The sequence below is a fragment of the Rhodococcus sp. 15-2388-1-1a genome (assembly GCF_002259145.1).
Classification (GTDB): domain Bacteria; phylum Actinomycetota; class Actinomycetes; order Mycobacteriales; family Mycobacteriaceae; genus Rhodococcoides.
In genome coordinates this window covers 1-56,384 of sequence record NZ_NPFP01000005.1, presented here as the reverse complement: position 1 = coordinate 56,384, position 56,384 = coordinate 1, and the positions used below count along the sequence as shown (strand labels likewise).

Below are 56,384 nucleotides of genomic sequence, written 5' to 3'. Positions count from 1 at the left end.
ACGACGTTGAGGAAGATCCAAACGATCACGATGCCCGTCTGGATTGCCAGGTAGCGGCCGGTACCGAGGAATCTCGCGGCCTTCTCGCCCGACTTGCCGAGGTCGAAGTCGAGATTGACGTTGAACATCCGCGACCCGCGCGGAGTGTCCATTCTCTGGCGTGCTGTTTCTTTCACTGTCCGGCCACTTCCTGATCTCGCCAGTCCTCGGGCAGCAGGTGATCGAGGACGTCGTCCACGGTCACGGCCCCGACCAGGTGATCCTCGTCGTCGACCACCGGGCCGCAGACGAGGTTGTACGTCGCGAAGTACCGCGTCACGGCGGTGAGGCTGTCCTCGGGGGACAACCGCGGCAGCGCGCTGTCCACCACGCCGCCGACCAGACTCGCCGGCGGTTCTCGAAGCAATTGCTGCAGATGTACGCAGCCGAGATACGGGCCGGTGGGGGTGGCCGTCGGTGGCCGCACCACGAACACGAGCGAGGCCAGCGCGGGCGTCAGGTCGGGGTTGCGCACCCGGGCGAGTGCCTCGGCCACCGTCGTCGATGCGGTGAGTACGACGGGTTCGGGGGTCATCAGACCGCCTGCGGTGTCGGGGGAGTGCTCGAGCAGACGGCGGACCGGTGCCGAGTCCTCCGGATCCATCAGTCGCAGAAGCGATTCCGCTTCGGTCTCGGGCAGCTCGCCGAGGAGGTCGGCGGCATCGTCGGGGTCCATGGCCTCGAGCAGATCGGCACCGCGATCGACGCCGAGGTAATGCATCATTTCCACCTGGTCGTCGTCGGGCAGTTCCTGGACGACGTCGGCGAGACGTTCGTCGTCCAACGCCCGCGCCACCTCCATACGACGTTTGACGGGGAGCTCACGCATCGCGTTGGCGACGTCGGCCGCGCGTAGATCCTCGAACTGCATGAGAAGCTGTGCGACACCTTGATCGGGCATCGACAATTCGTTCTGAGTGAGCCCCTGCACGTGCTGCCAGTCCACGACGTGGATCGCACCACGGCGCGCGAGCCGTTGCCGTTGCTTGCGTACCGCAACCCGTGCGACCACCCAGTCGCGAGTTCGGGTGAGTTCGATGCCGAGGTCGACGACGATGGAATCGACGTCGTGCAGCTCGTCGAGCTCGGGGTCGTCGACGCGCACCTTGGAGTCGAGAATCTGCGCGAACACGAGAATCTCGTTCGCGCGCTGAGTGAATCGCCGCAGACTGACGTTCCCGGTCGTGAGCTGGACCGAGTTCGGTTCGATGCTGGTGACTCTGAGCATCGGCACGAAAATTCTTCGCCGAGTTGCCAATTCGACCACGAGGCCGAGCACTCTCGGTTGCGCTCTACCGACGCGCATCGAGATCACCACGTCACGGACCCGTCCGATCGATTCGCCGTCGGGGCCCAGGACACCCAGGCCGGCGAGCCTGGCCGCGAATACCTTGCTCAGTGCTGCCATGATGGCAAGGTTAGAGGCTTCGCAATACAGAGGGTGAATCAGACAGGGGTTGTGCTCGTCGTGAATACTTCGGGCCCGCGGCGATCGGTGTTGGCCGTTCCGGGCAGTTCGGACAAGATGATCGCCAAGGCCAAGGGTCTACCGGCGGACGCGATCTTTCTCGATCTCGAAGATGCCGTTGCGCCCATCGCGAAGGTCGAGGCCCGCGCGCGCATCGTCGACGCACTCAATTCCGATGGCTGGGGCGACCAGATCAAGGTCGTTCGTGTCAACGACTGGACGACGCAGTGGACGTACGGCGACGTCATCGACGTCGTGTCGGGTGCCGGCCGCACTCTCGACGCCATCCTGCTGCCGAAGGTGGAGTGCGCCGCGCACGTGCAGGCACTGGATCTGCTGCTCACCCAGGTCGAGAAAGAGCACGGACTCGACGTCGGTGCGATCGGGATCGAACCGCAGATCGAGAGCGCCCGCAGTCTGCGCAACATCGACGAGATCGCGACTGCGAGCCCGCGGGTGCAAACCCTGGTGTTCGGTCCCGCTGATCTGATGGCCAGCGTCAACATGCGCACTCTGGTCGTCGGCGAGCAGCCGGTCGGATACGACACCGGCGACGCCTATCACCACATTCTGATGACCATTCTTCTCGCCGCCAGGACACACGGTCTGCAGGCGATCGACGGTCCCTATCTGCAAATTCGCGATCTCGACGCTTTCCGCCGGGCGGCCGGCCGCACGGCAGGCCTCGGTTTCGACGGCAAGTGGGTGCTGCATCCGACGCAGATCGAGGCGGCCAACGAAATCTTCGCGCCGCGTCAGGCCGACTACGACAAGGCCGAGATGATCCTCGACGCGTATGAGTTCCACACGTCCGCGGCCGGCGGCGGACGCGGCGCAGTGATGTTGGGCGACGAGATGATCGACGAGGCGAGCCGCAAGATGGCGCTCGTCGTCTCGGCGAAGGGCCGGGCGGCAGGAATGACGCGTACGACCGCCTTCGTGCCGCCCACGTCCTGACCGACCGTCAACCTGCTGTGAACCGCTACAACGGGTGTGCCGGTTGTCCGTTTCGGGGCACAATGGAGTCATGACTAATCCCCTCTCGCAGTCGGGCCGCCCAGGGCAGGGACTGCCGACGCCGCCTTCCGGTTGGCCGATCGGTTCCTACCCCACCTATGCCGAGGCACAGCGCGCCGTCGACTACCTGTCCGACGAGGAGTTCTCGGTACAGGACGTCACGATCGTCGGCGTCGATCTGATGCAGGTCGAGCGCGTCCTCGGCCGCCTCACGTGGCCCAAAGTGATTGGTGGAGGCATCGTTTCGGGTGCATGGCTGGGTGTGTTCCTCGGTCTGGTCCTCGGAATCTTCAGTGAGAACATCTTCGGAGCGCTGCTCATCGGCGTCGGCGGTGGCATCATCTTCGGCCTGATCTCGGCCTCCATTCCGTATGCGGCCACCAAGGGACAGCGCGATTTCGCGTCGAGCATGCAGTTGGTGGCGGGTCGCTACGACGTCCTCTGCGAGCCTCGAACGGCAGAGAAAGCACGCGACCTGCTCGCCAAACTGTCGATCTGATCACACCTGGTGGACGACCAGGCAACCGACAGGTAACGGAATAGCCCCAAATCGCCCTCTATGCCAGTGAGTTCGGTTACGTTTCTTTCGTGCACGGCAGTCCCACACAGTGTGCTGCGCGAGTAATTGAACGTACGGAGGCGGAAAGTGCCGAGACATCGTGGTCGTAGGCGTGGAAGAGCGACGAGAATAGGGGTGTTGGCGGCAGCGGCTCTGGTGACGAGTCCGTTGCTCGCAGCGTGTGGTTCGTCCGACAGTTCGGTTCCGGTTCTGAGTTTCTACACTGCCGCAGACGGCGCAGAGCAGTACGCCGCTGCGGCACAGGTGTGTTCGGACGCCTCGAACGGCCGCTACCGCGTGGAGCAGCGAACTCTGCCCAAGAGCGCGAACGATCAGCGTCTCCAGCTCGCCCGGCGTCTCGCCGGCAACGACAGGACGCTGGATCTGATGACACTCGACGTGGTGTGGACGGCCGAATTCGCCGAGGCCGGATGGGCATTGCCGGTACCCGACGACCTGTCCGCGAAGCTCCGCGACGGCTCCACCCTCGAAGGCCCACTGGCGACGGCGGAATGGCAGGACCAGCTGTACGCGGTTCCGCTCAACTCCAACACCCAGTTGCTCTGGTACCGGCCCGACGAGGTGCCGGACGGGGTACCGCCGCAGACCTGGGATCAGCTGATCGACGTGGCCGAGGCCAACGCGGCCGAGGGTAAGCCAGGCCAGATCGGCGTTCAGGCCAAGCAGTACGAGGGCTTCATGGTGTGGTTCAACTCGCTGCTCGAGAGTGCGGGTGGTTCGGTCGTCGCCGAGGACGGAACGACGGTAACGCTGAACGACACTCCCGAGCATCGCGCGGCCACCGAGAAGGCCCTCGAGATCATCAAGCGAGTGGCCACGGCCGACGGCCGCGATCCGTCGGTCTCCCAGAGCGACGAGGCAACTGCCCGCCTCGGCATGGAATCGGGACGGATGGCCTTCCAGGTCAACTACCCGTTCGTGCTGCCCGGTCTGAAGGAGAACGCCATCGCCGGTGCCGTCTCGTTCCTCGACCTCGCGAACGTGCCAGCCGATCAGCAGGATGCGCGGATCGCCGAGGTCTTCCGTAGCGCGCCGTATCCGGAGGTGAACCCGGGCGAGCCCGCGAAGGTCACCATCGGTGGATTCAACATCGGCGTCGCGAAGACCACTCAGCACGAGGACCTCGCCTGGGAGGCCGTCGAGTGCCTCACCAACGAGGAGAACCAGCGCAACAACGCCATCAACGGTGGTGTGCCGCCGGTGCTGAAGTCTCTGTACTCCGATCCGGAGTTCCAGGCCTCCTACCCCGCATGGGAAGGCGTGCTCGGTTCCATCGAATCGGCGGCAGTGCGACCCGTTTCGCCTGCCTACCAGAGTATTTCGATTCTGCTCACCGATGCGCTCAACCCGCCCCAGAACATCGATCCGGTGGCCGACGTGGACAAGCTCGCAGACCTGGTCTCCAAGGCCGTCAATTCCGAAGGGTTGATTCCATGAGCGCCACCACCGAGTCACAGCCCGCATCGCAGCCGGTCGACAAGCAGGCGGCTCTGAAGAACGTCTCCGACGGCAAGAAGGCCGAACGTCGCCTCGGGCTGATGCTCATCGCACCTGCCGCCCTGCTGATGATCGCGGTCACCGGGTATCCGATCATCTACGCGTTCTGGCTCAGCCTGCAGAAGTACAACCTCGCGTTCCCCGAGGATCGTGAATTCGTCGGCCTCTCCAACTACGTGACCGTGCTGTCCGACGGCTACTGGTGGACGGCGTTCAGCGTGACGGCAGGCATCACGATCATCTCGGTGATCATCGAGTTCATCCTCGGCCTGGCGGTGGCTCTGGTCATGCACCGCACCATCTTCGGTCGTGGACTCGTGCGCACCGTGGTGCTCATCCCGTACGGCATCGTGACCGTCGCCGCCGCGTACAGCTGGTACTACGCGTGGACCCCCGGCACGGGCTATCTCGCCAATCTGCTGCCCGACGGTAGTGCTCCGCTCACCGAGCAGTTCCCGTCACTGGCGATCGTGGTGTTGGCCGAGGTCTGGAAGACCACGCCGTTCATGGCACTGCTGTTGCTGGCGGGCCTGGCTCTGGTGCCCGACGATCTGCTCAAGGCGGCCGAGGTCGACGGAGCAGGTGCTTGGACCAGGCTGATGCGCATCACGATTCCGTTGATGAAGCCGGCGATTCTCGTCGCGGTGCTCTTCCGCACCCTCGACGCGTTCCGCATCTTCGACAACATCTACGTGCTCACCCGAGGCAGCAACGAAACCGGATCGGTCTCGATTCTCGGTTACAACAACCTGTTCGGTGCGTTCAACCTCGGACTCGGGTCGGCGATCAGCATTCTGATCTTCTTCTGCGTCGCGATCATCGCGTTCGTGTTCATCAAGCTGTTCGGTGCATCGGCACCGGGATCCGACGACGGAGGCCGCAAGTAATGACCACTGTTACGCCTCGCAAGAAGGTCGGTTGGACGGTCGTCAACGTCCTCGTCCTGCTCTACGCACTGGTTCCACTGCTGTGGATCATCAGCCTCTCGTTCAAGTCGACGGCCACCATCGCCGACGGCAACTTCATTCCGCGTTCGATCACCTTCGACAACTACAAGGGCATCTTCTCGACCAATCAGTTCACCTCGGCTTTGGTGAACTCGATCGGTATCGGACTGATCACCACCGTGATCGCCGTGGTGATCGGCACGATGGCCGCGTATGCCGTTGCTCGCCTGGACTTTCCGGGAAAGAAGGCTCTGGTCGGTGCAGCACTGCTCATCGCGATGTTCCCCCAGATCTCGCTGGTGACACCGCTGTTCGACATCTCCCGCTCGCTGGGACTGTTCGACACCTGGCCGGGACTGATCATTCCGTACATCACCTTCGCGTTGCCGTTGGCGATCTACACCCTGTCGGCGTTCTTCCGCGAGATCCCGTGGGAGCTCGAAAAGGCAGCGAAGATGGACGGCGCGACGCCCGCACAGGCGTTCCGCAAGGTCATCGCCCCGCTGGCCGCCCCCGGCATCGTCACCGCCGCCATTCTGGTGTTCATCTTCGCCTGGAACGACCTGCTGCTCGCCATCTCGTTGACGGCAACGGAACGTTCGGTCACCGTCCCGGCGGCCATCTCGCAGTTCACCGGTAGCTCTCAGTTCGAGGAGCCCACGGGGTCGATCGCGGCGGCAGCAGTCGTCATCACGATCCCGATCATCATTTTTGTGCTCTTCTTCCAACGACGTATCGTGGCGGGCTTGACGTCCGGCGCAGTGAAGGGATAACCGTCATGGCCGAAATCGTTCTCGACAAAGTCACCAAGCTCTACCCCGACGGCGCGGCTGCCGTCAGCGACGTCGACATCACCATCGCCGACGGCGAGTTCATCATCCTCGTCGGCCCGTCCGGCTGCGGAAAGTCCACGACCCTCAACATGATCGCCGGTCTCGAGGACATCTCGTCCGGCGAGCTGCGCATCGCGGGGGAGCGCGTCAACGAGAAGGCGCCGAAGGATCGCGACATCGCGATGGTGTTCCAGTCGTACGCGCTGTATCCGCACATGACGGTGCGTCAGAACATCGCCTTCCCGCTGACGCTCGCGAAGCTCTCGAAGTCGGAGATCAACAGCAAGGTCGAGGAGGCAGCCAAGATCCTCGACCTCAGCCAGCATCTCGACCGCAAGCCGGCGAATCTCTCCGGTGGTCAGCGTCAGCGAGTTGCCATGGGCCGCGCCATCGTTCGTACACCCAAGGCGTTCCTGATGGACGAGCCGCTGTCCAACCTCGACGCGAAGTTGCGCGTGCAGACTCGCGCCGAGATCTCGCGCCTGCAGAAGCGGCTCGGCACCACCACCGTGTACGTCACGCACGACCAGACCGAGGCCATGACCCTCGGCGATCGCGTCGTGGTGCTGCGCGGCGGGTTGGTGCAGCAGATCGGTTCTCCGCAGGAGCTCTACGACAAGCCGCGAAACCTGTTCGTGGGCGGCTTCATCGGATCGCCCTCGATGAACTTCGTTCCCGGACAGCTCACCTCGAACGGTGTCTCGACCGCGTTGGGCGATATCGACATCCCGCTCGAGCGGATGGATGCGATCAAGGCCAAGAACCCGGGCCGCGAGGTGGTCGTCGGCATCCGCCCCGAGCACTTCGAGGACGCGGCTCTGATCGACGGTTACCAGAAGATGAGCGGTGCCACCTTCACCGCCACCGTCGACGTACTCGAGTCGATGGGTAGCGACAAGTACGTCTACTTCACGCTCAAGGGCGCGCGGGTCGAATCCAGCGAGCTGCAGGAGCTCGCAGCGGACGCGGGTATCGCCGATCTCGGTGGCGCACAGGTGGTTGCACGTCTGGCCGCCGAATCCAAGGCCGCCGAGGGTGGTCAGGTGGAACTGTGGTTCGACCCGGCGAAGATCTCGGTGTTCGACCAGGCCTCGGGTGCGAACCTGACGCTGTAGTGCCTACGGCAGTGGTGTGGTCGAGTGCCTTGGAGGGCACTCGACCACACCACTGCGCAGCACTCAGAACGCAGAGCCGGTGCTCGGCAGCTGGTAGCCCTGGAAGAAGTCGAACGGCACCACGTTCGGTGCCGGGTTCTGCAGCTGCGGTGCCGGTGCCTGGGGGAACAGCTCGGGGAGCTCGAATTGGTTCGGTTGGTCGTTTCGGTTGTCGTCGTATCGGGTGTGGTTGTCGCCCCGATCGGTCCACAGCGGATCGGCCGACGCGGTGCCAGCCATCGCCACCAGAGGAATGGCCACCAGAGCCCCGGTCACTGCTGCGCGGGTGAGAATCTTTCGGGTGTTCATGTGTTCCCTTTCGTCGGTGTTCGTACTTCTCCGACGTTAGGTCGACACGGTGGGCCCGCGACAGGGAAAACGGCTGACTCCCAGGAGATTACGAGCGTTCTCCCAAGGGCGACGACCGGTGTTTTCGTTGTTCCCGGCCTGGTCGGACCGGTGCGGTCGTCGTCGGTTGTCGTCAGACGCCTGGCAGTGCTCCCAGCTTCGGCCCCGACTCATCGGTCGATTCGGAATCGGCAACGACGGTCGATTCCCGATCCGGCGGGGTGCTCTTGATGGCGAGGGCCGCAAGGGCGACGACGGCGCATGCTGCAGCACCGGTGAGGAAGGCCGCGGTGTAGACGATTTCGCGGGCGACGGTCGTTCCGTCGATCGTGAACATGGCGAGCACGGTGGACAGCGTGGCACTTGCGATCGAGGTGCCGACGGTGCGCACGATCGAGTTGACGCTGTTCGCCACTCCGGTGTCCGCTGCGCTGACCTCGGCCATGAGCAGGTTGGGTAGGGCCGCGAACGCGAGGCTGACGAACAGGTTGATGACGATACCGGCGGTGATCAGTTGCCAGGTCCGATCATGGGCGAGCGCGACGAACACGAACCCGATCAGACCGATCAGAGCTCCCGCCACCAGGACCCGGCGAGGTCCGTACGACCGGATGAGACGGCCACTGACGACAGCCGCGACCACGCCCACCGCCGCGCCGGGCAGGAGGTACACGACGCTCGCTTCGAGCACGTTGGCGGTGAAGCCATAACCTGCCACGGCGCGTGGGGTCTGCACGAAGAACGAGCACGCGAGAAAATTGACGAACATCCCGACGCCGACGAAGAGCGTGGCGACGTTGGTGGCGAGCAACGGCCCGTGGGTGAGCATGCGGGGTGCGACGAGGGGTTCGTCGGTGCGGTTCTCGAAGACCCACCAGATGGTTCCCACCAGCACACCGACGACCGCGCAGCCGATGGTGGCAACCGAACCCCACCCCCACGTGCGGCCCTGGGTCAGGGCGAGGAACAGCAGAAGCAGAGTCACCGCGAGCAGTGCAGCGCCCCACCAGTCGACGGAGCCGCCGCTGGTTCTCGGCCGCGAGGGAACGCCGAACCAGGCGATCGCGAGCGCGACCACGACGAACGCAACAGTGAGCCAGAACACGCGGTGGTAGTCGGCACCGTTGGCGGTCAGCAGTCCGGTCAACACCAGTCCGAACCCGCCGCCGACACCGAGTGTGCCGGACAGGATTGCCATCGACCCGACCAGTTTCGCGGGCGGCATCTCGTCGCGCAGTACGGCCAGTGCGATGGGGAACAGGGCGTACGAGACGCCTTGCAACACCCGACCGACGAGCAGCCACAGCAGTGAATCCGTCAGGGCGGCCAGCATCGATCCGGCGAGCACCACGGTCAGGACACCGACCAGGACGGGACGCTTGCCGTGCAGGTCGGCGAGCCGTCCGATCACGGGAGTGGCGATCACCGCGGCGAGGAGGTTTGCCGTCAGTACCCAGCCGGCTGCGGTGGTGCTGACCCCGAGCTGGGTGCCGATGGTTCCCACGATGGGTACGACCATCGTCTGCAGGACGGCGAGGGTCATGACGACGAAACAGAGTCCGGGCAGCAGAATGCGGCGGGTGGACATGAACGAACTACCTCGTTACGTGATGGAAGTGCACAATCGCGTGAGAACAAAAATGTTGAACGCATCTAAGTAGTTACCAGACATCGGTCGACTACGGAAACGAGAACGGGGTTACTGCGGACGGGTGGGCTTACCCAGCGCCTTCTGCCGCAGTTCGCTGACGATCTCGTCGTTCCAGACGTGTTCGCGCACCAGGCGGTAACGCTCCCGGCTCATCCAGAGGTACGCCTCGGCGTCGGTGCGGTCCTCGAGGATCTCCGCCGCGCGCACCATGCGCACCACCGGTAGGTACTCCTCACCGAACCAACGTCGCGCGACGGTACCGCGGTCGACGAATTCACCGACCTCCTGCATCAACCGGAAGCCCCATGCCTCCACCGATTCGCTCAGCTGGGCGTAATCGAACGGATCGGTCACCTGAACGGCCTCGCGTGCCTTGCCCACCAACGGCACTCGGCTGAGGAAGATGCGCCGGTGATCCTTGATCAGCAGATCGCCACGTCGGGTGATTCCTTCGGGGGAGATGCGGGTGATGATCTCGGTGACGACGGCGTCGATCGACGTTCGGTGCATGGCGAACGCGATGGAGACTCGGTGATGGCCGTCGACGACGAAGTGCATTCCGCCGATGCGATAGACCTGAATCGGCGGCATCGCTTCGCCGCGACGTTGAGCAGCCGCGAGTCGCTGCCAACGTTCGCGGATGCGCGCCGATGTCGGACGGAAGAAACGATCGAAGTCGCGTGTGCGATCGACGCTGCCGACGATGGTGTCGACGCGAATGACCTGCAGGCCGAGGTGACGCTCGCCCACCTTGCCGAGGGCCGCGACGACCTCGTCGAACGGCAGGATGGTGTTGACGTCGTCGGGTTGACGACGCAGCCACCCGACCAGACGTGCGACGTCGGCGCGTCGGCGCTGGCGGGTGAAGTCGTTCTCCGCATCGGCGGCCGGGAATCCGGTGTCACGTGCCATGTCTGCGCCTCACGATCTTCGGTGTCTCGAAATCCGTTCTCTCGCCGCCCGGTTCGATCTCGAGAAGGGTGTAGCCGACGGTGTTGATCACCGTGGCGCCGTGCAGGGTCAGATCGTCCGGGGTGTGACCGTGCGGATGAATATGGCCGTGCAACAACAACTGTGGGGACAGTCGACGCGTCACCTCGTCCAGGCAGTCGAAGCCGATGTGCGCGGGGTCGGTGTCGTCGCCGACGCCGAGTGGTGGACTGTGGGTGAGCAGGATGTCGACGGGCCGAAGATCCTTGCGCACGTTGCGATGCCATGCGAACGTCCGGGTCAGGGTGCGTGATCGCCGTCGCTGCTGCCGTTGGGTCCACTGATTGGGCCCACCGTTGTAGCGGATGGACCCGCCGAGACCGGCGATCCGTACGCCTGCCGCGGACACGATGCGACGGTCGACGTTGACGGCACCGACCGGTCCGGGCCAGGTGGCGGGCAGCCCGGCGCGCATCCAGCCTGCACGTCCGGCCGAGTAGCCGGTGAGGTCCGCGTCGTGATTGCCCGGCACGAACACGCACGGTGCGTTCAACGCGTCGGTGAGGTACTCGAGGTAATCGAACGGCAGGTCGCCCGCGCCGAGAATCAGGTCGACTCCGAGCGACTTCACCTGCGGACTCCACAGGGATTCGATCGTTTCGTCGGCGACTGCGAGAACGGAGACCACGGGTACGACGGTACCCACCTCCGGTGCGGTGGTACCTCCGAACGGACTTCTCGGGCATCGGTGGTGTTGGATGGGTCAGGTGAGCGACAGTGTCATTGCAGCGGTACGCGCACATCTGGTGACCGAGATCGGCGACGAGAATCCGTCGTCGGCGTCGGTGACCTTCCTCGGCCTCGAGTCGCTGGACGTGCTGAGATTCGGCGCGGACTCCGACGTGGTCCGGTACGTCAGTCTCGGCTGCTCTCGTCACCCCATGGCCGATCCCAACGAACTCGTCGCAGATCCCTCGCGCGGCCCCCGCGCCGAACTGGTGCTGACCCTTCGCGGTGGGGCAGGCGTGGCGTCGGGCGTGCACAAGTCCCTGGCCGTGCTCGCTGCCTCTCCCGCGGTGGAGGGCGTCGTTCTCGTCGAGGATGCGCTGCTGGACCTGGGCGAGCCGCTGTGGACCAACGCGCCGTTCACCGCGGTGCTGCTCGGAGTCAGTGATATCGCCGATCTGACGCTGCCCGAGCCCTACGATCCGGTTCGTTTCCTCGCCGCAGTGCCGTTGACCGGTACCGAGGCGGCGTGGGTGCGGTTACGCGGTGCCGCAGCCCTGCGGGAGGCCTGGACCGAGGCAGGGATCGACGTGCGCGATCCGAATCGGTCCGCGGCCAGTCTTTGACGCCCACTCACCGCGCGTAGGTTGCCAAATCCGGTTCGGCACTGACGGAATCGTCGATCAGATGCCGAGGTACCTGGGCCAGATACTTCAGTCCGGTGATCGCCGCACGCGCGTCGTAGCGCAGGTTCGGCATCGCGGTGCTGAAACACAGGTTGTCCGAGATGCGTTCGCGCACAGCAGGTCCGTCGTGGTCGAGCGCGTCGAGGACGAGATGAAAGGCGACGTTGTCGCCGATGATGTTGAAGTGTTCGACGGGCCGCAGCGGACAGATGTCCTGGACGGCGATGTTCGCGGCTCCGGCCAGAGTGCTGGCGTGCGGTTGCGGGTAGATCAATTGGTCGAATGTCGTGAAGATCGAGGTGTAACTGGGTCCCGCGGGCAACGGACGCGCCGCCAGCGCGGTGAGGAATTTCGATCCGGTGGCGATCTGCCAGTTCGCAGGCGGGCACTCCTGCGAGTCGTCGCATCCCGAGCGCGCCGAGTCGGTGCCGTTGTACGGGGTGGCGAGCGAGACGAAATCCGACACCAGTGCGGGCAGGTCCGGCCAGAACGTCAACGCCCAGAGCTCGTCCAGCGGACCGTGTTGGTGACCCATCATGACGACCTGGCGACCGCTGTCGGCGGCCATGGTGCGGACTGCGTGCACCACGTACTGGGCGGCGATCTGCAGGTCGCCGTACCCCTCGTCGGGAAGGGAGAGGCTGCACACCGGTATCCCTTCGGCCGGCAGTGACTGCAGGTAGTTCCAGCCGAAGGACTGCTGATCGGTGGCGAAGGCCGGTGTGAGCAGGACCGGATCGCGGGTGGCGTCGTGCAGATCGGTGGTGCAGGTGAGGGCCTCGTCGAGATCGGCCTTCGCGACGGTCAGCGGCGGGCCGGCTGGATCTGCGAGAACCGGCTGAGCCGACGCGGCCCCTGGGGCGTACGAAAAGATCATGGCCACGGCCGAAGCCAGTACCAGCGAGCGGATTCTCATCGATCCCTTCCGGATGACACTGCAGGACTTCTGCAGTCTCATCCGGGACGAACCGGTGGGTTCGTCACGTGGAAGCAGTCGGGACAATCACCAACGACCGCTCGATTCGGTTGGACATCGTCCAACCGGGCCCAGCTCCTAGAGCCAGTTGTTCTTGTGGAACGTCCGCCACAGTCCGATACAGACGCACAACACGACCGCGACCATCAAGTGGTAGCCGTACGTCCAGTGCAGCTCGGGCATGTTGTCGAAGTTCATCCCGTAGATGCCCGCGACCATCGTCGGCACAGCGGCGATCGCCACCCACGACGAGATCTTGCGCATGTCCAGGTTCTGCTGCATCGTCACTCGCGCCAGCGCCGCGTCGACCAGTGAGCTGAGCACCTCGTCGTACTCGGAGATGCGTTCGGCGACCGTCGTGTGGTGGTCCTGCACGTCGCGCAGATACCGTCGCACGGCCTTCGGGACGCTCGGCTCCTGCACCAGACGCGCTAATGGCGTCGACAGAGGCGTCACCGATCGGCGAAGCTCGACGACCTCCCGCTTGAGGAGGTAGATGTTCTCGATGGGCACGTGGTGATGCGGCGAGAACACTTCCTCCTCCATGCCGTCGACGTCTCGCTCGATCGAGTCGGTCACCGCGAGGTACTCGTCGACGACGTGGTCGGCCACCGCGTGCAGGACCGCCGACGGGCCGAGGGCGAGTTGTTCGGGGTTCGCTTCGAGGCGCTGACGCACGCCGGCCAACCCCGAATGCTCTCCGTGCCGGACGGTGATGACGAAGTCACGGCCGACCATCACCATGATCTCGCCGCTCTCGACGATCTCGTTGGCGGTCGTCACCGACTCGTGCTCGACGTACTTCACCGTGCGCAGCACCAGGAACGCGACGTCGTCGTAGCGCTCGAGCTTGGGCCGCTGATGGGCGTGGACGGTGTCCTCGACCATCAGCTCGTGCAGGCCGTAGCACTGGGCGATCGCGCTCATCTGGTGCTCGTCGGGTGCGTGCAGACCGACCCACACGAATCCCTCGCCGCGGGCACGCACCTCTGCGATGGCCGAGGTGTGAGTGAATCTGCCGGGAAGTCGAGCACCGTCGACGTAGACCGCGCAGTCGACGATCGCGCGGGCCGTGGGCACCGGAATCCGCGGTGTCGGCTCGGGACCGGCCTTGGCCGATCGTCGATGCAGTGACGGCAGCGACGGGCGTGGTGGAAGGGACGGCATGGCGGGCAATCGTACGCCAGCAAAACGACGAGAGAGTGGGCCTGGAACACTGTGCAGGTGCTCATCGATCTCCACACCCACTCGACGGCGTCCGACGGCACCGACAGCCCGACCGAGCTGGTCCACGCCGCAGCCGAGGCAGGACTGTCGGTGGTGGCTCTGACCGACCACGACACCACCTCGGGGTGGGACGAAGCGGCCTCGGCACTGCCGCCCGGTCTCACGCTCGTGCGCGGCATGGAACTTTCCTGCACCGGGCGAGGCGAGGACGGCGAGCCGGTTCCGGTGCACCTGCTCGCGTATCTGTTCGATCCCGCGAACGAGGCGTTCGCGGGCGAGCGCGCTCGGTTGCGCGGCGAGCGGGTCACTCGATTGCGTGCCATTGCCCAGAAGATGGCGGCGGACGGTCTGCCCATCGACCCCGACGCGGTGCTGGCCTCGGCCGGAGACGCTGCCGGACGACCGCACCTGGGCCGCGCGCTGATCGACGCCGGCTACGTTCCGAACATGGATGCCGCGTTCGCCGGTCCGTTGGCGACGAGCGGCAAGTACTACGTCGAGAAGGTCGACACCCCCCTCGAGGTCGCGGTGGACATGATCGCCGCGGCAGGCGGTGTCAGTGTGCTCGCGCACGCCAGAGCTCGTGCCCGCGGTCGCATCCTCGACCTCGATCACATTCGCGAACTTGCAGCGCGCGGTCTCGGGGGAGTGGAAGTGCACCACATGGACCACTCGCCGCAGGACACCGCGGTGATGGCCGATCTCGCCGCCGAACTGGACCTGATCGTCACCGGATCCTCGGACTACCACGGCACCAACAAGACGGTGAAGCTGGGCGAATACACCACGGCCCCAGAACAATACGACCGTCTGATTGCGGCGGCACTCCCATGACATTCGACGTGACGCTCTACCTGACGGTGTTGATCACCCTGTTCGTCATCATGGACCCACCGGGCGCGATCCCGGTGTTCCTGTCACTGGTGGGCCGCAAGAGCAAAGAAGCACGCAACAAGGCCGCGTGGCAGGCACCCGCGGTCTCGCTGACCGTCATCTCGGTGTTCGCGATCGGCGGTCAGGCGATCCTGAGCTACTTGCACATCGGCATCCCGGCACTGCAGGGCGCAGGCGGGTTGCTGCTGCTGCTCATCGCGTTGTCGCTGCTCACCGGAAAGGGTGCGGGCGGCGACACCGCCGCGGAGGACGTGAACGTGGCACTCGTGCCGCTGGGGACTCCGCTGATGGCCGGCCCCGGTGCCATTGCCGCGGTGATCGTCTACGTCAGTCAGGCCGACGGTGACGTCGGTTCGTTCCTGGCAATTGCGTTGGGCATCATCACCATTCACGTTCTGTTCTTCCTGGTGCTGCGATTCTCGACGGCGCTGATCCGGCTCCTCGGGGAGGGCGGGATCTCGCTGTTGGCGCGCATCGCAGGTCTGTTGCTCGCCGCCATCGCGGTGCAGTTGGTCGCGGATTCGGTTCGCGGATTCGTGGCCGGCGGATGACCGGGGCGTCGTACGGGCTCCGATTCCTGCGCGGGCTCAGCGGCATCGTCACAGCGGGACTGGTGGTGCTCGCCATCGGCGTCGCCGTCACGCAGTATCTGGGCCACTCCCGCGGCTTCCCCGGTCCGGGCGGTGTCTCGGTCGCCGCGCACATCGTCGCCGCGGGCGTGGCCGTGTTCGCGCAGCGCAGCGCATCGCCGATCACCGTCGCGGTTTCTCGGCTGTTCTCGGGGCGATCGTGGTCTTCGTCGTCACCGGCCTCGTCCTGTGGACACAATGGTGGCAGTAGAAGCCGTGGTGGCATAAATCTGCCCGCTCTCGACTCTGTGGTCAGGTGGGGTGGCGATGTGGCACACTGGGGCACCGACAGGGCTACAGCCCATCGCTGATCGTGCAGGCACACCCGCCTCACATGCGAGACACGCTCTCGGCAGTTTGCAGCCAGCACTGGCGCACTCCGACGGCCCTCATTTCCACCACTCACTTCGTTGACATTTCGTCGCCTTGCTGGTCGAGGTCGACAGTGCGAGGAGCTTTCACCGTGACGGCAGTCGAAGACACCGCAGCAACACACACCGCACCGGCAGGGCCGGCAGCGATCACCGCCGAGGAGATCTTCGCCGGGCACCTCGGCGGCAAGCTGTCGGTCGAGTTGGCAGCGCCGCTCGACACACAGCGCGATCTCTCGATCGCCTACACCCCAGGAGTGGCCCAGGTCAGCCGCGCCATCGCCGCCGATCCCGCGCTGGCCAAGCGATACACCTGGACCGATCGCCTCGTCGCCGTCATCTCCGACGGCTCCGCAGTGCTCGGCCTGGGCGACATCGGTCCTCGCGCGTCGTTGCCGGTGATGGAGGGCAAGGCCGCACTGTTCAAGAAGTTCGCGGGCCTCGACTCCATCCCGATCGTGCTCGACACCAACGACGTCGACGAGATCGTCGACACCATCGTGCGGTTGCGCCACAGCTTCGGTGCCGTCAACCTCGAGGACATCTCGGCGCCGCGCTGTTTCGAGATCGAACGCCGCGTCATCGAGGCGCTCGAGTGCCCGGTCATGCACGACGACCAACACGGCACCGCAATTGTCGTCCTCGCCGCGCTCAACGGGGCCGCGAAGGTGCAGGGCCGCAACACTTCCGAACTGAAGGTCGTCATCTCCGGAGCCGGGGCAGCAGGTGTGGCGTGCGCCAACATGCTCCTTCTGGCCGGCATCCGGGACGTGGTAGTGCTGGACTCGAAGGGGATCGTCTCCTCCGATCGCCTGGATCTCACCGGCGTCAAGACCGATCTCGCTGCGCGTACCAACCCCCGTGCGCTGGCAGGCGGAGCCGCCGACGCCCTGGCTGGAGCCGACGTGTTCCTCGGTCTGTCCGCGGGCAGGATCGACGAGAGCTACATCGCTTCGATGGCCGCGGACTCCATCGTGTTCGCGCTGTCCAACCCGGATCCGGAGATCCATCCGGAGGTGGCGAGGAAGTACGCCGCCATCGTCGCGACCGGACGCAGTGACTTCCCGAACCAGATCAACAATGTTCTCGCCTTCCCCGGTGTGTTCAAGGGCGCGCTCGACGCAGGTGCCCGTCGCATCACCGAAGGCATGAAGCTCGCCGCTGCCGAGGCAATCCTCTCGGTTCTCGGCGACGAGTTGGCTGCGGACAAAATCGTGCCCAGCCCACTCGATCCTCGTGTCGCCCCGGCCGTTGCGGACGCAGTTGCGGCAGCAGCGCGAGCCGAGGGCGTCGCGTAGGAAAACGGAAAGAAAACACCGGCGAACCCGGCCCCCACCCGGGCCTGTGGTTCGCCGGTGTCTTTCGTCGTAGGTCGAGTCAGACTTTCGCGAGTCCGGTCGGCATCCGCCGCAGGCGACCGGTACCCGGAACGGACGTCCACACCGCGAGGGCGAGAAGGCCGTCGACGATCAGGGTCAGCAGAGCCACCAGGATCGCGCCGACCAGAACGCGGCCGTAGTCGTAGAGCGCGAGTCCGTCGAAGATGTAGCGGCCGAGCCCACCGAGGTTGACGTAGGCCGCGATGGTCGCAGTGGCGATGATCTGCAGTGTGGTGTTACGCAACCCGCCGAGGATCAGTGGCAGCGCGTTGGGAATCTCGACCCGAAACAGCACTTGGGTTTCGGTCATCCCCATCGCCCGGGCGGCGTCGACGACGTTGGCGTCGACGTTGGCGATACCGGAGTACGTGCCTGCCAACAGCGGAGGAATGCCGAGCAGCACCAACGCGATGATCGGTGGGACCAGACCCAATCCGATCACCAGAACCAGAAACACGAGAATGCCGAGGGTCGGCAGCGACCGCAGCGCGTTGACGAGCCCGACGATGACGGCCTCACCGCGGCGCAGGTGACCGATGAGCAGACCGACCGGAACCGCGACGGCAGCCGAGAGCAACACTGCCAACAGGCTGTACCACATGTGTTCGGTCAGTCGAGTGCCGATTCCTGTGGGACCGGCCCAGTTTCCGCCGTCGAGAATGTACGAGAACGCCTCGGAGAAGAGATTCATGCGCGTGCCTTCTTCTTCGACGAGCCCGTGCTCAGCCGCGTCCACGGAGTGAGTCGACGGCCCAGCAGGTACAGGGCCGCGTCGAAGATCAACGCCAGGAACACGATCGAGATGATGCCCGCGAAGATCTGGTCGGGATAGTCGCGCTGGTAGCCCTGGGTGAACAGCTGGCCGAGACCGCCGATACCGATGACCGAGCCGACCGACACCAGCGAGATGTTCGTGACCGCCACGACTCTGATGTTGGCGATCAGCACCGGAAGCGCCAGTGGCAGTTCGACGGTCACTGCTCGCCGCAGCGACGAATAGCCCATCGCCTCGGCGGAATCGACCACGGCGAACGGTACCGAATCGAGTGCCTCGGGCACCGCGCGCACCAGTAGCGCGGTCGAGTACACCGCAAGGGCGATCACGACGTTCAACGGATCGAGCACCGGTAGTCCGACCACCGCGGGGATGGTGACGAACAGCGCGAGCGAGGGAAGGGTGAACGCAATACTGGCCACCGTCAACGTGATTCGACGAACCCAGCGAGTGTTTCGAATGACGGTGCCCAGCGGGATGGCAATGAGCAACCCGGCCAGCAACGGGACGAGCGAGAGATACAGGTGCGTCTTCGTGTAGCCGAGAACCACATCGAAGTTGTCCAGCAGCCAGGTCACTGTTCGGTGTCCCCGCTGGCGAGGAAGTGGTGCCGGTTGCGCTCGGAGTCCTCTGACTTACGTTGTGCAGCAAGGTGTTCGAGGATCTCCGCGCCGTCGACGCTACCCACGGCCGCTCCGGCCGAATCGACCGCGACACCGATCCCCGAGGGCGAGGAGATCGCCGCGTCGAGTGCCTGACGCAGATCGCCACCCTCGAGGAACAGCGAGCCGCCCGCTGCCGTGCTGTCGTCGATGCTCCGGCCGTCGCGCACCTTCTCGACTCCGGTCGCGTCGATCCACCCGAGTGGACGGCGCTGCTCGTCGACGACGAGGACCCACTGACCCTGGTCCAGTCGGAGGCCGTGGATCTCGTCCTCCGTCGCCGTGTGGATCGGGTGCATGGTCACCGCCTGTGCCGACCGAAACGACAGTCCACGGTAGCCGCGATCGCGGCCGACGAACGACGCCACGAAAGACGTTGCCGGGGCGGCGAGTACGGTCTCCGGCTTGTCGTACTGCTGCAATCGGCCCTGGGGTCCGAAAACCGCGATGCGATCGCCGAGCCGGACGGCTTCGTCGATGTCGTGGGTGACGAAGACGATCGTCTTCTTCAGATCGGCCTGCAGTCGCAGCATCTCGATCTGAAGTTCTTCACGAACCACCGGGTCCACCGCGCTGAAGGGCTCGTCCATCAGCAGGATCGGCGGGTCGGCGGCCAGCGCCCGGGCCACGCCCACTCGCTGTTGCTGCCCGCCGGACAGTTGCGCCGGGTAGCGCGAGGCGAATGCCGGGTCGAGGCCGACGCGCTCGAGGACGTCGAGTGCAGCCTTGCGCGCAGCGCGACGTGATTCGCCGTTGAGTACCGGCACCGTGGCGACGTTGTCGACGACGGTGCGGTGCGGCAACAACCCGGCACTCTGAATGACGTACCCGATGCCGCGGCGCAACTTCACCGCGTCGATGTCCGCGATGTTGCGACCGTCGACCGTGATCACGCCCGAGGTGGGCGTGATCATGCGGTTGATCATTCGCATCGACGTGGTCTTGCCGCAGCCGGACGGCCCCACGAACACGGTGAACGAGTGTGGCTCGATCACCAGGTCCAGAGAGTCGACGGCCGTGGTGCCGTCCGGATACGTCTTGTTGACCTGCTCGAAAGTGATCATCAGCTGACCGGCTGATCCAGACCCTTGTCCTGGACCCACGCGGCTGCCGCTGCTGCGGGCTCGACCTTCTCGTCGCCCGAGACCGAGGTGTTCAGCGCGATCAGCTCCTCGGTGGTGATCTGTGCCGATACCGCGTCGAGAACCTGGGTGAGCTTGTCGGACTGCTTGGCCGTACGCAGCACCGGAATGATGTTCTGGGCAGCGAAATTGTTCTCCGGGTCCTCGAGGACGACAAGATCGTTCTGTGCGATCGAGGGCGCGGTGGTGAAGATGTCCGCCGCGACGACCTGTCCGGAGACGAGTGCCTCGACCGTGGCCGGGCCGCCGCCGTCGGAGATCGGAATGTAGTTGCCGGGTGAGATGTCCAGGCCGTACTTGTCACGCAGACCGGGCAGGCCGCCGACGCGTTCCTGGAATTCCGGGGTACCGGCGAAGGTCACCTCGGACGAGAACGGGGCGAGGTCGCCGATGGTGGTGAGGTTGCGCTCGGTGGCGGTCTGGCGAGTGACGACGACGGCGTCCTTGTCCTCGCCCGGTGCCTGCGCCGTCACGGTGAGGTCGTCGCCCAGTGCAGCAGGCAATGCGGCCAGGACGTCCTCGGAGGACGTGGCGGTCGCGGATTCGTCCAAGTACTGCAGCAGGTTGCCGGTGTAATCGGGGATCAGGTCGATAGACCCGTCTCGCACTGCGGGAATGTAGGCCTCACGGCTGCCGATGTTGAGCTTGGTGCTCACCTCGAAACCGTTGGCGCGCAGGGCCTCGGCGTAGATGTTCGCCACGGTCTCGGACTCGGGGAAGTTGGCCGAGCCGATGATGATCGAGTTGGTGTCGCTGTTGCTCTCGCCGCCCCCGCTGGACAGTGGATCCGAATTTCCGCCGCAGGCGGTCAGAGCGGTGACCGAGAGAGCGACTGCGGCCACGGCGGCCACTGCCCTCGGAGCGGAGAACGCGCGCGTGATTCGGGAGGTGGTCATGGTGTCCTTCCATCGGTTCGGGCACAGTCCTACCCATCTCCTGTCGACCCCACCCGCGCTGCGGGGACATCGAAGGAACCAGGACTCGGGCTGCTCGGGATGGTAGTCGAAACCAGCGTGCCCATAAGGTTGGTTCGACTACCGTCTCGTTCGCACTAGTGCCCCGCGGCCGAGATCGGTAAACCACCCGGGCAGTGAACAGGAGAAAATGACAGTGCGACCGTCGGTTCTGGCAGCGGCCCTGGTGATGTCGATCGCTGGACTGGTCGGTGGTTGCAGTGCCGGCGCGTCGACCGACCCTGCTGCCGTGCCCGTCGTCGTCGGAGCGGGCAGCTCGGATCTTTCGCGGCTGCTCGCGCAGATCTACGCCGGGGGACTGCGGTCTACGGGAGCGGACGTCCAGGTGAAGGAAGACCTGGGAGATCGGGCCGACTACCTCGCGGCGCTGGACCGCGGTGAGGTGACGATGGTTCCCGACCTGACCGGAGAGCTGTTGCGCACGTTCGACACTCTGTCGGCAGCAACCGAGGCAGAGGACGTGTACACCGAACTGAACCGCTCGCTGCCTGCCGGGTTGTCGGTGGGGGACTACGCCACCGCCGAGGATCGACTTGCCATTGCGGTGGCTCCTGGCACGTCGGCAGCCGACGGGGAAACGGTGACGGACTTTCTGCGTCGAAACGAAGCAACGGTGGGGACGGTCGAGGGGCAGGTACATCCGACGGACGTGATCTCGGAAGGCGTGGGGAGTCCCTCCTTCACCGGGGCCGGTTTCTCCGAGTTCATGGTGTACCCGGACGCACAGTTCGCGGTCGACGACCTGAATTCCGGTGCGGTGGCCGCGCTCGCGATTCGCACCGCGTCGTTCGGCCCGTCGGCGAAGGATCTGACCACGCTGCCCGACGACGATCATGTGTATCCGGCGCAGAACGTGGTTCCGCTCTACGTCGACGGAGTGCTCAGCGAGAGCGCGCTGAGGTCGTTCTCGGTGGTGGCGGGGGAGCTGACGACTGCGGACCTCGCCGACATGATCGGCGAGGTCCGCAGTGGTGTTCCGTCAGGCGAGGTCGCCGGCCGCTGGCTCGGTGAGCGCAACCTGTGACACTGTGCTCGTCTGCGTTGCCCTGACCTTGCGGCCCAGGTACGAGCCCATGTGATGGACGGCCTGGGCCGCCTCCCGCAGGATCGATGCCTGTAGATGGGCCACGTGCCAGAGCTTCTTGTATTCCACGTGTTCGAGCTCGACACCCGACAGTCGCAGCTTGTCCGCGAACGCGGTGATCTGCGCGTACAGCACCTCGTCGGTACCGACGTGCATGACGATCGGTGGCAACCCGTCCAGATTTCCCAACAGTGGGGCGAAACCCTGGTCCAGTGGGTCGCCCGCGCCCAGATAGGCGTCGGCCGAGCTGTACGACCACCCGGTGTTGACCACGAGATCGCGGTCCTTGGCGGCGTCGCGCGCACCGGGATCGACCCACGGCGAGATCAGGCCGAGGGCGGCCGGGCTGGTGCCGTCGTCCACCAGACGTCGGGCGGTGGCCACCGTCAGACCTCCACCCGCCGAATCGCCTGCGATGGCGATGCGGTCCGCAGTGAATCCGTGCACTCGGACCAGCTCGCGGAACGCCGCCACGGCATCGTCCAGACCTGCCGGGTACGGATTCTCCGGGGCCAACCGGTAATCGAGCACGTAGACCGCGCTGGCCGATTCCCGGGCCAGATGTGCGGCCAGTGACCGATGCGTGTTGATCGAACCGATCGTGTACGCGCCGCCGTGCAGGTACAGAATCGCGGTGTCGCGTTCGGTCGCCCCGACGGTGATGCGCTCTGCCCGACGCCCGGCGAGCGTCAACTTCTGCGCGACGGTTCCGTGCGGGAGCGTCTGCAGCGGAGCCCCGGCTTCGAGGATCAGCCGCTGCGTGCGGAACGAGAAGCGCGAATTCAGCGCGACGCGATAGAACGGCTTCAGAGCGGCCGCGACGATCGGCAAGGGAACGTAGAAGGACTTCACGATGCGACCCGCCTACTTCTTGGAGCGTGGCATGGCACGCTTGGACACTGCGGCGATCAGGCCTTGGTATCGCGAACCGGTGATGCGCTGCAGCAGATCGAGCGCAATGGCGTCGGACCCGATGAGCACCCGGCCCTTGCCCTTCTCGACGCCCTTGAGGATGGTCTTCGCCGCGTCGATCGGGGTGGTCTTGGCGAGCTTGCTGTCGAAGAACTTGGCCACGTCGGCCTGATCGAAGTTCTCCGCGACGGTGGCGTTGCGGGCGATGGCGGTCTTGATGCCACCGGGGTGCACCACGGTCACCTTCACCGGAGCCTTGGCGATCAGCATCTCCATCCGCAACGATTCGCTGAACCCGCGGACGGCGAACTTCGCCGCGTTGTACGCGGACTGCGACGGCATTGCCAACAGGCCGAAGAGGCTGGAGATGTTGATGATGTGTCCGTCGCCGGAGGCCTGGATGTGCGGCAGAAATGCCTTGGTGCCGTTGACGACTCCCCAGAAGTCGACGTCGACGATGCGCTCGATGTCCTTGAACGAGGATTTTTCGACGTCACCGTGGTATGCGATACCGGCGTTGTTGTAGATCTGGTTGACCTTGCCGAAATGCGCGACGACGGCCTCGGCGTAATCCAGCACGGTCTCGCGCTGGGAAACGTCCAAGAAATCCGATTTGACCTCGGCACCCAACGCCTCGACCCGTCGAACGGTCTCGTCGAGTCCGGCGGTGTCGACGTCGGACAGAGCCAACTTCGCTCCGCGTCCGGCCAGTTCGAGGGCCAGCGCGCGGCCGATTCCCGAGCCCGCGCCGGTGACGACGGCCACCTTGCCTGTGAATGTGCTCATCGTGCGGACACCTTGTCTGTGTTGTTGCCGGCGGAGTTGTTCGCCGACGATCCGGAGGGCAGGTCTGCGGTAGCGACGCTACGGTACGCATCGAGATCGAAGTTCCTGGTGATTCGGCGGAACTCGAAGGTGAAGCCCGGCCACAGCGTCGTGTTGTTGCCGTGCTTGTCGAGGTACCAGCTGGCGCACCCGCCGTTCATCCAGACGCTCTTGGCCAGCTGATCCTGCAGCGTCACGTTGTACTCGTCCTGCACGTCCTTGCGCACCTCGATGGTGCCGATGTCGTGCTTGTCGATCGTGTTCAACGCATCGACCAGGTAGTTGATCTGCGACTCGATCATGAACACCATCGACGTGTGGCCCAGACCGGTGTTGGGGCCCACCAGGAAGAACATGTTGGGGAAGTTCGCGACCGCCGCGCCCTTGTAACCCTGCTGTCCACCGTCCTCGAAGGTTTGGGCCAATGTGCGGCCGTCCTTGCCGGTGATGCCGTGGTACGCGGGGGAGTCGGTGACGTGGAACCCGGTGGCGACGACGAGCGCATCGATCGGGCGCTCGGTGCCGTCCTTGGTGACGATCGATCCTTCGCGCACCTCGGCGATGCCGTCGGTGACGAGGTCGACGTTGCTCTGAGCGAGTGCCGGGTAGTACGCGTTCGAGATCAACATGCGCTTGCAGCCGATGCGGAAGTTCGGGGTGACCTTGGCGCGCAGCGCCTTGTCCTTGATCTGGGTGCGCAGGTGATTCTCCGACGCCCACTGCAGCGGCTTCATGAAGGCCGGGGCCTTGGCCAATCCGACGACCTGGGTCTCGCGCATCGCGTAGATGCCGGTGCGGGAGAGGCGCTGGAAACCGGGAACGTGCTTGAAGGCGAAGCGTTCGAGCTTGGTGTACGGGCGGTCCGCGCGGGGCAGGATCCACGGCGCGGTGCGCTGGTACACGTCCAGGTGCTCCACCTGGCCTGCGATGGCGGGCACGATCTGGATCGCCGACGCGCCGGTCCCGATGACGGCGACGCGCTTGCCTGCGAGCGAGACGTCGTGATTCCACTGAGCCGAATGGAAGACGTCGCCCTTGAAGTCGTGAATTCCCTTGATGTCGGGCAGGTTCGGCTCACACAGCGCGCCGACGGCCGAGACGACGATCTTGGCGGTGTAGTTGCCGGTGGTGGTCTCGACATCCCAGCGGCTCGTCTCGGCGTTCCAGCGTGCCGAGGTCACATCCGTACCGAACACGTGCTTGTCCATGACGCCGTACTTACGCGCAACCCCGGCGATGTACTTCTGGATCTCGGGCTGCGTGGAGAACGAGCGCGTCCAGTCCGGGTTCAGCGCGAACGAGTAGGAGTACAGGTGCGACGGCACGTCGCAGGCGGCACCGGGGTAGGTGTTGTCGCGCCAGGTGCCGCCGACGTCGTGGCCGCGTTCGATGACGACGAAGTCCTTCTTGCCTGCCTTCGTCAGCTTGATCGCGGCACCGAGGCCGGCGAATCCGCTGCCGATGATCAGCGTATCGACGTGACGCGGCGTCGTTGCACGGTCCGAAGTATCTGTTACGGGAAGACTCATGTAGGGGAGCGTAGAAGCTTATTGAGTGTGAGTCAATAGTTATTGACTAACATTCAGTAGGGTGGTTGCATGGCGTTCGTGAACAGCCCCGGCACATCGACAACGAAGAGGACCAGACTCAGTCCGCAGCAACGACGAGCGCAACTGATCGACCTCGGCACCGAGATGCTCGCCGACCGCCCCCTCGAACAGATCTCCGTCGAGGACATCGCAGACCAAGCAGGCGTCTCCCGAGGGCTTCTGTTCCACTACTTCGCCTCCAAGCAGGAATTCCACCTCGAGATCGTGCGTGAATCCTCGCGCGTCATGCTCGAGCGCACCGCACCCGATCCGTCGCTGCCACCGTACGAGATTCTGCGCGATTCCATCGCGAACTACGTCGATTACGTCACCGACAAGCGGCAGATGTACGTCTCGCTCCTGCGCGGCACCCCCAGTGGCGACCCACAGATGCGCGCGCTGTTCGAGGACACCCGCTCGGCCATGGCCGAGCGGGTGTCCTCGAACAGCGCGCGCATCTGTGGGTCGCCACTGGGGGTGCCGCGCAGGAGCGAGACGTACATCTGCCGCTTGTCGGTGACGTAATCGACGTAGTTCGCGATGGAATCGCGCAGAATCTCGTACGGTGGCAGCGACGGATCGGGTGCGGTGCGCTCGAGCATGACGCGCGAGGATTCACGCACGATCTCGAGGTGGAATTCCTGCTTGGAGGCGAAGTAGTGGAACAGAAGCCCTCGGGAGACGCCTGCTTGGTCTGCGATGTCCTCGACGGAGATCTGTTCGAGGGGGCGGTCGGCGAGCATCTCGGTGCCGAGGTCGATCAGTTGCGCTCGTCGTTGCTGCGGACTGAGTCTGGTCCTCTTCGTTGTCGATGTGCCGGGGCTGTTCACGAACGCCATGCAACCACCCTACTGAATGTTAGTCAATAACTATTGACTCACACTCAATAAGCTTCTACGCTCCCCTACATGAGTCTTCCCGTAACAGATACTTCGGACCGTGCAACGACGCCGCGTCACGTCGATACGCTGATCATCGGCAGCGGATTCGCCGGCCTCGGTGCCGCGATCAAGCTGACGAAGGCAGGCAAGAAGGACTTCGTCGTCATCGAACGCGGCCACGACGTCGGCGGCACCTGGCGCGACAACACCTACCCCGGTGCCGCCTGCGACGTGCCGTCGCACCTGTACTCCTACTCGTTCGCGCTGAACCCGGACTGGACGCGCTCGTTCTCCACGCAGCCCGAGATCCAGAAGTACATCGCCGGGGTTGCGCGTAAGTACGGCGTCATGGACAAGCACGTGTTCGGTACGGATGTGACCTCGGCACGCTGGAACGCCGAGACGAGCCGCTGGGATGTCGAGACCACCACCGGCAACTACACCGCCAAGATCGTCGTCTCGGCCGTCGGCGCGCTGTGTGAGCCGAACCTGCCCGACATCAAGGGAATTCACGACTTCAAGGGCGACGTCTTCCATTCGGCTCAGTGGAATCACGACGTCTCGCTCGCAGGCAAGCGCGTCGCCGTCATCGGGACCGGCGCGTCGGCGATCCAGATCGTGCCCGCCATCGCAGGCCAGGTGGAGCACCTGGACGTGTACCAGCGCACCGCGCCGTGGATCCTGCCCCGCGCGGACCGCCCGTACACCAAGCTCGAACGCTTCGCCTTCAAGCACGTTCCCGGTTTCCAGCGCCTCTCCCGCACCGGCATCTACGCGATGCGCGAGACCCAGGTCGTCGGATTGGCCAAGGCCCCGGCCTTCATGAAGCCGCTGCAGTGGGCGTCGGAGAATCACCTGCGCACCCAGATCAAGGACAAGGCGCTGCGCGCCAAGGTCACCCCGAACTTCCGCATCGGCTGCAAGCGCATGTTGATCTCGAACGCGTACTACCCGGCACTCGCTCAGAGCAACGTCGACCTCGTCACCGACGGCATCGCCGAGGTGCGCGAAGGATCGATCGTCACCAAGGACGGCACCGAGCGCCCGATCGATGCGCTCGTCGTCGCCACCGGGTTCCACGTCACCGACTCCCCCGCGTACCACGGCATCACCGGCAAGGACGGCCGCACATTGGCCCAAACCTTCGAGGACGGTGGACAGCAGGGTTACAAGGGCGCGGCGGTCGCGAACTTCCCCAACATGTTCTTCCTGGTGGGCCCCAACACCGGTCTGGGCCACACGTCGATGGTGTTCATGATCGAGTCGCAGATCAACTACCTGGTCGATGCGTTGAACACGATCGACAAGCACGACATCGGCACCATCGAGGTGCGCAAGGACGTGCAGGACGAGTACAACGTGACGCTGCAGGATCAGCTGGCCAAGAGCGTCTGGATGAACGGCGGGTGCGCCAGCTGGTACCTCGACAAGCACGGCAACAACACGACGCTGTGGCCGGGCTTCACCTTCGAGTTCCGCCGAATCACCAGGAACTTCGATCTCGATGCGTACCGTAGCGTCGCTACCGCAGACCTGCCCTCCGGATCGTCGGCGAACAACTCCGCCGGCAACAACACAGACAAGGTGTCCGCACGATGAGCACATTCACAGGCAAGGTGGCCGTCGTCACCGGCGCGGGCTCGGGAATCGGCCGCGCGCTGGCCCTCGAACTGGCCGGACGCGGAGCGAAGTTGGCTCTGTCCGACGTCGACACCGCCGGACTCGACGAGACCGTTCGACGGGTCGAGGCGTTGGGTGCCGAGGTCAAATCGGATTTCTTGGACGTTTCCCAGCGCGAGACCGTGCTGGATTACGCCGAGGCCGTCGTCGCGCATTTCGGCAAGGTCAACCAGATCTACAACAACGCCGGTATCGCATACCACGGTGACGTCGAAAAATCCTCGTTCAAGGACATCGAGCGCATCGTCGACGTCGACTTCTGGGGAGTCGTCAACGGCACCAAGGCATTTCTGCCGCACATCCAGGCCTCCGGCGACGGACACATCATCAACATCTCCAGCCTCTTCGGCCTGTTGGCAATGCCGTCGCAGTCCGCGTACAACGCGGCGAAGTTCGCCGTCCGCGGGTTCAGCGAATCGTTGCGGATGGAGATGCTGATCGCCAAGGCTCCGGTGAAGGTGACCGTGGTGCACCCCGGTGGCATCAAGACCGCCATCGCCCGCAACGCCACCGTCGCGGAGAACTTCGATCAGGCCGACGTGGCCAAGTTCTTCGACAGCAAGCTCGCCAAGACCACCCCGATCGACGCGGCGAAGACCATCCTCAAGGGCGTCGAGAAGGGCAAGGGCCGGGTGCTCATCGGGTCCGACGCCATTGCGCTCGATCTGCTGCAGCGCATCACCGGTTCGCGATACCAAGGCCTGATCGCCGCAGTGTCCAAGCGTGCCATGCCACGCTCCAAGAAGTAGGCGGGTCGCATCGTGAAGTCCTTCTACGTTCCCTTGCCGATCGTCGCGGCCGCTCTGAAGCCGTTCTATCGCGTCGCGCTGAATTCGCGCTTCTCGTTCCGCACGCAGCGGCTGATCCTCGAAGCCGGGGCTCCGCTGCAGACGCTCCCGCACGGAACCGTCGCGCAGAAGTTGACGCTCGCCGGGCGTCGGGCAGAGCGCATCACCGTCGGGGCGACCGAACGCGACACCGCGATTCTGTACCTGCACGGCGGCGCGTACACGATCGGTTCGATCAACACGCATCGGTCACTGGCCGCACATCTGGCCCGGGAATCGGCCAGCGCGGTCTACGTGCTCGATTACCGGTTGGCCCCGGAGAATCCGTACCCGGCAGGTCTGGACGATGCCGTGGCGGCGTTCCGCGAGCTGGTCCGAGTGCACGGATTCACTGCGGACCGCATCGCCATCGCAGGCGATTCGGCGGGTGGAGGTCTGACGGTGGCCACCGCCCGACGTCTGGTGGACGACGGCACCAGCCCGGCCGCCCTCGGCCTGATCTCGCCGTGGGTCGATCCCGGTGCGCGCGACGCCGCCAAGGACCGCGATCTCGTGGTCAACACCGGGTGGTCGTACAGCTCGGCCGACGCCTATCTGGGCGCGGGCGACCCACTGGACCAGGGTTTCGCCCCACTGTTGGGAAATCTGGACGGGTTGCCACCGATCGTCATGCACGTCGGTACCGACGAGGTGCTGTACGCGCAGATCACCGCGTTCGCGGACAAGCTGCGACTGTCGGGTGTCGAGCTCGAACACGTGGAATACAAGAAGCTCTGGCACGTGGCCCATCTACAGGCATCGATCCTGCGGGAGGCGGCCCAGGCCGTCCATCACATGGGCTCGTACCTGGGCCGCAAGGTCAGGGCAACGCAGACGAGCACAGTGTCACAGGTTGCGCTCACCGAGCCAGCGGCCGGCGACCTCGCCTGACGGAACACCACTGCGGACCTCGCCGATCATGTCGGCGAGGTCCGCAGTCGTCAGCTCCCCCGCCACCACCGAGAACGACCTCAGCGCGCTCTCGCTGAGCACTCCGTCGACGTAGAGCGGAACCACGTTCTGCGCCGGATACACATGATCGTCGTCGGGCAGCGTGGTCAGATCCTTCGCCGACGGGCCGAACGACGCGGTGCGAATCGCGAGCGCGGCCACCGCACCGGAATTCAGGTCGTCGACCGCGAACTGTGCGTCCGGGTACACCATGAACTCGGAGAAACCGGCCCCGGTGAAGGAGGGACTCCCCACGCCTTCCGAGATCACGTCCGTCGGATGTACCTGCCCCTCGACCGTCCCCACCGTTGCTTCGTTTCGACGCAGAAAGTCCGTCACCGTTTCCCCGTCGGCTGCCGACGTGCCAGGAGCCACCGCAATGGCAAGTCGATCCTCGGCGGTGGCGTAGTCCCCCACCGACAACCCGGCAGGCAGCGAGCGGTTCAGTTCGGTGTACACGTCCTCTGCCTCGGTTGCTGCCGACAGAGTGTCGAACGTGCGCAACAGCTCTCCGGTCAGGTCGGGAACCATCGTCACCTCACCGCGGTCCAGCGCCGCGAGGTAGTCGGCCCGATCTCCCAGGTCTTCCTTCACCTGGACGTCCGCTCCCGTAGACCGCAGTCCCCCGGCGTAGATCTGCGCGAGCAGCCGCGAAAGATCCGAGCTGCCCGCTCCGACGACGACGGGCACGGCAGCAGGGTCGGTCGACGCGCCGGCACTGCAACCACCGACCAGTCCAGCGATCGACATCACCAGGGCCGCTGCCAGAACCGACGGTCGCACTGTCATTTTCTCCTGTTCACTGCCCGGGTGGTTTACCGATCTCGGCCGCGGGGCACTAGTGCGAACGAGACGGTAGTCGAACCAACCTTATGGGCACGCTGGTTTCGACTACCATCCCGAGCAGCCCGAGTCCTGGTTCCTTCGATGTCCCCGCAGCGCGGGTGGGGTCGACAGGAGATGGGTAGGACTGTGCCCGAACCGATGGAAGGACACCATGACCACCTCCCGAATCACGCGCGCGTTCTCCGCTCCGAGGGCAGTGGCCGCCGTGGCCGCAGTCGCTCTCTCGGTCACCGCTCTGACCGCCTGCGGCGGAAATTCGGATCCACTGTCCAGCGGGGGCGGCGAGAGCAACAGCGACACCAACTCGATCATCATCGGCTCGGCCAACTTCCCCGAGTCCGAGACCGTGGCGAACATCTACGCCGAGGCCCTGCGCGCCAACGGTTTCGAGGTGAGCACCAAGCTCAACATCGGCAGCCGTGAGGCCTACATTCCCGCAGTGCGAGACGGGTCTATCGACCTGATCCCCGATTACACCGGCAACCTGCTGCAGTACTTGGACGAATCCGCGACCGCCACGTCCTCCGAGGACGTCCTGGCCGCATTGCCTGCTGCACTGGGCGACGACCTCACCGTGACGGCGCAGGCACCGGGCGAGGACAAGGACGCCGTCGTCGTCACTCGCCAGACCGCCACCGAGCGCAACCTCACCACCATCGGCGACCTCGCCCCGTTCTCGTCCGAGGTGACCTTCGCCGGTACCCCGGAATTCCAGGAACGCGTCGGCGGCCTGCCCGGTCTGCGTGACAAGTACGGCCTGGACATCTCACCCGGCAACTACATTCCGATCTCCGACGGCGGCGGCCCGGCCACGGTCGAGGCACTCGTCTCCGGACAGGTCGTCGCGGCGGACATCTTCACCACCGCGCCCTCGATCGCACAGAACGATCTTGTCGTCCTCGAGGACCCGGAGAACAATTTCGCTGCCCAGAACATCATTCCGGTGCTGCGTACGGCCAAGCAGTCCGACAAGCTCACCCAGGTTCTCGACGCGGTATCGGCACAGATCACCACCGAGGAGCTGATCGCGCTGAACACCTCGGTCTCGGGCGACGAGAAGGTCGAGCCCGCAGCAGCGGCAGCCGCGTGGGTCCAGGACAAGGGTCTGGATCAGCCGGTCAGCTGATGATCACTTTCGAGCAGGTCAACAAGACGTATCCGGACGGCACCACGGCCGTCGACTCTCTGGACCTGGTGATCGAGCCACACTCGTTCACCGTGTTCGTGGGGCCGTCCGGCTGCGGCAAGACCACGTCGATGCGAATGATCAACCGCATGATCACGCCCACCTCGGGCGTGATCACGGTCGACGGTCGCAACATCGCGGACATCGACGCGGTGAAGTTGCGCCGCGGCATCGGGTACGTCATTCAGAGTGCCGGGTTGTTGCCGCACCGCACCGTCGTCGACAACGTCGCCACGGTGCCGGTACTCAACGGCGAATCACGTCGCGCTGCGCGCAAGGCTGCACTCGACGTCCTCGAGCGCGTCGGCCTCGACCCGGCATTCGCCTCGCGCTACCCGGCGCAACTGTCCGGCGGGCAGCAACAGCGAGTGGGCGTGGCCCGGGCGCTGGCCGCCGACCCGCCGATCCTGCTGATGGACGAGCCCTTCAGCGCGGTGGACCCGGTGGTTCGTGAAGAACTTCAGATCGAGATGCTGCGACTGCAGGCCGATCTGAAGAAGACGATCGTCTTCGTCACCCACGACATCGACGAAGCCGTCCGGCTCGGCGATCGCATCGCGGTTTTCGGACCCCAGGGCCGATTGCAGCAGTACGACAAGCCGGAGACCGTACTCGCCGCCCCGGCAACGTCTTTCGTGGCGTCGTTCGTCGGCCGCGATCGCGGCTACCGTGGACTGTCGTTTCGGTCGGCACAGGCGGTGACCATGCACCCGATCCACACGGCGACGGAGGACGAGATCCACGGCCTCCGACTGGACCAGGGTCAGTGGGTCCTCGTCGTCGACGAGCAGCGCCGTCCACTCGGGTGGATCGACGCGACCGGAGTCGAGAAGGTGCGCGACGGCCGGAGCATCGACGACAGCACGGCAGCGGGCGGCTCGCTGTTCCTCGAGGGTGGCGATCTGCGTCAGGCACTCGACGCGGCGATCTCCTCGCCCTCGGGGATCGGTGTCGCGGTCGATTCGGCCGGAGCGGCCGTGGGTAGCGTCGACGGCGCGGAGATCCTCGAACACCTTGCTGCACAACGTAAGTCAGAGGACTCCGAGCGCAACCGGCACCACTTCCTCGCCAGCGGGGACACCGAACAGTGACCTGGCTGCTGGACAACTTCGATGTGGTTCTCGGCTACACGAAGACGCACCTGTATCTCTCGCTCGTCCCGTTGCTGGCCGGGTTGCTCATTGCCATCCCGCTGGGCACCGTCATTCGAAACACTCGCTGGGTTCGTCGAATCACGTTGACGGTGGCCAGTATTGCGTTCACCCTTCCCTCGCTCGCGCTGTTCGTCACCATCCCCGCGGTGGTCGGACTACCGGTGCTCGATCCGTTGAACGTCGTGATCGCCCTTGCGGTGTACTCGACCGCGCTACTGGTGCGCGCGGTGCCCGAGGCACTCGATTCGGTACCGTTCGCCGTGGTCGATTCCGCCGAGGCGATGGGCTATTCGTCGCTGCGGCGAGCAGTGACCGTCGAACTGCCACTGGCGCTTCCGGTGCTGATCGCCAACATCAGAGTCGTGGCGGTCACGAACATCTCGCTGGTGTCGGTCGGCTCGGTCATCGGTATCGGCGGTCTCGGCCAGCTGTTCACCCAGGGCTACCAGCGCGACTATCCCGACCAGATCTTCGCGGGCATCATCTCGATCGTGTTCCTGGCGTTGATCTTCGACGCGGCCCTGTACCTGCTGGGCCGTCGACTCACTCCGTGGACGCGGCTGAGCACGGGCTCGTCGAAGAAGAAGGCACGCGCATGAATCTCTTCTCCGAGGCGTTCTCGTACATTCTCGACGGCGGAAACTGGGCCGGTCCCACAGGAATCGGCACTCGACTGACCGAACACATGTGGTACAGCCTGTTGGCAGTGTTGCTCTCGGCTGCCGTCGCGGTTCCGGTCGGTCTGCTCATCGGTCACCTGCGCCGCGGTGAGGCCGTCATCGTCGGGCTCGTCAACGCGCTGCGGTCGCTGCCGACCCTCGGCATTCTCGTGTTTCTGGTTCTGGTGATCGGATTGGGTCTGGTCCCACCGATCATCGCGTTGGTGCTGCTCGGCATTCCTCCGCTGTTGGCAGGCACGTACTCCGGTATCGCCAACGTCGACGCCAACGTCGTCGACGCCGCCCGGGCGATGGGGATGACCGAAACCCAAGTGCTGTTTCGGGTCGAGATTCCCAACGCGCTGCCACTGATCCTCGGCGGGTTGCGTAACACCACACTGCAGATCATCGCCACTGCGACCATCGCGGCCTACGTCAACCTCGGTGGGCTCGGCCGCTACATCTTCGACGGACTCGCGCTCTACGACTACGGCCGCGTTCTGGTCGGCGCGATCCTGGTGGCTCTGCTGACCCTGATCGTCGACGGCCTTCTCGCCCTCGCGGTGTGGACGTCCGTTCCGGGTACCGGTCGCCTGCGGCGGATGCCGACCGGACTCGCGAAAGTCTGACTCGACCTACGACGAAAGACACCGGCGAACCACAGGCCCGGGTGGGGGCCGGGTTCGCCGGTGTTTTCTTTCCGTTTTCCTACGCGACGCCCTCGGCTCGCGCTGCTGCCGCAACTGCGTCCGCAACGGCCGGGGCGACACGAGGATCGAGTGGGCTGGGCACGATTTTGTCCGCAGCCAACTCGTCGCCGAGAACCGAGAGGATTGCCTCGGCAGCGGCGAGCTTCATGCCTTCGGTGATGCGACGGGCACCTGCGTCGAGCGCGCCCTTGAACACACCGGGGAAGGCGAGAACATTGTTGATCTGGTTCGGGAAGTCACTGCGTCCGGTCGCGACGATGGCGGCGTACTTCCTCGCCACCTCCGGATGGATCTCCGGATCCGGGTTGGACAGCGCGAACACGATGGAGTCCGCGGCCATCGAAGCGATGTAGCTCTCGTCGATCCTGCCCGCGGACAGACCGAGGAACACGTCGGCTCCAGCCAGGGCGTCGGCGGCTCCGCCTGCCAGCGCACGGGGGTTGGTACGCGCAGCGAGATCGGTCTTGACGCCGGTGAGATCCAGGCGATCGGAGGAGACGATCCCCTTCGAGTCCAGCACTACCACGTCCCGGATGCCGGCCAGAAGGAGCATGTTGGCGCACGCCACACCTGCTGCCCCGGCTCCGGAGATGACGACCTTCAGTTCGGAAGTGTTGCGGCCCTGCACCTTCGCGGCCCCGTTGAGCGCGGCGAGGACGACAATTGCGGTGCCGTGTTGGTCGTCGTGCATGACCGGGCACTCGAGCGCCTCGATGACGCGGCGTTCGATCTCGAAACAGCGCGGCGCCGAGATGTCCTCGAGGTTGACGGCACCGAAGCTGTGGCGCAACCGCACGATGGTGTCGACGATCTCGTCGACGTCGTTGGTGTCGAGCACGATCGGGATGGAGTCGAGGCCCGCGAACTTCTTGAACAGTGCGGCCTTGCCCTCCATCACCGGCAACGACGCGCGAGGACCGATGTCGCCCAGGCCGAGCACTGCGGAGCCGTCGGAGATGACGGCGACGAGGCGATCGGTCCAGGTGTATCGCTTGGCCAGCGCGGGATCGGCGGCGATGGCGCGGCTGACCTGGGCCACTCCTGGGGTGTAGGCGATCGAGAGATCGCGCTGTGTGTCGAGCGGCGCTGCCAACTCGACCGACAGCTTGCCGCCGAGGTGCCCGGCGAAGATCTCCTCGGCGGTGATCGCTGCCGGCCCTGCCGGTGCGGTGTGTGTTGCTGCGGTGTCTTCGACTGCCGTCACGGTGAAAGCTCCTCGCACTGTCGACCTCGACCAGCAAGGCGACGAAATGTCAACGAAGTGAGTGGTGGAAATGAGGGCCGTCGGAGTGCGCCAGTGCTGGCTGCAAACTGCCGAGAGCGTGTCTCGCATGTGAGGCGGGTGTGCCTGCACGATCAGCGATGGGCTGTAGCCCTGTCGGTGCCCCAGTGTGCCACATCGCCACCCCACCTGACCACAGAGTCGAGAGCGGGCAGATTTATGCCACCACGGCTTCTACTGCCACCATTGTGTCCACAGGACGAGGCCGGTGACGACGAAGACCACGATCGCCCCGAGAACAGCCGAGAAACCGCGACGGTGATCGGCGATGCGCTGCGCTGCGCGAACACGGCCACGCCCGCGGCGACGATGTGCGCGGCGACCGAGACACCGCCCGGACCGGGGAAGCCGCGGGAGTGGCCCAGATACTGCGTGACGGCGACGCCGATGGCGAGCACCACCAGTCCCGCTGTGACGATGCCGCTGAGCCCGCGCAGGAATCGGAGCCCGTACGACGCCCCGGTCATCCGCCGGCCACGAATCCGCGAACCGAATCCGCGACCAACTGCACCGCGATGGCGGCGAGCAACAGACCTGCGATGCGCGCCAACAGCGAGATCCCGCCCTCCCCGAGGAGCCGGATCAGCGCCGTCGAGAATCGCAGCACCAGGAAGAACAGAACGTGAATGGTGATGATGCCCAACGCAATTGCCAGGAACGAACCGACGTCACCGTCGGCCTGACTGACGTAGACGATCACCGCGGCAATGGCACCGGGGCCGGCCATCAGCGGAGTCCCCAGCGGCACGAGTGCCACGTTCACGTCCTCCGCGGCGGTGTCGCCGCCCGCACCCTTTCCGGTGAGCAGCGACAACGCGATGAGCAGCAGCAGCAACCCGCCTGCGCCCTGCAGTGCCGGGATGCCGATGTGCAAGTAGCTCAGGATCGCCTGACCGCCGATCGCGAACACCGAGATGACGGTCAGCGAGACCGCGGGTGCCTGCCACGCGGCCTTGTTGCGTGCTTCTTTGCTCTTGCGGCCCACCAGTGACAGGAACACCGGGATCGCGCCCGGTGGGTCCATGATGACGAACAGGGTGATCAACACCGTCAGGTAGAGCGTCACGTCGAATGTCATGGGAGTGCCGCCGCAATCAGACGGTCGTATTGTTCTGGGGCCGTGGTGTATTCGCCCAGCTTCACCGTCTTGTTGGTGCCGTGGTAGTCCGAGGATCCGGTGACGATCAGGTCCAGTTCGGCGGCGAGATCGGCCATCACCGCGGTGTCCTGCGGCGAGTGGTCCATGTGGTGCACTTCCACTCCCCCGAGACCGCGCGCTGCAAGTTCGCGAATGTGATCGAGGTCGAGGATGCGACCGCGGGCACGAGCTCTGGCGTGCGCGAGCACACTGACACCGCCTGCCGCGGCGATCATGTCCACCGCGACCTCGAGGGGGGTGTCGACCTTCTCGACGTAGTACTTGCCGCTCGTCGCCAACGGACCGGCGAACGCGGCATCCATGTTCGGAACGTAGCCGGCGTCGATCAGCGCGCGGCCCAGGTGCGGTCGTCCGGCAGCGTCTCCGGCCGAGGCCAGCACCGCGTCGGGGTCGATGGGCAGACCGTCCGCCGCCATCTTCTGGGCAATGGCACGCAATCGAGTGACCCGCTCGCCGCGCAACCGAGCGCGCTCGCCCGCGAACGCCTCGTTCGCGGGATCGAACAGATACGCGAGCAGGTGCACCGGAACCGGCTCGCCGTCCTCGCCTCGCCCGGTGCAGGAAAGTTCCATGCCGCGCACGAGCGTGAGACCGGGCGGCAGTGCCGAGGCCGCTTCGTCCCACCCCGAGGTGGTGTCGTGGTCGGTCAGAGCCACCACCGACAGTCCTGCCTCGGCTGCGGCGTGGACCAGCTCGGTCGGGCTGTCGGTGCCGTCGGACGCCGTCGAGTGGGTGTGGAGATCGATGAGCACCTGCACAGTGTTCCAGGCCCACTCTCTCGTCGTTTTGCTGGCGTACGATTGCCCGCCATGCCGTCCCTTCCACCACGCCCGTCGCTGCCGTCACTGCATCGACGATCGGCCAAGGCCGGTCCCGAGCCGACACCGCGGATTCCGGTGCCCACGGCCCGCGCGATCGTCGACTGCGCGGTCTACGTCGACGGTGCTCGACTTCCCGGCAGATTCACTCACACCTCGGCCATCGCAGAGGTGCGTGCCCGCGGCGAGGGATTCGTGTGGGTCGGTCTGCACGCACCCGACGAGCACCAGATGAGCGCGATCGCCCAGTGCTACGGCCTGCACGAGCTGATGGTCGAGGACACCGTCCACGCCCATCAGCGGCCCAAGCTCGAGCGCTACGACGACGTCGCGTTCCTGGTGCTGCGCACGGTGAAGTACGTCGAGCACGAGTCGGTGACGACCGCCAACGAGATCGTCGAGAGCGGCGAGATCATGGTGATGGTCGGCCGTGACTTCGTCATCACCGTCCGGCACGGAGAGCATTCGGGGTTGGCCGGCGTGCGTCAGCGCCTCGAAGCGAACCCCGAACAACTCGCCCTCGGCCCGTCGGCGGTCCTGCACGCGGTGGCCGACCACGTCGTCGACGAGTACCTCGCGGTGACCGACTCGATCGAGCGAGACGTCGACGGCATGGAGGAGGAAGTGTTCTCGCCGCATCACCACGTGCCCATCGAGAACATCTACCTCCTCAAGCGGGAGGTCGTCGAGCTTCGCCGATCGGTGACGCCTCTGTCGACGCCATTAGCGCGTCTGGTGCAGGAGCCGAGCGTCCCGAAGGCCGTGCGACGGTATCTGCGCGACGTGCAGGACCACCACACGACGGTCGCCGAACGCATCTCCGAGTACGACGAGGTGCTCAGCTCACTGGTCGACGCGGCGCTGGCGCGAGTGACGATGCAGCAGAACCTGGACATGCGCAAGATCTCGTCGTGGGTGGCGATCGCCGCTGTGCCGACGATGGTCGCGGGCATCTACGGGATGAACTTCGACAACATGCCCGAGCTGCACTGGACGTACGGCTACCACTTGATGGTCGCGGTCGTGTTGTGCGTCTGTATCGGACTGTGGCGGACGTTCCACAAGAACAACTGGCTCTAGGAGCTGGGCCCGGTTGGACGATGTCCAACCGAATCGAGCGGTCGTTGGTGATTGTCCCGACTGCTTCCACGTGACGAACCCACCGGTTCGTCCCGGATGAGACTGCAGAAGTCCTGCAGTGTCATCCGGAAGGGATCGATGAGAATCCGCTCGCTGGTACTGGCTTCGGCCGTGGCCATGATCTTTTCGTACGCCCCAGGGGCCGCGTCGGCTCAGCCGGTTCTCGCAGATCCAGCCGGCCCGCCGCTGACCGTCGCGAAGGCCGATCTCGACGAGGCCCTCACCTGCACCACCGATCTGCACGACGCCACCCGCGATCCGGTCCTGCTCACACCGGCCTTCGCCACCGATCAGCAGTCCTTCGGCTGGAACTACCTGCAGTCACTGCCGGCCGAAGGGATACCGGTGTGCAGCCTCTCCCTTCCCGACGAGGGGTACGGCGACCTGCAGATCGCCGCCCAGTACGTGGTGCACGCAGTCCGCACCATGGCCGCCGACAGCGGTCGCCAGGTCGTCATGATGGGTCACCAACACGGTCCGCTGGACGAGCTCTGGGCGTTGACGTTCTGGCCGGACCTGCCCGCACTGGTGTCGGATTTCGTCTCGCTCGCCACCCCGTACAACGGCACCGACTCGGCGCGCTCGGGATGCGACGACTCGCAGGAGTGCCCGCCTGCGAACTGGCAGATCGCCACCGGATCGAAATTCCTCACCGCGCTGGCGGCGCGTCCGTTGCCCGCGGGACCCAGTTACACCTCGATCTTCACGACATTCGACCAATTGATCTACCCGCAACCGCACGCCAGCACTCTGGCCGGAGCCGCGAACATCGCCGTCCAGGACATCTGTCCGCTGCGGCCCGTCGAACACTTCAACATCATCGGCGACAACGTCGCCTTTCATCTCGTCCTCGACGCGCTCGACCACGACGGACCTGCTGTGCGCGAACGCATCTCGGACAACCTGTGTTTCAGCACCGCGATGCCGAACCTGCGCTACGACGCGCGTGCGGCGATCACCGGACTGAAGTATCTGGCCCAGGTACCTCGGCATCTGATCGACGATTCCGTCAGTGCCGAACCGGATTTGGCAACCTACGCGCGGTGAGTGGGCGTCAAAGACTGGCCGCGGACCGATTCGGATCGCGCACGTCGATCCCTGCCTCGGTCCAGGCCTCCCGCAGGGCTGCGGCACCGCGTAACCGCACCCACGCCGCCTCGGTACCGGTCAACGGCACTGCGGCGAGGAAACGAACCGGATTGTAGGGCTCGGGCAGCGTCAGATCGGCGATATCACTGACTCCGAGCAGCACCGCGGTGAACGGCGCGTTGGTCCACAGCGGCTCGCCCAGGTCCAGCAGCGCATCCTCGACGAGAACGACGCCCTCCACCGCGGGAGAGGCAGCGAGCACGGCCAGGGACTTGTGCACGCCCGACGCCACGCCTGCCCCACCGCGAAGGGTCAGCACCAGTTCGGCGCGGGGGCCGCGCGAGGGATCTGCGACGAGTTCGTTGGGATCGGCCATGGGGTGACGAGAGCAGCCGAGACTGACGTACCGGACCACGTCGGAGTCCGCGCCGAATCTCAGCACGTCCAGCGACTCGAGGCCGAGGAAGGTCACCGACGCCGACGACGGATTCTCCTCGCCGATCTCGGTCACCAGATGTGCGCGTACCGCTGCAATGACACTGTCGCTCACCTGACCCATCCAACACCACCGATGCCCGAGAAGTCCGTTCGGAGGTACCACCGCACCGGAGGTGGGTACCGTCGTACCCGTGGTCTCCGTTCTCGCAGTCGCCGACGAAACGATCGAATCCCTGTGGAGTCCGCAGGTGAAGTCGCTCGGAGTCGACCTGATTCTCGGCGCGGGCGACCTGCCGTTCGATTACCTCGAGTACCTCACCGACGCGTTGAACGCACCGTGCGTGTTCGTGCCGGGCAATCACGACGCGGACCTCACCGGCTACTCGGCCGGACGTGCAGGCTGGATGCGCGCCGGGCTGCCCGCCACCTGGCCCGGACCGGTCGGTGCCGTCAACGTCGACCGTCGCATCGTGTCCGCGGCAGGCGTACGGATCGCCGGTCTCGGCGGGTCCATCCGCTACAACGGTGGGCCCAATCAGTGGACCCAACGGCAGCAGCGACGGCGATCACGCACCCTGACCCGGACGTTCGCATGGCATCGCAACGTGCGCAAGGATCTTCGGCCCGTCGACATCCTGCTCACCCACAGTCCACCACTCGGCGTCGGCGACGACACCGACCCCGCGCACATCGGCTTCGACTGCCTGGACGAGGTGACGCGTCGACTGTCCCCACAGTTGTTGTTGCACGGCCATATTCATCCGCACGGTCACACCCCGGACGATCTGACCCTGCACGGCGCCACGGTGATCAACACCGTCGGCTACACCCTTCTCGAGATCGAACCGGGCGGCGAGAGAACGGATTTCGAGACACCGAAGATCGTGAGGCGCAGACATGGCACGTGACACCGGATTCCCGGCCGCCGATGCGGAGAACGACTTCACCCGCCAGCGCCGACGCGCCGACGTCGCACGTCTGGTCGGGTGGCTGCGTCGTCAACCCGACGACGTCAACACCATCCTGCCGTTCGACGAGGTCGTCGCGGCCCTCGGCAAGGTGGGCGAGCGTCACCTCGGCCTGCAGGTCATTCGCGTCGACACCATCGTCGGCAGCGTCGATCGCACACGCGACTTCGATCGTTTCTTCCGTCCGACATCGGCGCGCATCCGCGAACGTTGGCAGCGACTCGCGGCTGCTCAACGTCGCGGCGAAGCGATGCCGCCGATTCAGGTCTATCGCATCGGCGGAATGCACTTCGTCGTCGACGGCCATCACCGAGTCTCCATCGCGTTCGCCATGCACCGAACGTCGATCGACGCCGTCGTCACCGAGATCATCACCCGCATCTCCCCCGAAGGAATCACCCGACGTGGCGATCTGCTGATCAAGGATCACCGGCGCATCTTCCTCAGCCGAGTGCCGTTGGTGGGCAAGGCACGCGAGGCCGTTCAGGTGACCGATCCGTTCGATTACGCCCAGCTGAGCGAATCGGTGGAGGCATGGGGCTTCCGGTTGATGCAGGAGGTCGGTGAATTCGTCGACCGCGGTACCGTCGCGCGACGTTGGTTCGGTGAGGAGTACCTACCGGTGGTGCGCATGGTGCGCGCGGCGGAGATCCTCGAGGACCGCACCGACGCCGAGGCGTACCTCTGGATGAGCCGGGAGCGTTACCGCCTGGTGCGCGAACACGTCTGGAACGACGAGATCGTCAGCGAACTGCGGCAGAAGGCGCTGGGTAAGCCCACCCGTCCGCAGTAACCCCGTTCTCGTTTCCGTAGTCGACCGATGTCTGGTAACTACTTAGATGCGTTCAACATTTTTGTTCTCACGCGATTGTGCACTTCCATCACGTAACGAGGTAGTTCGTTCATGTCCACCCGCCGCATTCTGCTGCCCGGACTCTGTTTCGTCGTCATGACCCTCGCCGTCCTGCAGACGATGGTCGTACCCATCGTGGGAACCATCGGCACCCAGCTCGGGGTCAGCACCACCGCAGCCGGCTGGGTACTGACGGCAAACCTCCTCGCCGCGGTGATCGCCACTCCCGTGATCGGACGGCTCGCCGACCTGCACGGCAAGCGTCCCGTCCTGGTCGGTGTCCTGACCGTGGTGCTCGCCGGATCGATGCTGGCCGCCCTGACGGATTCACTGCTGTGGCTGCTCGTCGGTCGGGTGTTGCAAGGCGTCTCGTACGCCCTGTTCCCCATCGCACTGGCCGTACTGCGCGACGAGATGCCGCCCGCGAAACTGGTCGGGTCGATGGCAATCCTGTCCGGCACACTCGGTGTCGGCGGCGGGTTCGGACTGGTGTTGACCGGACTGCTGACCGCCAACGGTGCCGACTACCACCGCGTGTTCTGGCTCACTGTTGCGTTCGTCGTGGTCGCGCTCGCGATCGCCTGGTTCGGCGTTCCCTCGCGGCCGAGAACCAGCGGCGGCTCCGTCGACTGGTGGGGCGCTGCACTGCTCGCGGTGACTCTGCTTCTGCTGTTCCTCGCCCTGACCCAGGGCCGCACGTGGGGGTGGGGTTCGGTTGCCACCATCGGCTGCGCGGTCGTCGGTGTGCTGGTGGGAACCATCTGGTGGGTCTTCGAGAACCGCACCGACGAACCCCTCGTCGCACCCCGCATGCTCACCCACGGGCCGTTGCTCGCCACCAACGTCGCCACGCTCTTCGTCGGCGTCGGGATGTTCGTCAATTTTCTCGCGTGCTCGTTCTTCGTGCAGACCCCACGCGCCGTGGCAGGTTATGGCTTCACCGCCAACGTGCTCGAAGCGAGCGTCGTGTACCTCCTGCCCGGCGCGGCGGTGGGCGTGGTCGCGGCTGTCGTCAGTGGCCGTCTCATCCGGTCGTACGGACCTCGCCGGGTCCTGGTGGCGGGAGCTCTGATCGGTCTGATCGGGTTCGTGTTCGTCGCGCTCGCCCATGATCGGACCTGGCAACTGATCACCGCCGGTATCGTCATCAACCTGTTCGTCAGCCTCGCGTTCGCGGCCCTACCCAACCTGCTCATGGCCGAGGTCAGCGCAGCGGACACCGGAGTGGCGAACAGCGTCAACTCGATCGTGCGCACCGTCGGCACCTCGATCGCAAGTGCCACGCTGTCCACCGTGCTCGCCATGTTCACGATCGACGGAACGACCGTCGCCCGCGAAATCGTCTACACCGCGGCCTTCCTCACCGGTGCTGCAGCATGCGCCGTCGTCGCCCTTGCGGCCCTCGCCATCAAGAGCACCCCGCCGGATCGGGAATCGACCGTCGTTGCCGATTCCGAATCGACCGATGAGTCGGGGCCGAAGCTGGGAGCACTGCCAGGCGTCTGACGACAACCGACGACGACCGCACCGGTCCGACCAGGCCGGGAACAACGAAAACACCGGTCGTCGCCCTTGGGAGAACGCTCGTAATCTCCTGGGAGTCAGCCGTTTTCCCTGTCGCGGGCCCACCGTGTCGACCTAACGTCGGAGAAGTACGAACACCGACGAAAGGGAACACATGAACACCCGAAAGATTCTCACCCGCGCAGCAGTGACCGGGGCTCTGGTGGCCATTCCTCTGGTGGCGATGGCTGGCACCGCGTCGGCCGATCCGCTGTGGACCGATCGGGGCGACAACCACACCCGATACGACGACAACCGAAACGACCAACCGAACCAATTCGAGCTCCCCGAGCTGTTCCCCCAGGCACCGGCACCGCAGCTGCAGAACCCGGCACCGAACGTGGTGCCGTTCGACTTCTTCCAGGGCTACCAGCTGCCGAGCACCGGCTCTGCGTTCTGAGTGCTGCGCAGTGGTGTGGTCGAGTGCCCTCCAAGGCACTCGACCACACCACTGCCGTAGGCACTACAGCGTCAGGTTCGCACCCGAGGCCTGGTCGAACACCGAGATCTTCGCCGGGTCGAACCACAGTTCCACCTGACCACCCTCGGCGGCCTTGGATTCGGCGGCCAGACGTGCAACCACCTGTGCGCCACCGAGATCGGCGATACCCGCGTCCGCTGCGAGCTCCTGCAGCTCGCTGGATTCGACCCGCGCGCCCTTGAGCGTGAAGTAGACGTACTTGTCGCTACCCATCGACTCGAGTACGTCGACGGTGGCGGTGAAGGTGGCACCGCTCATCTTCTGGTAACCGTCGATCAGAGCCGCGTCCTCGAAGTGCTCGGGGCGGATGCCGACGACCACCTCGCGGCCCGGGTTCTTGGCCTTGATCGCATCCATCCGCTCGAGCGGGATGTCGATATCGCCCAACGCGGTCGAGACACCGTTCGAGGTGAGCTGTCCGGGAACGAAGTTCATCGAGGGCGATCCGATGAAGCCGCCCACGAACAGGTTTCGCGGCTTGTCGTAGAGCTCCTGCGGAGAACCGATCTGCTGCACCAACCCGCCGCGCAGCACCACGACGCGATCGCCGAGGGTCATGGCCTCGGTCTGGTCGTGCGTGACGTACACGGTGGTGGTGCCGAGCCGCTTCTGCAGGCGCGAGATCTCGGCGCGAGTCTGCACGCGCAACTTCGCGTCGAGGTTGGACAGCGGCTCGTCCATCAGGAACGCCTTGGGTGTACGAACGATGGCGCGGCCCATGGCAACTCGCTGACGCTGACCACCGGAGAGATTCGCCGGCTTGCGGTCGAGATGCTGGCTGAGGTCGAGGATCTTGGCTGCCTCCTCGACCTTGCTGTTGATCTCCGACTTCGAGAGCTTCGCGAGCGTCAGCGGGAAGGCGATGTTCTGACGCACCGTCATGTGCGGATACAGCGCGTACGACTGGAACACCATCGCGATGTCGCGATCCTTCGGCGCCTTCTCGTTGACGCGCTCCCCCGCGATGCGCAGCTCGCCGGACGAGATGTCCTCGAGACCGGCGATCATGTTGAGGGTCGTGGACTTTCCGCAGCCGGACGGGCCGACGAGGATGATGAACTCGCCGTCGGCGATGGTGATGTCGACGTCGCTGACGGCAGCCGCGCCGTCGGGGTAGAGCTTGGTGACTTTGTCGAGAACGATTTCGGCCATGACGGTTATCCCTTCACTGCGCCGGACGTCAAGCCCGCCACGATACGTCGTTGGAAGAAGAGCACAAAAATGATGATCGGGATCGTGATGACGACTGCTGCCGCCGCGATCGACCCCGTGGGCTCCTCGAACTGAGAGCTACCGGTGAACTGCGAGATGGCCGCCGGGACGGTGACCGAACGTTCCGTTGCCGTCAACGAGATGGCGAGCAGCAGGTCGTTCCAGGCGAAGATGAACACCAGAATGGCGGCGGTGACGATGCCGGGGGCGGCCAGCGGGGCGATGACCTTGCGGAACGCCTGTGCGGGCGTCGCGCCGTCCATCTTCGCTGCCTTTTCGAGCTCCCACGGGATCTCGCGGAAGAACGCCGACAGGGTGTAGATCGCCAACGGCAACGCGAAGGTGATGTACGGAATGATCAGTCCCGGCCAGGTGTCGAACAGTCCCAGCGAGCGGGAGATGTCGAACAGCGGTGTCACCAGCGAGATCTGGGGGAACATCGCGATGAGCAGTGCTGCACCGACCAGAGCCTTCTTTCCCGGAAAGTCCAGGCGAGCAACGGCATACGCGGCCATCGTGCCGATCACCACGGCGATCACGGTGGTGATCAGTCCGATACCGATCGAGTTCACCAAAGCCGAGGTGAACTGATTGGTCGAGAAGATGCCCTTGTAGTTGTCGAAGGTGATCGAACGCGGAATGAAGTTGCCGTCGGCGATGGTGGCCGTCGACTTGAACGAGAGGCTGATGATCCACAGCAGTGGAACCAGTGCGTAGAGCAGGACGAGGACGTTGACGACCGTCCAACCGACCTTCTTGCGAGGCGTAACAGTGGTCATTACTTGCGGCCTCCGTCGTCGGATCCCGGTGCCGATGCACCGAACAGCTTGATGAACACGAACGCGATGATCGCGACGCAGAAGAAGATCAGAATGCTGATCGCCGACCCGAGTCCGAGGTTGAACGCACCGAACAGGTTGTTGTAACCGAGAATCGAGACCGATCCGGTTTCGTTGCTGCCTCGGGTGAGCACGTAGATGTTGTCGAAGATGCGGAACGCGTCGAGGGTGCGGAAGAGCACCGCGACGAGAATCGCCGGCTTCATCAACGGAATCGTGATGCGCATCAGCCTGGTCCAAGCACCTGCTCCGTCGACCTCGGCCGCCTTGAGCAGATCGTCGGGCACCAGAGCCAGGCCCGCCAGCAACAGCAGTGCCATGAACGGCGTGGTCTTCCAGACCTCGGCCAACACCACGATCGCCAGTGACGGGAACTGCTCGGTGAGCGGAGCACTACCGTCGGGCAGCAGATTGGCGAGATAGCCCGTGCCGGGGGTCCACGCGTAGTACCAGCTGTACGCGGCGGCGACGGTCACGATGCCGTACGGGATGAGCACCACGGTGCGCACGAGTCCACGACCGAAGATGGTGCGGTGCATGACCAGAGCCACCGCCAGGCCGAGGATGAACTCGATGATCACCGAGATGATCGTGATGCCTGCCGTCACGCTGAACGCCGTCCACCAGTAGCCGTCGGACAGCACGGTCACGTAGTTGGAGAGGCCGACGAATTCACGATCCTCGGGGAACGCGAGGTTGTACTTCTGCAGGCTGAGCCAGAACGCGTAGATGATCGGATACCCGGTGACCGCGATCATCAGCAGGGCGGCAGGTGCGATGAGCATCAGCCCGAGGCGACGTTCGGCCTTCTTGCCGTCGGAGACGTTCTTCAGAGCCGCCTGCTTGTCGACCGGCTGCGATGCGGGCTGTGACTCGGTGGTGGCGCTCATGGAATCAACCCTTCGGAATTGACGGCCTTGGAGACCAGGTCTGCGAGCTTGTCCACGTCGGCCACCGGATCGATGTTCTGGGGCGGGTTGAGCGCATCGGTGAGCAGAATCGAAATACTCTGGTAGGCAGGCGAAACGGGTCGCACTGCCGCCGATTCGATGGAACCGAGCACGCCTTCCCATGCGGGGTAGGAGGCCTGGAACTCCGGATCGGAGTACAGAGACTTCAGCACCGGCGGCACACCACCGTTGATGGCGTTGTTGCGCTGGTTCTCCTCGTTGGTGAGGCACTCGACGGCCTCCCAGGCGAGGTCCTCGTGCTGAGTGGTCTTCGCGACGCCGATGTTGAATCCACCGATGGTGACCTTCGCGGGCTCGCCCGGGTTCACCTCCGGATACGGCGCGCTACGGAAGACCTCGGCGATCCGCGCATCCTGCTGATCGGCTGGCACGTTCGCGAGGTCGAGGAACGAGACGGCACCGGCGATGGCGTTCTCCTTCAGACCGGGCAGCACGAACGGGTAGTTGACCTGGAAGGCCATCCGTCCCGATTCCATGCCGAGGCGGGCAGTTGCCTCGTCGCTCTGGGAGACCGACGGATCGCGGCCGTCGGCCGTGGCCACTCGCTTGATGATCTCGAGGGCCTTCTCGGTGGCCGCGCGATGCTCGGGAGTGTCGTTCAGCGTTACCGTCGTTCCGTCCTCGGCGACGACCGAACCACCCGCACTCTCGAGCAGCGAGTTGAACCACACCATGAAGCCCTCGTACTGCTTGGCCTGAACGCCGATCTGGCCTGGCTTACCCTCGGCCGCGTTGGCCTCGGCCACGTCGATCAGCTGATCCCAGGTCTGCGGCGGTACCCCGTCCGGCACCTCGTCGGGCCGGTACCAGAGCAACTGGGTGTTGGAGTTGAGCGGAACCGCGTACAGCTGGTCCTGCCATTCCGCCGTCGCCAGTGGGCCTTCGAGGGTGGAGCCGTCGCGGAGCTTCGCGGACAGGTCGTCGGGTACCGGCAATGCCCATCCGGCCTCGGCGAATTCGGCCGTCCACACCACGTCGAGTGTCATCAGATCCAGCGTCCTGTCGTTGCCGGCGAGACGCCGGGCGAGCTGGAGACGCTGATCGTTCGCGCTCTTGGGCAGAGTTCGCTGCTCCACGCGGTAGCGGCCGTTCGAGGCGTCCGAACACACCTGTGCCGCAGCGGCGTACTGCTCTGCGCCGTCTGCGGCAGTGTAGAAACTCAGAACCGGAACCGAACTGTCGGACGAACCACACGCTGCGAGCAACGGACTCGTCACCAGAGCCGCTGCCGCCAACACCCCTATTCTCGTCGCTCTTCCACGCCTACGACCACGATGTCTCGGCACTTTCCGCCTCCGTACGTTCAATTACTCGCGCAGCACACTGTGTGGGACTGCCGTGCACGAAAGAAACGTAACCGAACTCACTGGCATAGAGGGCGATTTGGGGCTATTCCGTTACCTGTCGGTTGCCTGGTCGTCCACCAGGTGTGATCAGATCGACAGTTTGGCGAGCAGGTCGCGTGCTTTCTCTGCCGTTCGAGGCTCGCAGAGGACGTCGTAGCGACCCGCCACCAACTGCATGCTCGACGCGAAATCGCGCTGTCCCTTGGTGGCCGCATACGGAATGGAGGCCGAGATCAGGCCGAAGATGATGCCACCGCCGACGCCGATGAGCAGCGCTCCGAAGATGTTCTCACTGAAGATTCCGAGGACCAGACCGAGGAACACACCCAGCCATGCACCCGAAACGATGCCTCCACCAATCACTTTGGGCCACGTGAGGCGGCCGAGGACGCGCTCGACCTGCATCAGATCGACGCCGACGATCGTGACGTCCTGTACCGAGAACTCCTCGTCGGACAGGTAGTCGACGGCGCGCTGTGCCTCGGCATAGGTGGGGTAGGAACCGATCGGCCAACCGGAAGGCGGCGTCGGCAGTCCCTGCCCTGGGCGGCCCGACTGCGAGAGGGGATTAGTCATGACTCCATTGTGCCCCGAAACGGACAACCGGCACACCCGTTGTAGCGGTTCACAGCAGGTTGACGGTCGGTCAGGACGTGGGCGGCACGAAGGCGGTCGTACGCGTCATTCCTGCCGCCCGGCCCTTCGCCGAGACGACGAGCGCCATCTTGCGGCTCGCCTCGTCGATCATCTCGTCGCCCAACATCACTGCGCCGCGTCCGCCGCCGGCCGCGGACGTGTGGAACTCATACGCGTCGAGGATCATCTCGGCCTTGTCGTAGTCGGCCTGACGCGGCGCGAAGATTTCGTTGGCCGCCTCGATCTGCGTCGGATGCAGCACCCACTTGCCGTCGAAACCGAGGCCTGCCGTGCGGCCGGCCGCCCGGCGGAAAGCGTCGAGATCGCGAATTTGCAGATAGGGACCGTCGATCGCCTGCAGACCGTGTGTCCTGGCGGCGAGAAGAATGGTCATCAGAATGTGGTGATAGGCGTCGCCGGTGTCGTATCCGACCGGCTGCTCGCCGACGACCAGAGTGCGCATGTTGACGCTGGCCATCAGATCAGCGGGACCGAACACCAGGGTTTGCACCCGCGGGCTCGCAGTCGCGATCTCGTCGATGTTGCGCAGACTGCGGGCGCTCTCGATCTGCGGTTCGATCCCGATCGCACCGACGTCGAGTCCGTGCTCTTTCTCGACCTGGGTGAGCAGCAGATCCAGTGCCTGCACGTGCGCGGCGCACTCCACCTTCGGCAGCAGGATGGCGTCGAGAGTGCGGCCGGCACCCGACACGACGTCGATGACGTCGCCGTACGTCCACTGCGTCGTCCAGTCGTTGACACGAACGACCTTGATCTGGTCGCCCCAGCCATCGGAATTGAGTGCGTCGACGATGCGCGCGCGGGCCTCGACCTTCGCGATGGGCGCAACGGCATCTTCGAGATCGAGAAAGATCGCGTCCGCCGGTAGACCCTTGGCCTTGGCGATCATCTTGTCCGAACTGCCCGGAACGGCCAACACCGATCGCCGCGGGCCCGAAGTATTCACGACGAGCACAACCCCTGTCTGATTCACCCTCTGTATTGCGAAGCCTCTAACCTTGCCATCATGGCAGCACTGAGCAAGGTATTCGCGGCCAGGCTCGCCGGCCTGGGTGTCCTGGGCCCCGACGGCGAATCGATCGGACGGGTCCGTGACGTGGTGATCTCGATGCGCGTCGGTAGAGCGCAACCGAGAGTGCTCGGCCTCGTGGTCGAATTGGCAACTCGGCGAAGAATTTTCGTGCCGATGCTCAGAGTCACCAGCATCGAACCGAACTCGGTCCAGCTCACGACCGGGAACGTCAGTCTGCGGCGATTCACTCAGCGCGCGAACGAGATTCTCGTGTTCGCGCAGATTCTCGACTCCAAGGTGCGCGTCGACGACCCCGAGCTCGACGAGCTGCACGACGTCGATTCCATCGTCGTCGACCTCGGCATCGAACTCACCCGAACTCGCGACTGGGTGGTCGCACGGGTTGCGGTACGCAAGCAACGGCAACGGCTCGCGCGCCGTGGTGCGATCCACGTCGTGGACTGGCAGCACGTGCAGGGGCTCACTCAGAACGAATTGTCGATGCCCGATCAAGGTGTCGCACAGCTTCTCATGCAGTTCGAGGATCTACGCGCGGCCGACGTCGCCAACGCGATGCGTGAGCTCCCCGTCAAACGTCGTATGGAGGTGGCGCGGGCGTTGGACGACGAACGTCTCGCCGACGTCGTCCAGGAACTGCCCGACGACGACCAGGTGGAAATGATGCATTACCTCGGCGTCGATCGCGGTGCCGATCTGCTCGAGGCCATGGACCCCGACGATGCCGCCGACCTCCTCGGCGAGCTGCCCGAGACCGAAGCGGAATCGCTTCTGCGACTGATGGATCCGGAGGACTCGGCACCGGTCCGCCGTCTGCTCGAGCACTCCCCCGACACCGCAGGCGGTCTGATGACCCCCGAACCCGTCGTACTCACCGCATCGACGACGGTGGCCGAGGCACTCGCCCGGGTGCGCAACCCCGACCTGACGCCCGCGCTGGCCTCGCTCGTGTTCGTGGTGCGGCCACCGACGGCCACCCCCACCGGCCCGTATCTCGGCTGCGTACATCTGCAGCAATTGCTTCGAGAACCGCCGGCGAGTCTGGTCGGCGGCGTGGTGGACAGCGCGCTGCCGCGGTTGTCCCCCGAGGACAGCCTCACCGCCGTGACGCGGTACTTCGCGACGTACAACCTCGTCTGCGGCCCGGTGGTCGACGACGAGGATCACCTGGTCGGGGCCGTGACCGTGGACGACGTCCTCGATCACCTGCTGCCCGAGGACTGGCGAGATCAGGAAGTGGCCGGACAGTGAAAGAAACAGCACGCCAGAGAATGGACACTCCGCGCGGGTCGCGGATGTTCAACGTCAATCTCGACTTCGACCTCGGCAAGTCGGGCGAGAAGGCCGCGAGATTCCTCGGTACCGGCCGCTACCTGGCAATCCAGACGGGCATCGTGATCGTTTGGATCTTCCTCAACGTCGTGGCCGTCAACCTCCGGTGGGACCCGTATCCCTTCATCCTGCTCAACCTCGCGTTCTCGACCCAGGCCGCGTACGCGGCTCCGCTGATTCTGCTGGCCCAGAATCGGCAGGACGACCGAGACCGAGTCTCGCTCGAAGAGGACCGTTCTCGCGCACAACAGACGAAGGCCGACACCGAGTTCCTCGCTCGCGAACTCGCAGCGCTGCGCATCGCCGTCGGAGAAGTCGCCACCCGCGACTATCTGCGCCGCGAACTGGACGAGGTGAAGGCACTCCTCGAACAGGCGACGGGACAGCCGGTCGCAACTCCGAAGAAGTCACGCAAGAAGGCAGCCGGCCGGGTGCCGGAGGACGCATCGGGCCCGGATACGGCGACATTCGACCCCGAAGCGCACTAGACCCTTCCTCCGCTGATAACAGCCCGGTAACGGAACAGTCTCGAATCAGGTACCCTCGACCCCGGTCATCAGGTCGGGCCCCGGTTGTCATCCGGGGAAATCAGGAGGTACAGCACGCGTGGGTCGTCACAGAAAAGCATCGACTTCCAAGGTCCGACGGAATTCGGTGATTGCTCTGGCAGGTCTCGTCCCCGCAGGACTCGTCACCGCCGCCACCAGCGCCGGAGCCACGGAATACATCCCTTTCGTCAGTGCGAAAACCTCGCCTGCAGCGCAGGAATCCAACTCGGTGGTCGAGACCCCGCAGCCGATCGCCCAGGAGCAGCAGGCGCAACCGGTGGCCCAGGCCGAGCTTCCGGTACCCGCTGCGGTCCCGGCACCCGCCCCGGTCCCCGAGATTCCGCCCACACCCGAGCTGCCCACCAACCTCGCGGTCAGCCCCATCGCGATTCCGGTCGTCAACGTCTCGGCCTACAAGAACGCCGAGCGCATCCTGGCCCAGCAGCAGCCCGGCTGCGGCATCAGCTGGACCGTCATCGCCGGCATCGGCCGTGTCGAATCCACCCACGCCAACAACGGCAAGGTCGACGACTCGGGCGAGCTGCACGAGCCCATCCTCGGTCCACGCCTGAACGGCACCCTCGCGGGCAACCAGGTGATTCGCGACACCGACGGTGGAGCACTCGACGGCGACACCGAATACGACCGCGCAGTCGGACCCATGCAGTTCCTGCCCTCGACGTGGAACCTCTACCACGCGGACGGCAACGGAGACGGCGTCTCCGACCCGCAGAACCTCTACGACGCGGCCCTGGCCACCGGCATGTACCTGTGCGACGACGGCACCGACATGCGCGACCTCGGATCGACCACCAAGGCGATCCTGCGCTACAACAACTCGATGGCCTACGTGGCGAACGTGCTCGCATGGTCGGCCGGATACGCCACCGGCATCGTCCCGACGTCGGACCAGCTCCCGCGCATTCACTGATCGGGTGTCCGCGCCCGCCCTGCTGTCCATCGGGAGTCGGCCCACCGCCTAGCATGAGGCAATGGCTGTATTGACCGAATCCGACGTTCGGACCGCGCTCTCGAAGGTGATCGACCCCGAGATCCGCAAACCCATCACCGATCTGGGGATGGTCAAGAGCATCGACATCTCCGACGACGGAGCCGTCGGCGTCGGCATCTACCTCACCACCTCCGGTTGTCCGATGAAGACCGAGATCAGCGACCGCGTCAAGAACGCCGTCGCCGACGTCGCAGGCGTCGGCACCGTATCGGTCGAACTCGACGTGATGAACGACGAGCAGCGCACCGAACTCCGCAAGTCACTGCGCGGCGATTCCACAGAGCCGATCATTCCCTTCGCGCAACCCGGATCCCTGACGCGCGTGTACGCGGTGGCGTCGGGCAAGGGCGGAGTCGGCAAGTCCAGCGTGACGGTCAATCTCGCCGCATCGCTGACCGCTCGCGGTTTGTCGGTCGGCGTGCTCGACGCCGACATCTACGGTCACTCCGTACCTCGCATGCTCGGCAACGACGCACGACCGACCCAGGTCGAGAAGATGATCATGCCGCCGCAGGCACACGGCGTGAAGTTCATCTCGATCGCGCAGTTCACGCAGGGCAACACCCCGGTCGTGTGGCGTGGACCGATGCTGCACCGCGCGCTGCAGCAATTCCTGGCCGACGTCTTCTGGGGCGATCTGGACGTACTGCTGCTCGACCTTCCGCCCGGCACCGGAGACGTGGCGATCTCTGTCGCTCAGCTCATCCCGAGCGCGGAAATCCTCGTGGTCACCACCCCGCAGCAGGCCGCGGCCGAGGTCGCCGAGCGCGCGGGTGCGATTGCACTGCAGACTCGGCAGCGCGTGGCAGGCGTCGTGGAGAACATGTCGTGGCTCGAACTGCCCGACGGCACCCGCATGGACATCTTCGGATCCGGTGGCGGACAGGACGTATCGGACAGATTGACCAAGGCAGTGGGTGCCAGCGTTCCCCTTCTCGGCCAGATTCCGCTCGACACCGCCGTCCGAGAGGGCGGCGACGCCGGGACGCCTATCGTGCTGAGCAACCCGGAATCGCCTGCGGCACAAGCCTTGGAGGCGGTAGCTGCGAAGTTGGCAGTCCGCGAACGTGGATTGGTCGGAATGTCACTCGGCATCGATTCGGCGCGCAAACTGTAAGTCGCGCTTATACCCGACAAACGACGCGGGAAACAGGGTTGGGGCCTTAGGATTTGCCTTCAATCCTACTGTCGATAGAGAGTGGCCTTCATGAAGAAGCCGCATCGGGTCAGGCCGGTCGTCGTTCCGGTTCTGATCGCACTGCTGATCACCCTGTTGGGATCGCTGCTCGGTCCCGCCATGGCATCCGCACAACCCGCCCCGCCTGCACAGAACTATTCGATCGCGACCGACACCACGTTCGCACCCTTCGAATTCCAGGACGAGAGCGGCAAACTCGTCGGAATCGACATGGACCTACTCGCCGCGATCTCGGTGGATCAAGGCTTCGACTACACCGTCGAGCAGGTCGGTTTCGATACCGCACTCCAGGGCGTCACCAGCGGCCAGTTCAACGGAATGATCGCCGGCATGTCGATCACCGACGAACGCAAGGCCACCTTCGACTTCTCCGAGCCGTACTTCGATTCCGGTGTCCAGATGGCGATTCTGGATTCCAACGACGACATCACCGGCTACGAGGATCTGCGCGGCAAGTCCGTCGCGGTCAAGAACGGCACCGAGGGCGCGACCTTCGCCGCGTCGATCGCAGACCAGTACGGCTTCACCATTCGCAGCTTCGACGACTCCGCCACGATGTTCGAGGAAGTGCGCACCGGCAACTCGGCGGCCGCCTTCGAGGACTACCCCGTGCTCGCCTACGGCATCACCCAGGGCAACGGATTCAAGACCGTCACCGAGAAGGAAGCCGGTGCCAGTTACGGATTCGCGGTCGCCAAGGGCACCAACGCCCAGTTGCTCGACCAGTTCAACACCGGACTCGAGAACCTGCGCGCCAACGGCCAGTACGACCAGATTCTCGACACCTACCTCAACGCCGATGCCTCCACCGCCGACACGTCCATCCCCGGTCTGATCGCCAGCAGCTGGCAGTTGCTGCTCAAAGGCCTGTGGCTGACCATCGTGTTGACCGTCATTTCCATCGCCATCGCGTTGGTGCTCGGCGGGATCTTCGGTCTGTTCCGCGTCTCCACCAACATCGTGCTCCGCGGCATCGGCACCACCTACGTCGACATCTTCCGTGGCACACCGCTTCTGGTGCAGGCATTCTTCATCTACTTCGGTGTACCCGCGGCGCTGAACTTCCAGATGTCGGCGTTCACCGCAGGCATCATCACGCTCTCGCTCAACGCCGGTGCCTACATGGCCGAGATCGTCCGCGGCGGCATCCTCGCCGTCGACAAGGGACAGATGGAGGCCTCCCGCAGCCTCGGCATCAGCTACCTCAAGTCGATGCGAAAAGTGGTGATGCCACAGGCAATTCGCACGATGATCCCGTCGTACATCAATCAGTTCGTCATCACGCTCAAGGACACGTCACTGCTCTCGGTCATCGGCCTCGCCGAACTGACCCAGACGGGTCGTCTGATCATCGCCCGCAACTTCGAGTCGTTCAACATGTGGCTCATCGTCGGCGTTCTGTACTTCATCATCATCATGGCTCTCACCAAGCTGTCGAACCGGCTCGAGAAGAGGATCAACAAATGAGCACCGAACTGACCAAGGACCTGCCGGTCGACAGCGGTTCCGGAACCAAGATCTCCATCAAGGGCCTGCAGAAGGCCTTCGGCGACAACACGGTTCTCAAGGGCATCGACGCCGAGATCGCCAACGGTGAAGTGGTGTGCGTCATCGGGCCGTCCGGCTCCGGCAAGAGCACGTTCCTGCGTTGCCTCAACAAGCTCGAAGACATCACCGCCGGATCGGTCGTCGTCGACGGCACCGACCTCACGGCCAAGAACGTCGACCTGGACAAGGTGCGCCAGAACATCGGCATGGTGTTCCAGCACTTCAACCTCTTCCCACACATGACCGCCCTCGAGAACGTCATGCTCGCGCCCGTCGAGACCAAGAAGATGTCGAAGTCGCAGGCCAAGGATTCGGCCGTGAAGTTGCTCGAACAAGTGGGCCTGTCCGAGCGTGCGGACTACAAGCCGGCCAACCTCTCCGGCGGGCAGAAGCAGCGCGTCGCCATCGCCCGGGCACTGGCCATGAGCCCGTCGATCATGCTGTTCGACGAGGCCACCAGCGCACTCGACCCAGAAATGGTGGGCGAAGTACTGCAGGTGCTGCGCGACCTCGCCAAGGGCGGCATGACGATGGTCGTAGTCACCCACGAGATGGGCTTCGCCCGTGAAGTCGCGGATCGTGTGATCTTCATGGCCGAGGGCGTCATCGTCGAGGAAGGCACCCCCGACGAGTTGTTCGGAAACCCACAGAACCCACGTACTCAGGACTTCCTGAACAAGGTTCTCTAGCC

The 56,384-nt window shown here is 64.9% G+C and carries 59 protein-coding genes and 1 pseudogene (1 of these 60 running past the window's edge); 32 read left to right on the top strand and 28 right to left on the bottom strand.

Going from position 1 to position 56,384, the window contains the following annotated elements; genetic code table 11:
* Nucleotides 1-152: the start of a DUF1003 domain-containing protein gene (locus tag CH302_RS03760; protein ID WP_052047740.1), read on the bottom strand. Its footprint begins 397 nt before the window's first position; only the first 152 of its 549 coding nucleotides appear in the window; it begins with the start codon at nt 150-152; the stop codon falls past the left edge of the window.
* 20 nt (nt 153-172) lie between these two features.
* Nucleotides 173-1,447 carry a magnesium transporter MgtE N-terminal domain-containing protein gene (locus CH302_RS03755; RefSeq protein ID WP_037191563.1) on the bottom strand — a complete coding sequence of 425 codons (1,275 nt, stop codon included), beginning with the start codon at nt 1,445-1,447 and terminating at the stop codon, nt 173-175.
* Between the two features lie 60 nt (nt 1,448-1,507).
* Here CH302_RS03755 and CH302_RS03750 point away from each other — a divergent pair, with 60 nt between their 5' ends.
* From CH302_RS03750 to CH302_RS03725, 6 genes are all read left to right on the top strand, one after another.
* A complete protein-coding gene (locus CH302_RS03750) occupies nt 1,508-2,464 on the top strand; it encodes an HpcH/HpaI aldolase/citrate lyase family protein (protein ID WP_037191690.1) in 957 nt (318 codons plus the stop codon).
* Between the two features lie 70 nt (nt 2,465-2,534).
* Complete coding sequence (locus CH302_RS03745) at nt 2,535-3,023, top strand: general stress protein (protein ID WP_008714301.1); 489 nt, start codon at nt 2,535-2,537, stop codon at nt 3,021-3,023.
* Nucleotides 3,024-3,218: 195 nt separating this feature from the next.
* The gene (locus tag CH302_RS03740; RefSeq protein WP_037191566.1) at nt 3,219-4,541 is read left to right on the top strand and encodes an ABC transporter substrate-binding protein; all 1,323 of its coding nucleotides are present in this window, start codon (nt 3,219-3,221) and stop codon (nt 4,539-4,541) included.
* Nucleotides 4,538-5,488: a carbohydrate ABC transporter permease gene (locus CH302_RS03735; protein ID WP_037191569.1), complete on the top strand. Its 951-nt coding sequence runs from the start codon at nt 4,538-4,540 to the stop codon at nt 5,486-5,488. The genes CH302_RS03740 and CH302_RS03735 overlap by 4 nt, the downstream gene beginning before the upstream one ends.
* Entirely contained in the window at nt 5,488-6,321 is an 834-nt protein-coding gene (locus tag CH302_RS03730) for a carbohydrate ABC transporter permease (protein WP_032375916.1), read from the top strand. The genes CH302_RS03735 and CH302_RS03730 overlap by 1 nt, the downstream gene beginning before the upstream one ends.
* Before the next feature lie 5 nt (nt 6,322-6,326).
* Nucleotides 6,327-7,496: an ABC transporter ATP-binding protein gene (locus CH302_RS03725; RefSeq protein ID WP_037191571.1), complete on the top strand. Its 1,170-nt coding sequence runs from the start codon at nt 6,327-6,329 to the stop codon at nt 7,494-7,496.
* Nucleotides 7,497-7,559: 63 nt separating this feature from the next.
* Here CH302_RS03725 and CH302_RS03720 read toward each other — a convergent pair whose 3' ends face one another.
* The 4 genes from CH302_RS03720 to CH302_RS03705 form a co-directional block, all read right to left on the bottom strand.
* Nucleotides 7,560-7,844, bottom strand: a complete 285-nt coding sequence (locus CH302_RS03720) for a hypothetical protein (RefSeq protein WP_037191572.1) — start codon at nt 7,842-7,844, stop codon at nt 7,560-7,562.
* A 172-nt stretch (nt 7,845-8,016) separates the two neighbouring features.
* Nucleotides 8,017-9,471, bottom strand: coding sequence for an MFS transporter (locus CH302_RS03715; protein WP_037191574.1), 1,455 nt, complete (start codon nt 9,469-9,471; stop codon nt 8,017-8,019).
* 111 nt (nt 9,472-9,582) lie between these two features.
* Nucleotides 9,583-10,446 carry a hypothetical protein gene (locus tag CH302_RS03710; protein ID WP_037191576.1) on the bottom strand — a complete coding sequence of 288 codons (864 nt, stop codon included), beginning with the start codon at nt 10,444-10,446 and terminating at the stop codon, nt 9,583-9,585.
* Nucleotides 10,436-11,152 carry a metallophosphoesterase family protein gene (locus tag CH302_RS03705; RefSeq protein ID WP_037191692.1) on the bottom strand — a complete coding sequence of 239 codons (717 nt, stop codon included), beginning with the start codon at nt 11,150-11,152 and terminating at the stop codon, nt 10,436-10,438. The genes CH302_RS03710 and CH302_RS03705 overlap by 11 nt, the downstream gene beginning before the upstream one ends.
* A gap of 70 nt (nt 11,153-11,222) precedes the next feature.
* Between CH302_RS03705 and CH302_RS03700 the strand changes: the two genes are divergently transcribed.
* Nucleotides 11,223-11,816, top strand: a complete 594-nt coding sequence (locus CH302_RS03700; protein WP_082323698.1) for a suppressor of fused domain protein — start codon at nt 11,223-11,225, stop codon at nt 11,814-11,816.
* 7 nt (nt 11,817-11,823) lie between these two features.
* Here CH302_RS03700 and CH302_RS03695 read toward each other — a convergent pair whose 3' ends face one another.
* On the bottom strand, nt 11,824-12,792 hold the full coding sequence (locus CH302_RS03695) for an esterase/lipase family protein (RefSeq protein WP_037191698.1): 969 nt from the start codon (nt 12,790-12,792) through the stop codon (nt 11,824-11,826).
* 138 nt (nt 12,793-12,930) lie between these two features.
* Entirely contained in the window at nt 12,931-14,019 is a 1,089-nt protein-coding gene (locus CH302_RS03690) for a magnesium and cobalt transport protein CorA (RefSeq protein WP_037191578.1), read from the bottom strand.
* 57 nt (nt 14,020-14,076) lie between these two features.
* Between CH302_RS03690 and CH302_RS03685 the strand changes: the two genes are divergently transcribed.
* The 4 genes from CH302_RS03685 (at nt 14,077) to CH302_RS03670 (ending at nt 17,271) form a co-directional block, all read left to right on the top strand.
* Nucleotides 14,077-14,913 carry a PHP domain-containing protein gene (locus CH302_RS03685; protein ID WP_037191700.1) on the top strand — a complete coding sequence of 279 codons (837 nt, stop codon included), beginning with the start codon at nt 14,077-14,079 and terminating at the stop codon, nt 14,911-14,913.
* A complete protein-coding gene (locus CH302_RS03680; protein ID WP_037191581.1) occupies nt 14,910-15,524 on the top strand; it encodes a MarC family protein in 615 nt (204 codons plus the stop codon). Before CH302_RS03685 ends, CH302_RS03680 begins: the two co-directional genes overlap by 4 nt.
* On the top strand, nt 15,521-15,913 hold the full coding sequence (locus CH302_RS03675; protein WP_255137323.1) for a hypothetical protein: 393 nt from the start codon (nt 15,521-15,523) through the stop codon (nt 15,911-15,913). The genes CH302_RS03680 and CH302_RS03675 overlap by 4 nt, the downstream gene beginning before the upstream one ends.
* Before the next feature lie 152 nt (nt 15,914-16,065).
* Nucleotides 16,066-17,271, top strand: a complete 1,206-nt coding sequence (locus CH302_RS03670; protein ID WP_037191583.1) for an NAD(P)-dependent malic enzyme — start codon at nt 16,066-16,068, stop codon at nt 17,269-17,271.
* Nucleotides 17,272-17,350: 79 nt separating this feature from the next.
* On the opposite strand, the gene CH302_RS03665 is transcribed toward CH302_RS03670, so the two are convergent.
* The 4 genes from CH302_RS03665 to CH302_RS03650 are packed head-to-tail and all read right to left on the bottom strand — an operon-like array spanning nt 17,351 to nt 20,827.
* Entirely contained in the window at nt 17,351-18,043 is a 693-nt protein-coding gene (locus CH302_RS03665) for an ABC transporter permease (RefSeq protein WP_037191584.1), read from the bottom strand.
* A complete protein-coding gene (locus CH302_RS03660; RefSeq protein ID WP_037191586.1) occupies nt 18,040-18,705 on the bottom strand; it encodes an ABC transporter permease in 666 nt (221 codons plus the stop codon). The genes CH302_RS03665 and CH302_RS03660 overlap by 4 nt, the downstream gene beginning before the upstream one ends.
* Nucleotides 18,702-19,853, bottom strand: a complete 1,152-nt coding sequence (locus CH302_RS03655; RefSeq protein ID WP_037191588.1) for an ABC transporter ATP-binding protein — start codon at nt 19,851-19,853, stop codon at nt 18,702-18,704. Before CH302_RS03655 ends, CH302_RS03660 begins: the two co-directional genes overlap by 4 nt.
* Nucleotides 19,853-20,827, bottom strand: coding sequence for an ABC transporter substrate-binding protein (locus CH302_RS03650; protein ID WP_052047742.1), 975 nt, complete (start codon nt 20,825-20,827; stop codon nt 19,853-19,855). The genes CH302_RS03655 and CH302_RS03650 overlap by 1 nt, the downstream gene beginning before the upstream one ends.
* A gap of 208 nt (nt 20,828-21,035) precedes the next feature.
* On the opposite strand from CH302_RS03650, the gene CH302_RS03645 reads away from it, so the two are divergent.
* A complete protein-coding gene (locus CH302_RS03645; protein ID WP_037191589.1) occupies nt 21,036-21,929 on the top strand; it encodes a glycine betaine ABC transporter substrate-binding protein in 894 nt (297 codons plus the stop codon).
* Here the strand turns inward: CH302_RS03645 and CH302_RS03640 are convergent.
* From CH302_RS03640 to CH302_RS03630, 3 genes are read right to left on the bottom strand one after another with little or no spacing between them, the layout of a single operon-like run.
* A complete protein-coding gene (locus CH302_RS03640) occupies nt 21,885-22,841 on the bottom strand; it encodes an alpha/beta hydrolase (protein WP_037191596.1) in 957 nt (318 codons plus the stop codon). The two genes, CH302_RS03645 and CH302_RS03640, sit on opposite strands and share 45 nt — an antisense overlap.
* A gap of 12 nt (nt 22,842-22,853) precedes the next feature.
* On the bottom strand, nt 22,854-23,687 hold the full coding sequence (locus CH302_RS03635; RefSeq protein ID WP_037191598.1) for an SDR family NAD(P)-dependent oxidoreductase: 834 nt from the start codon (nt 23,685-23,687) through the stop codon (nt 22,854-22,856).
* A complete protein-coding gene (locus CH302_RS03630; RefSeq protein WP_037191600.1) occupies nt 23,684-25,255 on the bottom strand; it encodes a flavin-containing monooxygenase in 1,572 nt (523 codons plus the stop codon). The genes CH302_RS03635 and CH302_RS03630 overlap by 4 nt, the downstream gene beginning before the upstream one ends.
* Before the next feature lie 69 nt (nt 25,256-25,324).
* Here CH302_RS03630 and CH302_RS03625 point away from each other — a divergent pair, with 69 nt between their 5' ends.
* Nucleotides 25,325-25,840, top strand: a complete 516-nt coding sequence (locus tag CH302_RS03625) for a TetR/AcrR family transcriptional regulator (protein ID WP_094649890.1) — start codon at nt 25,325-25,327, stop codon at nt 25,838-25,840.
* A 116-nt stretch (nt 25,841-25,956) separates the two neighbouring features.
* Here the strand turns inward: CH302_RS03625 and CH302_RS30965 are convergent.
* A pseudogene (locus tag CH302_RS30965) lies at nt 25,957-26,154 on the bottom strand (TetR/AcrR family transcriptional regulator); the annotation flags it as partial.
* A 69-nt stretch (nt 26,155-26,223) separates the two neighbouring features.
* Between CH302_RS30965 and CH302_RS03615 the strand changes: the two are divergent.
* From CH302_RS03615 to CH302_RS03605, 3 genes are read left to right on the top strand one after another with little or no spacing between them, the layout of a single operon-like run.
* Entirely contained in the window at nt 26,224-27,795 is a 1,572-nt protein-coding gene (locus CH302_RS03615) for a flavin-containing monooxygenase (protein ID WP_037191600.1), read from the top strand.
* Nucleotides 27,792-28,625, top strand: a complete 834-nt coding sequence (locus CH302_RS03610) for an SDR family NAD(P)-dependent oxidoreductase (RefSeq protein ID WP_037191598.1) — start codon at nt 27,792-27,794, stop codon at nt 28,623-28,625. The genes CH302_RS03615 and CH302_RS03610 overlap by 4 nt, the downstream gene beginning before the upstream one ends.
* Before the next feature lie 12 nt (nt 28,626-28,637).
* Nucleotides 28,638-29,594: an alpha/beta hydrolase gene (locus CH302_RS03605; RefSeq protein WP_037191596.1), complete on the top strand. Its 957-nt coding sequence runs from the start codon at nt 28,638-28,640 to the stop codon at nt 29,592-29,594.
* Here CH302_RS03605 and CH302_RS03600 read toward each other — a convergent pair.
* On the bottom strand, nt 29,550-30,443 hold the full coding sequence (locus CH302_RS03600) for a glycine betaine ABC transporter substrate-binding protein (RefSeq protein WP_037191589.1): 894 nt from the start codon (nt 30,441-30,443) through the stop codon (nt 29,550-29,552). The two genes, CH302_RS03605 and CH302_RS03600, sit on opposite strands and share 45 nt — an antisense overlap.
* A 208-nt stretch (nt 30,444-30,651) precedes the next feature.
* On the opposite strand from CH302_RS03600, the gene CH302_RS03595 reads away from it, so the two are divergent.
* The 4 genes from CH302_RS03595 to CH302_RS03580 are packed head-to-tail and all read left to right on the top strand — an operon-like array spanning nt 30,652 to nt 34,128.
* The gene (locus CH302_RS03595) at nt 30,652-31,626 is read left to right on the top strand and encodes an ABC transporter substrate-binding protein (RefSeq protein WP_052047742.1); all 975 of its coding nucleotides are present in this window, start codon (nt 30,652-30,654) and stop codon (nt 31,624-31,626) included.
* Entirely contained in the window at nt 31,626-32,777 is a 1,152-nt protein-coding gene (locus tag CH302_RS03590; RefSeq protein WP_037191588.1) for an ABC transporter ATP-binding protein, read from the top strand. Before CH302_RS03595 ends, CH302_RS03590 begins: the two co-directional genes overlap by 1 nt.
* Nucleotides 32,774-33,439 (top strand): ABC transporter permease, encoded by a 666-nt coding sequence (locus CH302_RS03585; RefSeq protein WP_037191586.1) that lies wholly within the window; start codon nt 32,774-32,776, stop codon nt 33,437-33,439. Before CH302_RS03590 ends, CH302_RS03585 begins: the two co-directional genes overlap by 4 nt.
* Nucleotides 33,436-34,128 (top strand): ABC transporter permease, encoded by a 693-nt coding sequence (locus CH302_RS03580; protein WP_037191584.1) that lies wholly within the window; start codon nt 33,436-33,438, stop codon nt 34,126-34,128. The genes CH302_RS03585 and CH302_RS03580 overlap by 4 nt, the downstream gene beginning before the upstream one ends.
* A 79-nt stretch (nt 34,129-34,207) precedes the next feature.
* On the opposite strand, the gene CH302_RS03575 is transcribed toward CH302_RS03580, so the two are convergent.
* The 4 genes from CH302_RS03575 to CH302_RS03560 form a co-directional block, all read right to left on the bottom strand.
* Nucleotides 34,208-35,413 carry an NAD(P)-dependent malic enzyme gene (locus CH302_RS03575; RefSeq protein ID WP_037191583.1) on the bottom strand — a complete coding sequence of 402 codons (1,206 nt, stop codon included), beginning with the start codon at nt 35,411-35,413 and terminating at the stop codon, nt 34,208-34,210.
* Between the two features lie 152 nt (nt 35,414-35,565).
* Nucleotides 35,566-35,958 (bottom strand): hypothetical protein, encoded by a 393-nt coding sequence (locus tag CH302_RS03570; RefSeq protein ID WP_255137323.1) that lies wholly within the window; start codon nt 35,956-35,958, stop codon nt 35,566-35,568.
* The gene (locus tag CH302_RS03565; protein WP_037191581.1) at nt 35,955-36,569 is read right to left on the bottom strand and encodes a MarC family protein; all 615 of its coding nucleotides are present in this window, start codon (nt 36,567-36,569) and stop codon (nt 35,955-35,957) included. The genes CH302_RS03570 and CH302_RS03565 overlap by 4 nt, the downstream gene beginning before the upstream one ends.
* On the bottom strand, nt 36,566-37,402 hold the full coding sequence (locus CH302_RS03560; protein WP_037191700.1) for a PHP domain-containing protein: 837 nt from the start codon (nt 37,400-37,402) through the stop codon (nt 36,566-36,568). Before CH302_RS03560 ends, CH302_RS03565 begins: the two co-directional genes overlap by 4 nt.
* A 57-nt stretch (nt 37,403-37,459) precedes the next feature.
* On the opposite strand from CH302_RS03560, the gene CH302_RS03555 reads away from it, so the two are divergent.
* Entirely contained in the window at nt 37,460-38,548 is a 1,089-nt protein-coding gene (locus CH302_RS03555; protein WP_037191578.1) for a magnesium and cobalt transport protein CorA, read from the top strand.
* Between the two features lie 138 nt (nt 38,549-38,686).
* Nucleotides 38,687-39,655: an esterase/lipase family protein gene (locus CH302_RS03550; RefSeq protein ID WP_037191698.1), complete on the top strand. Its 969-nt coding sequence runs from the start codon at nt 38,687-38,689 to the stop codon at nt 39,653-39,655.
* 7 nt (nt 39,656-39,662) lie between these two features.
* Here the strand turns inward: CH302_RS03550 and CH302_RS03545 are convergent, their stop codons facing one another.
* Nucleotides 39,663-40,256, bottom strand: coding sequence for a suppressor of fused domain protein (locus tag CH302_RS03545; RefSeq protein WP_094649889.1), 594 nt, complete (start codon nt 40,254-40,256; stop codon nt 39,663-39,665).
* Nucleotides 40,257-40,326: 70 nt separating this feature from the next.
* On the opposite strand from CH302_RS03545, the gene CH302_RS03540 reads away from it, so the two are divergent.
* The 4 genes from CH302_RS03540 (at nt 40,327) to CH302_RS03525 (ending at nt 43,919) form a co-directional block, all read left to right on the top strand.
* Nucleotides 40,327-41,043, top strand: a complete 717-nt coding sequence (locus tag CH302_RS03540; RefSeq protein ID WP_037191692.1) for a metallophosphoesterase family protein — start codon at nt 40,327-40,329, stop codon at nt 41,041-41,043.
* Nucleotides 41,033-41,896, top strand: coding sequence for a hypothetical protein (locus CH302_RS03535; RefSeq protein WP_037191576.1), 864 nt, complete (start codon nt 41,033-41,035; stop codon nt 41,894-41,896). Before CH302_RS03540 ends, CH302_RS03535 begins: the two co-directional genes overlap by 11 nt.
* A 111-nt stretch (nt 41,897-42,007) precedes the next feature.
* Nucleotides 42,008-43,462, top strand: coding sequence for an MFS transporter (locus CH302_RS03530; protein WP_037191574.1), 1,455 nt, complete (start codon nt 42,008-42,010; stop codon nt 43,460-43,462).
* A 172-nt stretch (nt 43,463-43,634) separates the two neighbouring features.
* Nucleotides 43,635-43,919 carry a hypothetical protein gene (locus CH302_RS03525; protein WP_037191572.1) on the top strand — a complete coding sequence of 95 codons (285 nt, stop codon included), beginning with the start codon at nt 43,635-43,637 and terminating at the stop codon, nt 43,917-43,919.
* 63 nt (nt 43,920-43,982) lie between these two features.
* On the opposite strand, the gene CH302_RS03520 is transcribed toward CH302_RS03525, so the two are convergent.
* The 6 genes from CH302_RS03520 to CH302_RS03495 form a co-directional block, all read right to left on the bottom strand.
* Nucleotides 43,983-45,152 (bottom strand): ABC transporter ATP-binding protein, encoded by a 1,170-nt coding sequence (locus CH302_RS03520; protein ID WP_037191571.1) that lies wholly within the window; start codon nt 45,150-45,152, stop codon nt 43,983-43,985.
* Nucleotides 45,153-45,157: 5 nt separating this feature from the next.
* Nucleotides 45,158-45,991, bottom strand: a complete 834-nt coding sequence (locus CH302_RS03515) for a carbohydrate ABC transporter permease (protein ID WP_032375916.1) — start codon at nt 45,989-45,991, stop codon at nt 45,158-45,160.
* Entirely contained in the window at nt 45,991-46,941 is a 951-nt protein-coding gene (locus CH302_RS03510) for a carbohydrate ABC transporter permease (protein WP_037191569.1), read from the bottom strand. The genes CH302_RS03515 and CH302_RS03510 overlap by 1 nt, the downstream gene beginning before the upstream one ends.
* A complete protein-coding gene (locus CH302_RS03505) occupies nt 46,938-48,260 on the bottom strand; it encodes an ABC transporter substrate-binding protein (protein ID WP_037191566.1) in 1,323 nt (440 codons plus the stop codon). The genes CH302_RS03510 and CH302_RS03505 overlap by 4 nt, the downstream gene beginning before the upstream one ends.
* 195 nt (nt 48,261-48,455) lie before the next feature.
* Nucleotides 48,456-48,944, bottom strand: a complete 489-nt coding sequence (locus CH302_RS03500; protein WP_008714301.1) for a general stress protein — start codon at nt 48,942-48,944, stop codon at nt 48,456-48,458.
* A 70-nt stretch (nt 48,945-49,014) separates the two neighbouring features.
* On the bottom strand, nt 49,015-49,971 hold the full coding sequence (locus CH302_RS03495; RefSeq protein ID WP_037191690.1) for an HpcH/HpaI aldolase/citrate lyase family protein: 957 nt from the start codon (nt 49,969-49,971) through the stop codon (nt 49,015-49,017).
* Between the two features lie 60 nt (nt 49,972-50,031).
* On the opposite strand from CH302_RS03495, the gene CH302_RS03490 reads away from it, so the two are divergent.
* The 6 genes from CH302_RS03490 to CH302_RS03465 all read left to right on the top strand — a co-directional run bounded on the left by CH302_RS03490 (nt 50,032) and on the right by CH302_RS03465 (nt 56,382).
* Complete coding sequence (locus CH302_RS03490; RefSeq protein ID WP_037191563.1) at nt 50,032-51,306, top strand: magnesium transporter MgtE N-terminal domain-containing protein; 1,275 nt, start codon at nt 50,032-50,034, stop codon at nt 51,304-51,306.
* A 20-nt stretch (nt 51,307-51,326) separates the two neighbouring features.
* Entirely contained in the window at nt 51,327-51,875 is a 549-nt protein-coding gene (locus CH302_RS03485) for a DUF1003 domain-containing protein (protein WP_052047740.1), read from the top strand.
* Nucleotides 51,876-51,993: 118 nt separating this feature from the next.
* Nucleotides 51,994-52,866, top strand: a complete 873-nt coding sequence (locus CH302_RS03480; protein ID WP_037191558.1) for a lytic transglycosylase domain-containing protein — start codon at nt 51,994-51,996, stop codon at nt 52,864-52,866.
* Between the two features lie 61 nt (nt 52,867-52,927).
* Nucleotides 52,928-54,064, top strand: coding sequence for an Mrp/NBP35 family ATP-binding protein (locus CH302_RS03475; RefSeq protein WP_037191557.1), 1,137 nt, complete (start codon nt 52,928-52,930; stop codon nt 54,062-54,064).
* 90 nt (nt 54,065-54,154) lie between these two features.
* Nucleotides 54,155-55,612 (top strand): amino acid ABC transporter substrate-binding protein/permease, encoded by a 1,458-nt coding sequence (locus CH302_RS03470; protein WP_037191556.1) that lies wholly within the window; start codon nt 54,155-54,157, stop codon nt 55,610-55,612.
* Nucleotides 55,609-56,382 (top strand): amino acid ABC transporter ATP-binding protein, encoded by a 774-nt coding sequence (locus CH302_RS03465; RefSeq protein WP_052047739.1) that lies wholly within the window; start codon nt 55,609-55,611, stop codon nt 56,380-56,382. The genes CH302_RS03470 and CH302_RS03465 overlap by 4 nt, the downstream gene beginning before the upstream one ends.
* Nucleotides 56,383-56,384: the final 2 nt, after the last annotated feature.

Coding starts and splice junctions, on each gene's coding strand:
- CH302_RS03755 (WP_037191563.1), bottom strand. CDS start 1,447: ATGGCAGCACTGAGCAAGGTATTCGCGGCCAGGCTCGCCGGCCTGGGT.
- CH302_RS03745 (WP_008714301.1), top strand. CDS start 2,535: ATGACTAATCCCCTCTCGCAGTCGGGCCGCCCAGGGCAGGGACTGCCG.
- CH302_RS03735 (WP_037191569.1), top strand. CDS start 4,538: ATGAGCGCCACCACCGAGTCACAGCCCGCATCGCAGCCGGTCGACAAG.
- CH302_RS03730 (WP_032375916.1), top strand. CDS start 5,488: ATGACCACTGTTACGCCTCGCAAGAAGGTCGGTTGGACGGTCGTCAAC.
- CH302_RS03725 (WP_037191571.1), top strand. CDS start 6,327: ATGGCCGAAATCGTTCTCGACAAAGTCACCAAGCTCTACCCCGACGGC.
- CH302_RS03720 (WP_037191572.1), bottom strand. CDS start 7,844: ATGAACACCCGAAAGATTCTCACCCGCGCAGCAGTGACCGGGGCTCTG.
- CH302_RS03715 (WP_037191574.1), bottom strand. CDS start 9,471: ATGTCCACCCGCCGCATTCTGCTGCCCGGACTCTGTTTCGTCGTCATG.
- CH302_RS03710 (WP_037191576.1), bottom strand. CDS start 10,446: ATGGCACGTGACACCGGATTCCCGGCCGCCGATGCGGAGAACGACTTC.
- CH302_RS03700 (WP_082323698.1), top strand. CDS start 11,223: ATGGGTCAGGTGAGCGACAGTGTCATTGCAGCGGTACGCGCACATCTG.
- CH302_RS03695 (WP_037191698.1), bottom strand. CDS start 12,792: ATGAGAATCCGCTCGCTGGTACTGGCTTCGGCCGTGGCCATGATCTTT.
- CH302_RS03690 (WP_037191578.1), bottom strand. CDS start 14,019: ATGCCGTCCCTTCCACCACGCCCGTCGCTGCCGTCACTGCATCGACGA.
- CH302_RS03680 (WP_037191581.1), top strand. CDS start 14,910: ATGACATTCGACGTGACGCTCTACCTGACGGTGTTGATCACCCTGTTC.
- CH302_RS03675 (WP_255137323.1), top strand. CDS start 15,521: ATGACCGGGGCGTCGTACGGGCTCCGATTCCTGCGCGGGCTCAGCGGC.
- CH302_RS03665 (WP_037191584.1), bottom strand. CDS start 18,043: ATGAATCTCTTCTCCGAGGCGTTCTCGTACATTCTCGACGGCGGAAAC.
- CH302_RS03655 (WP_037191588.1), bottom strand. CDS start 19,853: ATGATCACTTTCGAGCAGGTCAACAAGACGTATCCGGACGGCACCACG.
- CH302_RS03650 (WP_052047742.1), bottom strand. CDS start 20,827: ATGACCACCTCCCGAATCACGCGCGCGTTCTCCGCTCCGAGGGCAGTG.
- CH302_RS03645 (WP_037191589.1), top strand. CDS start 21,036: ATGACAGTGCGACCGTCGGTTCTGGCAGCGGCCCTGGTGATGTCGATC.
- CH302_RS03635 (WP_037191598.1), bottom strand. CDS start 23,687: ATGAGCACATTCACAGGCAAGGTGGCCGTCGTCACCGGCGCGGGCTCG.
- CH302_RS03630 (WP_037191600.1), bottom strand. CDS start 25,255: ATGAGTCTTCCCGTAACAGATACTTCGGACCGTGCAACGACGCCGCGT.
- CH302_RS03625 (WP_094649890.1), top strand. CDS start 25,325: ATGGCGTTCGTGAACAGCCCCGGCACATCGACAACGAAGAGGACCAGA.
- CH302_RS03615 (WP_037191600.1), top strand. CDS start 26,224: ATGAGTCTTCCCGTAACAGATACTTCGGACCGTGCAACGACGCCGCGT.
- CH302_RS03610 (WP_037191598.1), top strand. CDS start 27,792: ATGAGCACATTCACAGGCAAGGTGGCCGTCGTCACCGGCGCGGGCTCG.
- CH302_RS03600 (WP_037191589.1), bottom strand. CDS start 30,443: ATGACAGTGCGACCGTCGGTTCTGGCAGCGGCCCTGGTGATGTCGATC.
- CH302_RS03595 (WP_052047742.1), top strand. CDS start 30,652: ATGACCACCTCCCGAATCACGCGCGCGTTCTCCGCTCCGAGGGCAGTG.
- CH302_RS03590 (WP_037191588.1), top strand. CDS start 31,626: ATGATCACTTTCGAGCAGGTCAACAAGACGTATCCGGACGGCACCACG.
- CH302_RS03580 (WP_037191584.1), top strand. CDS start 33,436: ATGAATCTCTTCTCCGAGGCGTTCTCGTACATTCTCGACGGCGGAAAC.
- CH302_RS03570 (WP_255137323.1), bottom strand. CDS start 35,958: ATGACCGGGGCGTCGTACGGGCTCCGATTCCTGCGCGGGCTCAGCGGC.
- CH302_RS03565 (WP_037191581.1), bottom strand. CDS start 36,569: ATGACATTCGACGTGACGCTCTACCTGACGGTGTTGATCACCCTGTTC.
- CH302_RS03555 (WP_037191578.1), top strand. CDS start 37,460: ATGCCGTCCCTTCCACCACGCCCGTCGCTGCCGTCACTGCATCGACGA.
- CH302_RS03550 (WP_037191698.1), top strand. CDS start 38,687: ATGAGAATCCGCTCGCTGGTACTGGCTTCGGCCGTGGCCATGATCTTT.
- CH302_RS03545 (WP_094649889.1), bottom strand. CDS start 40,256: ATGGGTCAGGTGAGCGACAGTGTCATTGCAGCGGTACGCGCACATCTG.
- CH302_RS03535 (WP_037191576.1), top strand. CDS start 41,033: ATGGCACGTGACACCGGATTCCCGGCCGCCGATGCGGAGAACGACTTC.
- CH302_RS03530 (WP_037191574.1), top strand. CDS start 42,008: ATGTCCACCCGCCGCATTCTGCTGCCCGGACTCTGTTTCGTCGTCATG.
- CH302_RS03525 (WP_037191572.1), top strand. CDS start 43,635: ATGAACACCCGAAAGATTCTCACCCGCGCAGCAGTGACCGGGGCTCTG.
- CH302_RS03520 (WP_037191571.1), bottom strand. CDS start 45,152: ATGGCCGAAATCGTTCTCGACAAAGTCACCAAGCTCTACCCCGACGGC.
- CH302_RS03515 (WP_032375916.1), bottom strand. CDS start 45,991: ATGACCACTGTTACGCCTCGCAAGAAGGTCGGTTGGACGGTCGTCAAC.
- CH302_RS03510 (WP_037191569.1), bottom strand. CDS start 46,941: ATGAGCGCCACCACCGAGTCACAGCCCGCATCGCAGCCGGTCGACAAG.
- CH302_RS03500 (WP_008714301.1), bottom strand. CDS start 48,944: ATGACTAATCCCCTCTCGCAGTCGGGCCGCCCAGGGCAGGGACTGCCG.
- CH302_RS03490 (WP_037191563.1), top strand. CDS start 50,032: ATGGCAGCACTGAGCAAGGTATTCGCGGCCAGGCTCGCCGGCCTGGGT.
- CH302_RS03485 (WP_052047740.1), top strand. CDS start 51,327: ATGGACACTCCGCGCGGGTCGCGGATGTTCAACGTCAATCTCGACTTC.
- CH302_RS03475 (WP_037191557.1), top strand. CDS start 52,928: ATGGCTGTATTGACCGAATCCGACGTTCGGACCGCGCTCTCGAAGGTG.
- CH302_RS03470 (WP_037191556.1), top strand. CDS start 54,155: ATGAAGAAGCCGCATCGGGTCAGGCCGGTCGTCGTTCCGGTTCTGATC.
- CH302_RS03465 (WP_052047739.1), top strand. CDS start 55,609: ATGAGCACCGAACTGACCAAGGACCTGCCGGTCGACAGCGGTTCCGGA.